Source organism: Burkholderia sp. AU45388, from assembly GCF_030481585.1.
In the GTDB taxonomy this organism is placed as follows: Bacteria; Pseudomonadota; Gammaproteobacteria; order Burkholderiales; family Burkholderiaceae; genus Burkholderia; species Burkholderia sola.
The window spans coordinates 115,344-171,728 of sequence record NZ_JAUJPV010000010.1; the positions used below are offsets into that span (position 1 = coordinate 115,344).

Sequence of the window (56,385 nt, forward strand, 5' to 3'; positions counted from 1 at the left end):
GCTCGCGATCGAGATCAACGATCAGCTCGTGAAGTCGTACCGGCTCGGGCCGGCCCAGGCGGAGGACGCGCACGGCCGCATGCAGCTGCCGCTGCTGTCGGTGCCGGAAGGGCGCGTGACGAGCGACGTCGACATTCCCGCGTTCCGCGTCGGCAGCGGCAACCAGCTGCAGTTCCGCTTCACGCTCGATTCGCAGAAGACGGGCCTGTGTTCGAGCACGGCCACCGAGCCGCAGCGCGCGGCGATCGATCCCGATTCGACGATCGACTTCTCGCACTTCGTCCATTACGCGCAATTGCCGAACCTCGCGTTCTTCGCGAACAGCGGCTTCCCGTTCACGCGCTTCGCCGACCTGTCGCAGACGGCCGTCGTGATGCCCGACCGGCCGTCGCCGCAGGAGCTCGAGGCCTATCTGACGATGCTTGGCCACATGGGCGAATGGACCGGCTTCCCGGCGCTGCGCGTGCAGGTCGCGCGGCCCGGGGACGTCGCCGCGCTGTCGGGGCACAAGGATCTGCTCGTGATCGACGGCTCGCCGGCGTCGCCGCTGCTCGCGCAGTGGCGCACGGCGCTGCCGCTCGCGATCGGCGAGCCGGGCGGGGCCGGCGGCGCGGGCGGCGCGGGCGCGACGCGCGTCGCGTTCACGGTGAAGGAACGCTGGCGCAACGGCGTGGGCCTCCCCGACGGCGGCGCGCACATCGAACAGGCGGGCCCGCTCGCGGCGCTCGCCGGGTTCGAGCTGCCGGACAGTCACGGCCGCAGCGTCGTCGCGCTGACGGCGACCGACCAGCCGCGCCTCGGCGATCTGCTCGACGTGTTCGAGAACTCGGGGCTCGTGTCGCAACTGCAGGGTGACCTTGCGCTGGTGCGGCCGGGGCGGGTCGACAGCCTGCGGGTCGGCGAGCCTTACGTGGTCGGCTTCGTGCCGTGGTATGCGCGCGTGTGGACGGAGGCGGCACGGCATCCGGTCGTACTCGGCGCGGTCGGCGTCGCCGCGGGGCTGCTGCTCGCGCTCGGCGTGTTCAGCGTGCTGCAGCGAATCGCCGCGCGTCGACGGGGGATGTAACGGATGGCGCGGGCAATGACGAAGCGACGGGCAACGCAGCCGGCGCGGCGTGTCGGCGCGATGCTCGCGCTGGCGGTTGCGGTGACGTGCGCGGCGGCCGGCGTGGCCACGCGCGCGCACGCCGCGCCGGCCAGTGCGGCCGATGCGGCGGGCGCGGGATGCGGCGCGGCGTGGCCGCGCTGGGACGCGTTCAAGCGCGATTTCGTCTCGGCCGACGGCCGCGTGATCGACGTCGGCTCGGCCGATTCGCGCACGGTGTCGGAGGGGCAGGCGTATGGACTTTTCTTCGCGCTGGTCGCGAACGACCGGCGCATGTTCGACACGATCCTCGCATGGACCGAGAACAACCTCGCGCAGGGCGACCTGAGCGCGCACCTGCCGGCGTGGCTGTGGGGCCGCGCGCCCGACGGCGCGTGGCGCGTGCTCGACGCGAACGCGGCGTCGGACGCCGACCTGTGGATCGCGTATGCGCTCGTCGAGGCCGGGCGGCTGTGGCACGAGCGCAGCTATACGGCGCGCGGCGCGCTGCTCGCGAAGCGCGTGCTCGACGACGAGACGGCGACCGTGCCGGGCCTCGGCCTCACGCTGCTGCCGGGGCCGACCGGCTTCAAGCTCGCCAACGGCCAATGGCGCGTGAATCCGAGCTATTCGCCGCCGCAGGTGATTCGCGCGCTCGGCGTGCGGCTGCCCGACGACCGGCGCTGGAGCGCGCTGGCATCGAGCACCGCTCGCGTGCTGCTCGACACCGCGCCGAAGGGCTTCTCGCCCGACTGGGCGCTGTATCGCGCGGGCAAGGGCTTCGGGCCCGATCCGGACACGCATGCGGAGAGCGCGTACAACGCGATCCGCGTGTATCTGTGGGCCGGCACGCTCGACCGCGCCGATCCGCTTGCCGCGCCGCTGCTCGCACGCTTCGCGCCGTTCGCCGACCATATCGCCGCGCATGGCGCGCCGCCGGAGAAGGTCGATACGACGACGGGCGTCGCGGGGCCGAACGACGGCAACGGCGGCTTCTCCGCGGCGGCCGTGCCGTTCCTCGACGCGCGCGGCCAGCACGCGCTCGCGGATGCACAGGCGGCCCGCGTCGATGCGCTCGCGCGCCAGTCGGCGCCCGGCTATTACACGAGCGTGCTGACGCTGTTCGGCCTCGGCTGGCGCGACGGCCGCTATCGATTCGGGGCGGACGGCACGCTCGACACCCGCTGGGGAGGCCGTTCGTGCGCCGCCCGCTGAAGCGCGCCGCGCCGCACGTCGCGGGATTCGCGTGGCTCGCGTCGTCGGTGTGCGCGGCGGCGCCGGGTGCTGCCACGGGCACGGCGATCGCGAACCCCGCGACACCGTCGACCTCGGCCGCCGCCGATGCGCGGCGCGAGCTCGACACCGCGCGGATGTGGGGCATCAAGCATCGCGACGATCTCGCGCGCGATGCGCTGCGCAAGGGCTTGCTGATCGCGCCGGGCGACCCCGACCTGCTGGCCGAACAGGTGCGCGTGCTGCTGCGGCTCGGCGACGCGAAAGGCGCGCAGGCGTCGCTGGCGCGGCTGCAGGCGCAGTCGCCGAATGCGCCTGGCACGCGGCGGGTGGCCGACGAATACCGCGTCGCGACGAGCGGGCGCGGCGAGATGGCGCAGATTCGGCTGCTCGCGCGCAGCGGCCGCGCCGACGAGGCGGCCCGGCGGATCGTCGCGCTGTTTCCGAACGGCGCGCCGTCGGGCGCGCTGGGCGCCGAGTATTACCAGATCGTGTCGAATGCGCCGGGCGGCCGCGAGCCGGCGATCGCCGCGCTGCGCCGCGCGATCGCCGCCGATCCGCGGGACACGAGCGCGTCGGTCGCGCTCGCGCGGCTGTTGAACCAGCGCGACGACACGCGGCCGGAAGCGAACCGGATCGCCGCGTCGCTCGCGAAGCGCACCGACGCGGACCATACGGAAGCGATGGCGCTGTGGCGGCGCGTGCTGCAATCGGCCGGCAGCGATCCCGCGTATCTCGATGCGCTGCATGCGTATCTCGCGCTCGCGCCGGACGACACCGAATTCCGCGATCGCGCCGCCGCCCTCGACCAGCAGCGCGACGCGCAGCGCCGGCTCGAACGCGATCCCGACTACATCGCGCAGCAGCGCGGGTTGCAGGCGCTCGCGCGCGGCGACCTGGCCGCCGCCGATCCGCTGCTCGCGCGCGCCGCGCGGGCGCGGGCGGACGACGCCGACGCGCTGGGCGGGCTCGGCCTGCTGCGTTTGCGCGAAGGGCGCCACGACGAAGCGCGCGCGCTGTTCGCGCGAGCCGCGTTGCGTGCGACCGACCAGCGCGGCAAATGGCAAGGCCTCGCGCGTACCGCGCAGTTCTGGGGGCTGCTCGCGCAAGGCCGCGAAGCGGCCAGCGCCGGGCGCCCGCAGGATGCCGAGCGCGCCGCGCGTGCAGCGCTCGCGATGCAGCCGGACAACCCCGACGCGAAGCTGCAGCTCGCCGATGCGTTGCTCGCGCAGCACGACTGGGCGCGGGCGGAGCCGTTGCTGCGCGGCTTGCTGGCCGCGCGTTCGCCGAGCCTGTCGGCCGTGCGCGACACGGCCACGCTGTATGAAAACACCGGCCGCGCGGACCGGATCGGCCCGCTGCTCGACGCGCTGCAAGGGCGTGTGACGGGCGCCGACGATCGCCGCACGCTCGACGGCCTGCGCGGCGACGTGCTCGCGAACGAAGCGCGGGCGCTGGCCGACAAGGGGGCGCGCGGGCCGGCCGCGCAACGCTACGAGGCGGCCGTGCGCGCGGCGCCCGACGCGCCGTGGACGCGCTTCGCGCTGGCGCGCCTCTATCGCGACATGGGGCTGCCGCAGCTCGGCCGCACGGTGATGGACGACGGGCTCGCGCGAAGCGATACGCCCGAGATGCGCTACGCGAGCGCGCTGTACCGCAACTCGATCGACGACGTCGCGGGTGCGCAGGCCGCGCTGGCGCCGGTCGACGACGCGCACCGCTCGGACGGGATGCGCGCGCTCGCGCGCAAGCTCGATGCCGAAAGCGCGCTGGCCGACGCGCGCGGCGCGCACGCACGCGGCGACCGCGCGGCCTTCGCGGCCACGCTCGCGCACGCGCAGGCGAGCGCGCCGGACGATCCCGACATGCTCGCGGCGATCGGCGCGCAGTGGATCGACGCGGGCGAACCCGAGCGCGGCCTCGCGCCGCTGCGCGACTGGATCGCCGCGCATCCGCGCGAAGCCGAAGCCGATGCGGACGTGCGGCTGCGCTACGGCGACCTGCTCGGCAGCGCGGGGCGCGACGAGGCGCTCGCCGCCTGGCTCGACACGCTGCGCCGCGCCCCGTCGCTGACGCCCGCGCAGACGGCGCGACTGGAGGATCAGTCGCTGCGGCTCGTGCTGCGGCAGACCGACGACGCGATCGCACGACAGGACTATGCACGGGCGCGCACGCTGCTCGATCGCGCGAGCCCGGCCGGCCGGGCGGACAAGCGTTATGCGCTCGAACTCGCCGATCTCGAACGCGCGCAGGGCCATTACGATGCGGCGCGCGAGGCGCTCGCGCCGGTCGTCGCGCGTACGCCGGACGATGCCGATACGCAGCTCGCGCTCGCCCGGATCGACGAGGACAGCGGTAACCGCGCGGCCGCACGCGAGCGCGTGCAGGCCGTGCTGGCGCGCACGCCGGACGACGACGTCGACACGCAATTGTCGGCCGTGCGCCGCCTGAACGCGCTGCGCCGCCCGGACGAAGCCGCGCAGGTGACCGACCGGCTGCAGGCCGCGTATCCGGCACGCGCCGACGTGACGGTCGCGGCCGGGCGCGTGGCCGAGGCGCAGGGCCGCTATGACGACGCGGCGTCGCTGTACCGGCTGTCGCAGTCGCAGGAACGCACGACGGGCGTGAGCCCCGGCCGCGACGGGCTCACGCCCGCGCAGGCTGCGTTCGCGGACCTCGCGCAGCGGCGCAACCCCGAGATCGAGACCGGCTGGATCCCCGCATACAAATCGGGCGACGAAGGCATCTCGTCGTATCGCGCGCAGCAGGTGCCGATCTACATGCAGATGCCGGTCCGCTACGACGGGCATGTGTTCGCGCAGATCGACACCGTGCACCTCGACCCCGGCACGCTCGATACGAGCAACCCGGACGCGTTTTCGCTGAAGACGTTCGGCACGTACGCGGGGCTCAGGGCGCAGAACGCCCTGACACCCGCATCGATCGCGAATCCGCCGGGCTCGCTGCACCAGACGGCCACGGGCGTCGCGCTCGGCGCCGGTTATCTGTCCGATGCATGGCGTTTCGATCTCGGCACGTCGCCGCTCGGCTTCCCGGTGCATTACCTGGTCGGCGGCGTGCGCTACCGCTTCGACGCGGGCCCCGCGAGCTTCTCGGTGAATGCGTCGCGGCGGCCGGAAACGAGCAGCGTGCTGTCGTACGCCGGGATGCGCGACCCGTGGACGGGCGCGGTGTGGGGCGGCGTGCGCCGCGACGGCGTGAACCTGCGCGCGTCGGTCGACATCGGCCGCACGAACCTGTTCGCCGAACTCGGCGCGGGCGTGCTGTCCGGCCGCAACGTCGAACGCAATGCGGAAGTCACGCTGCGCACTGGCTTCACGGTGCCCGTGTACGAGCGCGCGACGATGAAGGTCAGCACCGGGCTCGTCGGCAATGCGTGGCACTACGCGCAGAACCTGCGCTACTACACGTACGGGCAGGGCGGTTACTACAGCCCGCAGCGCTATCTGTCGCTCGGCGTGCCGATCGAATGGGCGGGGCGGCACGATGCGCTGTCGTGGGACCTGACCGTCACGGGCGGGATCTCGAACAGCTACGAGAAGGATTCGCTGTATTACCCGACGCTCACCGGCCAGCGCGCCGCGCAGGTGGCGGCCGGGTTCGTGTATGCGGGCAGTTCGACGCGCGGCGTGTCGTTCTCGTACGGCGTGAACGGCATCGTCGAGTATCGCGTGAACCCGCACCTGAGCGTCGGCGCGCAGTTGCAGATCGACCGGTCGCACGACTATGCGCCGAGCGCGGCGCTCGTGTACCTGCGCTATGCGTTCGATGCGCGCGCGCCGCGCAACTGGCTCGTGACGCCGACGCCCGTGCGGCTTTATTCGGATTACTAGGGGAACGCGTGAAGACGGAATTCGATGCCACCCGCCCCGCGCCCGGCGCCACCGGCCTGGTCGATCGCCTGCGCGCGCTGCTGCGTGTGGGGTCGGCGCGCGGCCGCGCCGGCGCATTGAGCCGGCTCGCGATCGACGGCCTGCCCGATACGTGGACGCAACTGGAGGCCGGCGGCCTTTACGCGATCTACGCGGCCGGCGGCACGCCGGGATGCGACGCGCTCGTGTGGGAAAGCGCGCGCCAGGCGCGCACGCGCGACGTCACGATCGTGCTCGCGCGCGATCCGGCGCGCGTCGCCGCACGGATGGAATCGCTCGGCTTCGCGGGCGGCGCGCAGCCGGCCGGCTGGCCGCGCAACCTGAACGTGCTGGCGATGCCGCCAGCGGCCGAGCCGGCCGACGCCGGCGTGACCGCCGACGCGCCGCGCGGCGTGGCGCCGGGCCCGTTCGCGCGGCTGACCGGCGGGTTGCGCGCGATGAAGCGCTACGGGCTGCATGCCCGGTCGCTGTATTTCGTCGAAGGCGCGCAGCGCTGGTTCAGCTGGGACGATCCGGTCGCGCTCGCGGATGAAGCGCACGCGCTGGCCGACTGGTGCCGCACGCGCCGGATCGCGCTCGTGCTGCTGCTCGACCCCGAAGCCACTCGTGCGGGCGGCGCCGCGCGCGCCGACGATGCACCGCTCGTGCGTGAGGCGGATCGCACGCCGCGCAGCGGCTTCCACGGGATCTGCTCGGGCGTCGCGCAGTTGCAGCGCACCCACGGCGAGCTGCTGTGGGTGGTCGATTTCTGGCGCGCGGGCGACACGCTCGCGGCCGGCGAGGTGCGGCCGTTGCGCTTTGCGCCGGGCGGCCGGCTGTCGGCGAGCGTCGATGGCGGCGCGACCGAACCGGCGCGCCGGATGAAGCTCGCGAGCGACGAGGATCGCGTGGTGGTCAGCCGCGCGGTGCTCGACGGCGCGAGCCGCGTGCCGGACGGCTGGGAGATCGTCGACGACAACGCGGCCGTCGTCGCCGCGTGCGCGAACGCGCAGGCCGCGACCGCGGTGCTCGTGTTCCGCTCGCACGCGCAGCTCGAAGCGCTGTGCGCGGACGTGCACGCGCTGCGCCGGCAATGCGGCGGCGCGTTGAAGATCGCGGTCGTCGAGCGCGGCGAGGTGCTGCGCCAGCAGTTCGAGGTGCTCGTGCTGAGCGTCGGCGCGAACCGGGTCGTCGCGCGCGACCTGCCCGTCTCGCGGATGCAGGCGGCCGTGCACGCGCTGCACGGCCAGCTCTACGCGCGGCCCGTCGCGGCCGACTATCGCGCGGCGCTCGCGGCCGCGCTCGGCGATTCGGTGCTCGGCTATCTGCCGGTCGGCGCGTTCTGCCTGCGGATTCGCGCGGTGCTCGACCGCGGCGCGGTGCTCGCGCTGCCGCACACGCTCGCGAAGCTCACGCTGTTGCCGGGCGTGTCGCACGTCGACGCGCTGCGGCACTGCCGGCCGCGCCGCGCGGGCGACGTCGTGACGGCCGATGCGGGGCACCTGTTCGTGTTCCTGTTCGCGTGCGAGCCGGTCGACGCCGAGGACGCGCTCGCGCGGATCTTCGAGGTGCCGGTCGATACGTTGTCCGACCGCGTCGTGTGTCTCGGGCAGGGCAGCATCGACACCGAGCTCGATGCGTTGAAGGCCGAGAACCGGCGCGCGCCGATCGCCGACTACAGCGACCTGTTCGCGGCGACGCAGCCGGCAGGCGCCGCACGCGCGGCGCCGCCCGCGCACGCCGGCGCTGGCACGGCATTGCCCGACGCGAGCGAGGTGAGCGACGCGATCGAGGCGATCGATACCGTCGTCACGCTCGACGCGATCGGCGCACCGCAGGCGTCCGAGCCTGCCGCCGCCGATGCCGCCGCCGACACGTCGGCGCCGGAGCCCGTCATTCCCGCCGTGCGTGCGCGCGGCGCTGTCCGCAGCGCGATGCCGCTGCGCAAGCAGGAGAACGCATGATCGCCGAACTCGTCATCGGCTTCATCGTCGGTATCGTGATCGCGGTGCCGGTGTGGATCGTCGCGCAGCACCTTGGCGTCGGCCGCGGCTTCCACGCGCCGCGCGGCATCGACCGGCGCGACGCGGTGCCGTGCGAACTCGTGCCGGTCGCGTTGCGCGGCCGCCTGCTGCCGGGCGCCGGCGGCGAAGAAGGCGATGACCGCGATAACCGCGCTGGCAAGGGGGCACGATGAAGACGATCGCCCTCACGTCGACGACGGGCGGCGCGGGCCGCACGACGCTGGCCGCCGCGCTCGCGGTGCTGCTCGCGCGCCGCGGCCGGCCGGTCGTCGCCGTCGAATTCGATGCACAGAACCTGATGGGCGCGACGCTCGGCCTCGACACGCTGGCCGAACAGGGTCTTGCGCACGGCCTGCTGGGCGGTGCGGAACCGTGGCACGCGCACACGTGGCGCAACGCCGACGGCGTGCTGTTCGTGCCGTACGGGCAGGTCGATGCGGCCGGCGCCGCCGCGTGCGATGCGCAGCTCGCCGCCGATCCGGCCTGGCTGTCGCGCGCGCTCGACGAGATCGCGCTGCCGGCCGACGGCGTCGTGCTGGTCGACACCGCGCGCTATCCGTCGCCGCAGGCCGAGCAGGCGATTCGCCGCGCGGACCTGACGCTCGTCGTCGTGCAGCCGGAGCCGGTCGCCTGCGCGACGACGGCCGCGCGGCTCGGCGCGCTACGGGCCGGCCGCGGCGAACTGCAGATCGTCGTGAACCGGCTGAACCCGGCGCGCGACATGCAGCGCGACGCGCTGGCGATGCTGCGCGCGGTCGCGGGGCCGGCGTCGATGCTCGAGCAGCGCATCCACGTCGATACGGCGGTGCCCGAAGCGCTCGCGCGCGGCAGCTGGATTTTCGACGACGCGCCGTATTCGCAGGCGTCGCACGACCTGAACGGCGTCGCGAACTGGGTCGACACGTGGCTGAAGGCCGCCGTCGCCAACCGCGCGGGAGCCGCGCGATGAAGGCCGCGCTCGCGTCGCGACTGCGCATGTTCGGCCGTCGCGCGGCCGACTGGTGCGCGCGCGGCATCGGACTGCCCGCGGAACGCACGCGGGTGGACTGGTTCGTGCGGCTGTTCTTCCATGCGCCGCCGCCCGGCCGGCCCGATCACGTGCGCCGCTGGGTGCGCGTCGCGTTCCTGCGGCTCGCGCACGACTGGGGCGTGCTGCAGCCGCTCAGCGTGCGCGAATGGCTGTGGCGCGCGATCGTGCGTGCGCCGCGTGCGGCCGACGGCCGGCCCGCGCGCGATCCGCTCGCGTGGTTCGACACGTTCGTCGTGCCCGTCTACGTGGCCGGGCGTGCGGTCGCCCGGCGCATCAACGCGATGCTCGAGCGCCTGCCGTGGGCGCGCTGGGGCGGCTGGCTCGATGCGCGCGCGAACGGCGTCGGCCGGCGCCGCTGGCTCGCGCCGCTGCTGCTCGTCGCCGGCGCGGTGCTGTGGGCCGCGGCCGGGATGTCGCCGCTGATGCCCGGCGCGCAGTTCGCGTTCTTCGCGATCGTCGCGGTGCTCGCGCTCGCGCTGCGCCGCCTGCCCGGCCATCTGCCGACCCTCGCGCTCGCGTCGCTCGCGCTGCTGGCCACGCTGCGCTACGTGTGGTGGCGCACGACGCAGACGCTCGACTTCCGCAGCCCGGTGGAAGCCGTCGCCGGCTACCTGCTGTACGGCGCCGAAGCCTATACGTGGATGATCCTGCTGCTCGGCTTCGTGCAGACCGCGTGGCCGCTCGACCGGCCGATCGTGCCGCTGCCCGACGATCCGGACACCTGGCCGACGGTCGACGTCTATATCCCGACCTACAACGAGCCGCTGTCGGTCGTGAAGCCGACGGTGTTCGCCGCGCAGAGCATCGACTGGCCGAGCGCGAAGCTGCGCGTGTACCTGCTCGACGACGGCCGGCGCCCCGAGTTCGCGGCATTCGCGGCCGAGGCCGGCATCGACTACCTGACGCGCGACGACAACCTCCACGCGAAGGCCGGCAACATCAACCGCGCGCTGCCGAAGACGCACGGCGACTACATCGCGATCTTCGACTGCGATCACGTGCCGACGCGCTCGTTCCTGCAGACGACGATGGGCGTGTTCCTGCGCGACCCGAAATGCGCGCTCGTGCAGACGCCGCACCATTTCTTCTCGCCCGATCCGTTCGAGCGCAATCTCGGCACGTTCCGCGAGGTCCCGAACGAGGGCAACCTGTTCTACGGCCTCGTGCAGTCGGGCAACGACCTGTGGAACGCGACATTCTTCTGCGGATCGTGCGCGGTGCTCAAGCGCAGCGCGCTGGAGGAGGTCGGCGGCGTCGCGGTCGAGACCGTGACCGAGGACGCGCACACGGCGCTCAAGCTGCATCGGCGCGGCTATACGTCGGCGTACCTGCCGACCGTGCAGGCGGCCGGCCTCGCGACCGAAAGCCTCGCCGGCCACGTGAAGCAGCGCACGCGCTGGGCGCGCGGGATGGCGCAGATCTTCCGGATCGACAACCCGTTCCTCGGGCGCGGGCTCGGCTTCATCCAGCGGATCTGCTACGGCAACGCGATGCTGCATTTCTTCTACGGGATTCCGCGGCTGATCTTCCTGACGATCCCGCTCGCGTACCTGTTCTTCCACCTGTACTTCATCAACGCGTCGTCGTTCGCGCTCGCGAGCTACGTGATCCCGTACCTCGTGCTCGCGAACGTCGCGAACTCGCGGATGCAGGGGCGCTACCGTCATTCGTTCTGGGCCGAGGTCTACGAATCGGTGCTCGCGTGGTACATCGCGCTGCCGACCACCGTCGCGTTCTTCAGCCCGAAGCACGGCAAGTTCAACGTGACCGACAAGGGCGGCAAGATCGACGAAGGCTACGTCGACTGGTCGACCTCGAAGCCGTATCTCGTGCTGTTCGCGCTGAACGTGCTCGCGATCGTCGCCGGCCTGTGGCGGCTCGTGGTCGACCAGGGCGACGAGGCGTCGACGATCCTGATCACGCTCGGCTGGACCGTCTACAACCTCGCGATGCTCGGCGCGGCGCTGGCCGTCGCGCGCGAGACCAAGCAGGTGCGCGTCACGCACCGGATCGCGATGCGCGTGCCGGCGATGCTGCTGCTCGCCGACGGCTCGACCGCCGCGTGCTTCACGAGCGATTACTCGACGGGCGGCCTCGGGCTCGAAGCGGTGCCGGGGCTGTCGCTCGCCGTCGGCGACACGCTGACGGTGTGCGTGACCCGCGGCGACCGCGCGTTTCCGTTCCCGGTGCGCGTGACCCGCGCGACGCCGACGCATGTCGGCGTGAGCTTCGAGGAACTGACGCTCGAGCAGGAGCGCCAGCTCGTGCAGTGCACGTTCGGCCGCGCGGACGCGTGGCTCGACTGGCACGAAAGCGCGCGGCCCGACACGCCGCTCGGCGGCCTCAAGGAAGTGCTGCGGATCGGGCTGGACGGTTATGTCCGAATGTGGAAGGGTGCGGTGCGTGGCGTGCAGGCCATGCTTGCGCCGAAACTCGATCGCGCGCGCGACTGACGCGGCGCGCATCATGGAGTGGGTTAGATGACGTTCTGGAATCTGTATTTCATCCTGAAGTTCGCGCTGTTCGCAACCGGGCACCTGCAGCCGTTCTGGCTCGCGAACCTCGCGTTCGCGGTGGCGTTGGTGGCGAGCGCGCCGATCCGCTCGCGTGCGTGGCGCATCGTCCGGCAGGTCGTGGCGATCACGATCGCGGTGCCGCTGCTCGCGCGCGAGCTGCATGCGCCGCCGCTCGCCCGTCTCGCCGAGGCCGCGCGCGAAGTCAGCACGTTCCGTCTCGACTACTGGATGGAGCTGTTGCCGCGGCTGCTGCCGCCGGTGCTGGCGCTGGCGATCGTCGGCGTGCTGATCGTCTATTTCATCGTCAATCGCTGGCTGCGCGTCGCGACGTTCGTGGTGGCCGTGCTGATCGTGATGCCGCTGTGGCAGGCCGGCAGCGGGCTGATGGCGCGCGTCGCCGCGCCGGCGCAGACGCAGGCGAATGCGGCGGGCGCCGCTCGCGTCGACCAGCCCGAGGACCACAACGCGGCGCTCGCGACATTCCGCGCGCAGGAGTCGCAGCGGCAGGTCGCGTTCGGCCATCTCGGCAGCGATCCGGCCGCGCAGTTCGACGTGATCGTGCTGCACATCTGCTCGCTGTCGTGGGACGACCTCGACGCGGCGAAGGTGCGCAACCATCCGATGCTGAGCCACTTCGACTACCTGTTCACGAACTTCAGCACGGCCGCGAGCTACAGCGGCCCGGCGGCGATCCGCGTGCTGCGCGCGAGCTGCGGGCAGGAAGCGCATGCGGACCTGTACAAGCCCGCGCCGCCGCAGTGTCATTTGTTCTCGCAACTGGCGAGCGCCGGCTACACGGTGCAGTCGCTGCTGAACCACGACGGCCATTTCGACAACTTCCTGCAGGTGGTCCACGACAACATCGGCGTGGCCGATGCGCCGATGATCTCGAACGCGGCCGCGCCGGTCGCGATGCATGCGTTCGACGGCTCGGCGATCAAGGACGACTACTCGACGCTCGCGAACTGGTACGCGCAGCGCGCGGCGGTGCCGGGGCCGGTCGCGCTGTACTACAACACGATCAGCCTGCACGACGGCAACCGCGTCGTCGGCAGCGCGCTGACGAGCATCGATTCGTACCCGCAGCGCGCGACGAAAATGATGACCGACTTCGACCGTCTCGCCGACCTGATCGCGCAATCGGGCCGCCGCGCGGTGATCGTGTTCGTGCCCGAGCACGGCGCCGCGTTGCGCGGCGACAAGAACCAGATCGCGGGGCTGCGCGAGATTCCGACGCCGCGCATCGTGCACGGGCCGGTCGGCGTGCGGCTCGTCGGCTTCACGGGCAACCACGGCGCGACGACCGTGATCGACCAGCCGACCAGCTTCCTCGCGCTCGCGCAGTTGCTGTCGAATCTCGTGTCGAACAGCCCGTTCAAGCCGGGCGCGACGCTCGCGCAATATGCGGCCGATTTGCCGCGCACGCGAATGGTCGGCGAGAACGAGGGCACGGTGACGATGCAGACCGCCGCGGGCTATGCGGTGAAAACTCCGGACGGCGTATGGATCGACGAACAGTGACGATTTCCGGCGAAGGCGACGACGATCGCCTGTCGCAACCGAACGACGTGATCGGCCTCGCGCGGCATCTGCCCGCGCTCGATCCCGAGCGCTATGTCGACGAGCAGGCGCGCCGCGCGTTCGACGCGTCGCTCGATCGCTGGCCGACGCTCGCGAAGCTGATGGGATTGAAGCGGTAAACGCACGACGGCCGGCGGGATGGCCGACCGCCGCCGCTGTGCCGGGCGAACCGGCTTACTGCGCCTTGCGTTCCGGCTGGCGCGTCCATTCGCCTTCTTCGCCCGGCACCTTGCCGAACGTCTGATCGGCCCACGCGGCGCGCGCCGCATCGATCTTCGCGCGTTCGCTCGACACGAAATTCCATTCGATGAACCGTTCGCCCGGCAGGTGTGCGCCGCCGAGCAGCATCACGCGGGCGCCGTTCGTACTTGCGAGCGCCACGGTCGCGCCCGGTTCGAGCACGGCCATCGTCGCGGGAGCGAGCGGCGTGCCGTCGATCGTGAGGTCGCCGTCGACGAGATATACGCCGCGCTCGTCGTGCTCCGCATCGAGCGCGAGCTGCCCGCCCGGCGCGAATTCCGCATACGCATAGAGCGTCGGCGAGAACACGGCGACCGGCGGCGCGAGCCCGAACGCGGTGCCCGCGATCACGCGCACGGTCACGCCGTCGCGCGTAAACGACGGCAGCGTGTCGGCCGCGTGGTGAACGAACGCGGGCGCGGTGTCTTCATGCTCGACCGGCAGCGCGACCCAGGTCTGGATGCCATGCACCGGCTGCTCGCGCGGCCGATCCTCGTCGGGCGAGCGCTCCGAATGCACGATCCCGCGGCCGGCCGTCATCCAGTTCACGTCGCCCGGCACGATCTTCTGCCGGAAGCCGAGGCTGTCGTGATGCATCAGCGAGCCGTCGAACAGGTAGGTGACGGTCGCGAGCCCGATGTGCGGGTGCGGTAGCACGTCGATGCCGCGGCCGGCCGGCAGCACGGCCGGGCCCATCTCGTCGAAGAAGATGAACGGGCCGACGAGGCGCGCGGCGCGCGCGGGCAGAACGCGGCGCACGACGAGGTGGCCGATGTCGCTTTCGCGCGGCGTGAGCAGGGTCTTGATCGGGGCGGACATGTCGGGAATCTCGTGACGGGAACAGTGGCGGTGACGGGAGGCGCTCAGGCGATCGCCGTGTCGATCGCGATCGGGTGCGTGAGGATCTTGTGCACCGGGCACGCGTTCGCGATCTGCAACAGGCGTTCGCGCTGCTCGTCGGTCAGGCCGCCGTCGAGCGTGATGCGGCGCACGATCGTGCTGCCCGCGCTCCCCGATTCGTGCGTGAGCGTCACGTGCACTTCGTCGAGCGGCCAGTCTTTTCGTTGCGCGTACATCTTCAGCGTGATCGCGGTGCATGCGCCGAGACTCGACAGCAGCAGCGCGACGGGCGTTGGCGCCGTATCGCCGCCGCCGAGCGACGCGGGTTCGTCGGCGCGCCACTGGTGGACGCCGTCGGTAAAGTGGACGAGATAATCGACCGGGCCGATGCTCGCTTCGACGGTGAGTTCGCTCATGGCAATTCCAGGTGGGAAAGGGGGCGGGCCCGGCCGGGCATGGCCGCGGGCCGGACGTCAGGGTTCGAGCAGGCGCTGCAGTCGCAGCTCCTCGAAATCCAGTTCGGATTCTATGCGGTGCAGCACCGCGTCGTCGACCCGGCCGTCGCGATGCAGGCCGAGCAGCGCGTCGCGCGACACGCCGACCAGCTCGAGCTCGACGCGCAGCATCCGCGCGCGCACGTCCGCGGGCTCCGCGCCGTCGCGGTGCGCGCGTTCGTTGAACGCGACGCGGCTGCGGTATTCGGTCAGCAGCCGGTCGAGCGATGCGCGTTCGAGGCCGGCGCCGCGCTGCTCGCGCGCGTCGAGCTCGGCAAGCGCCGCGCCGAACGTGTGCGCGCGCACCGCATGTTCGGACATCGTGCGGCGCGCGGCCGGGCGCAGTTTCAGCACGCGGATCAGCGGCGCGAGCGTGCCGCCCTGCACGACGAGCGTCGCGATGATCAGCAGGAACGTGCTGAACAGAATCAGGTCGCGGCCCGGGAAGCTGGCGGGCAGCGCGATCGCGGCCGCGAGGCTCACCACGCCGCGCATGCCCGACCAGCCGAGCACGACGGCTTCGCGCCACGACCACGCCGCGTGGCCCGCGCGCCGCGCGCACAGGCGGCCCGGCAGCCACATCGCGACGAACACCCACACGACGCGCGCGCCGATCGCGGCGGCCGTCGCCGGCAGCGCGACCCGCAGGCCGGCCATCAGCACCGCGCCTTCGTGGTTCACGCCCGCGAGGATCGCGTGCAGCGCGAGGCCGATCAGGATGAACACGAGCGCGTCGAGCACGAACACGATCGCTTCCCATGTCGCCTTCGCCTTGATCCGCATGTCGGCGCCGAACACGCGATGCTGGCGCACGCCGAGCACGAGGCCGCAGGTGACGACCGACAGCACGCCGGAGCCGCCGACGGCTTCCGCGATTCCGTAGCTGCCCCATGCCATCGCGAACGTCACGACGATGCCGAGCATCGGCTCGCGCAGGCGTTGCAGCACCCAGCACATCGCATGGCCGCACGCGAGGCCGACCGCGATGCCGATCAGCGTGAGCGAGAAGAACAGGCCGGTCGCGCTCGCCCCCGTGATCGACACGGCGAGCGCGGCCGACACGGCCATCTGGTACAGCAGCAGGCCCGACGCATCGTTGACGAGGCTTTCGCCTTCGAGCACCGCGACGAGCCGTGCGGGCAGCGGGTGGCGCTGCAGGATCGCCTTCGCGGCGACGGCGTCGGGCGGCGACACGATCGCGCCGAGCGTGAAGCACGCGGCCCACGGCAGCGCGGGATTCGCCGCATGCACGGCAAGCGCGACCGCGACGGTCGTGAACGCCACGGCCCCGAGCGCGAGCGACGCGATCGATGCAAGCTCCTGCCGGAATTCCTTCCACGCGGTGTAGAACCCGCTCGACATCAGCAGCGGCGGCAGCACGGCGGCGAGCAGCAGCGCCGGGTCCATGTCGGGCGCGCGCTTGCCGGCGACGGCGACTACGCAGCCGCCGAGCAGCAGCACGACGGCCGGCGGAATCGAGATTCGCTCGGCGAGCCAGGTGAGGGCGCCCGCGCCGCAGATCAACAGCAACAGGTAATGGAACAGCTCGACGTTGGTCATGCGTGGCGGGCGGCGATGGAGTGGATCAAGAAGGCTTGCGGTCGTTCGCGGCGCCGCCCGGCAGCGCGCCGAACATGTGCTGGCTGCACTTCGCGTCGCACCACGCGGCGTTCAGCCGATGGCCGGACAGCATGCGCCGCGCGACGGGCAGCATCTGTTCGCCGGCCAGCATGCCGAGCAGGCCGACGAGCGCGATGACCGGCGGCGCGGGCGAGTTCACGCCGATCGCGCCGTAGATGACCCCGGTGAGGATGCCGGCGAGCAGCGAGAGGACATACGGTTTCATGGGGGCGCCTCGTGACGGCCGAGCGGCACCGGAACGGCACCGTCAAAGTTTTGAAAGCGTATCGGGTTTGCGCGAAGAAAAAAAGAGCGGGCGAGTTCGAACCGGCGTCGTTTCCGGAATCGGATCGATTCCATTCGTTGGATGTTCGCGCCGCGCGTTTGCGGCTTAAATGTTTCGGCGCGGCCGATGACGATCCGGCGCCGACGCATTCCGGGCGCCTCCTGTTTTCACGGTCGAGGCAGGCCCGGCCTTTTTCCGTTCACAGGACCCGTCCGCCATGAGCAACCCGAAACTTGAAGTGCTGACGCCGCTGATCGGCGCGATCGAGGCCGTGCATTTCCAGGTCGGCGACGCGATCCGGCAGGCGGGCGGGCACAACGCGGATTACGTCGGTGTCGAGCTGAAGTACGGGTGGTGACGGCGGCGCGCGGCCACCCGCACGCGGCATGAAAAAGGGCAGCCCAGCGGGGCTGCCCTTCGTTCGTCCGGGCCGGCGGCGTGGCCGGCCCGTTCGCGGTGACGGCGATGCCGTTACAGGTTCGGCGACAGCGCGAGCGCGTTCGTCAGGTCGCCCATCGGCTGCGCGCCGTTCGCCTTCAGCGCGTCGTCGCGCTGCTGCAGGCCCGCGAGGCGCGGCAACGAGAAGCGGCGCGTGATGAAGCGCAGGATCGAGCCCGTGTCGTACTGCGTATGGTCGACGAAGCCCTTCTTCGCATACGGCGACACGATCAGCGTCGGAATGCGGGTGCCCGGGCCCCAGCGATCGGCATTCGGCGGCGTCGCATGATCCCAGAAGCCGCCGTTTTCGTCGTACGTGACGACCACGACCATGTTCTTCCATTGCGGGCCGGCCTGCAGGTGCGCGATCACGTCGGCGATGTGCTGGTCGCCGGAGGTGACGTCCGTGTAGCCCGGGTGCTCGTTCAGGTTGCCTTGCGGCTTGTAGAACGTGACCTGCGGCAGCGCGCCCGCATCGATCGCCTTGATGAACTCGGCGCCGTTCGCGCCGCCGTCGAGCAGGTGCTGCGCACGGCTCGCGGTGCCCGGCGCCTGGTTCGCGAAGTAGTTGAACGGCTGATGGTGCGGCTGGAAGTTCGGCGTCGACAGGTCGGCGCCGTAGATCACGTTCGACGTGCCGTTCTGGCTCGCCTGCAGCGCCTGGCCCCACGCGCCGGAATACCACGCCCACGACACGCCCGCGTTGGTCATCAGGTCGCCGATGTTGGTCGCCGTCTGCGGCGGCATCGTCGACGGATTGGCCGGGTCGGCGAGCAGCGGATCGCCGCCCGTGGCCGCCTTGTTGCCGCTCGGCTGATACGCCGGTTGCATCGTGTTGATGCCGTAGAAGTCGGGCGTCAGCGCGCCGTCGTTGACGAACTTCGGCGGGCCGCTCAGCGCGGAAGCCGGCGAGTTCGTCGCGACCTTCAGCGACTTGCCGTCGGCGTTCAGCACGGCGATCTTGCCGGCCGCCGGGCTCTTGTCGGCGTTCGGGTAGTACGGTGCGCACGCGCAGATCAGGTACTGGTGGTTCAGGAACGACCCGCCGAACGCGCCCATGAAGAAGTTGTCGGCCAGCACGTACTGCTGCGCGATCTTCCACAGCGGCAGCTTCGACGGATCGGCCGTGTAGTGGCCCATCGTCAGGCCGCCCGCGTCGGTCCATGCGGCGTACATGTCGTTCTTGCCGCCGTTGATCTGCATCTGGTCCTGATAGAAGCGGTGCACGATGTCGCGCGTCGCGATGCTCATCGACTGATTGAAACCGTTCGGATCGTCGATCGCGAACGGCGCGTTCGGCAGGTTCGCCGTCATCGCCTCGGTCACCGCCGGCGTGATGCCGGTCGCGGTCAGGCCGCCCCAGATCTTCGGCAGCGTCGCCATCGTCGAGCCGTCGCGGTCCTTCTGCACCGAGTTCGCGGCCGTCGCGTTCTGCAGCCCGTTCGCGCCCGGGAAGTTGCCGTACAGATTGTCGAAGCTGCGGTTTTCCGCATAGATCACGACGACGTTCTTGACGGCCGACAGGCCCTGCTGCGTGACGTCGTCGCCGCCGCAGGCGGTCAGGCCGAGCGCGGCCGCGAGGGCGATCGGCGTGCAGCGAATCCAGGCGTGCTTCTTCATGCGATGTTCTCTCTCTTCGTCGTTGGTCGCGTGTGGGAACCGGGTGCGGAAGGGCCGGCGCACGAACCTCGCGGTACTGCCCGGCTGCGCGCATTATCTGGAACCGATTTGACAGCCGAGTGTAGGGCCGCTTTCAATTGACTGTCGGTGGAACGTCATTCAACGGTCACGGAACTGACATAAGCTCCGGCCGATCGCCCACCGCTACCAGAACAACGATGCACACCCTTCTGAAATCCTTCGCGTCCGCGCGATCGCTGATCCCGGCCGCGGCGACGCTCGCGGTGGTCGGCGCGCTCGCGGCGCTCGCCGGTTGCGATGCGCGGCCCGGCACGACCGCACCGGCCGCGTCCGTCGTACCGATGGCCCAGGCCGCTCCCGTTCCGGCGGTCGCGCCGGCCGGCCAGCCGCAGACGCGCGCGCAGGTGTTCGAGGGCGTGAAGCAGATGACGGCGCTCGGCAAGCAGTTGTTCTTCGATCCGTCGCTGTCCGGGTCCGGCAAGCTCGCTTGCGCGTCGTGCCACAGTGCCGAGCATGCGTTCGGGCCGCCGAACGCGCTGTCGGTGCAACTGGGCGGCGACGACATGCACCGTACCGGCTTTCGCGCGGTGCCGTCGCTGAAGTACCTGCGCGGCATCCCGCCGTTCAGCGAGCACTTCCACGATTCGCCGGACGAGGGTGACGAAAGCATCGACGCGGGTCCGACCGGCGGGCTGACCTGGGATGGCCGCGTCGACACGCGCGACGCGCAGGCGCGCATTCCGCTCACGTCGCCGTTCGAGATGAGCAGTTCGCCCGCACGGGTCGCGAAGGCGGTGCGCGCCGCGCCGTATGCCGACGCGTTCCGCAAGGCGTTCGGCGACCGGGTGCTCGGCGACGACCTGGCGACGTTCGATGCGGTGCTGCGCGCGCTCGACGCATTTCAGCAGCAGCCTGCGCTGTTCGATCCGTACACGAGCAAATACGACGCATATCTCGCCGGCCACGCGCAGCTCACGCCCGCGGAGCTGCACGGGCTGCAGTTGTTCAACGACGAGAAGAAGGGCAACTGCGCGAGCTGCCACATCAGCCAGCGCACGCTCGAGGGCGGCCCGCCGCAGTTCAGCGATTTCGGGCTGATCGCGATCGCGGTGCCGCGCAACCGCGCGCTGCCGGTCAATCGCGACCCGCGCTTTTACGATCTCGGCGCATGCGGCCCCGAACGCACCGACCTGAAGGGGCGCGACGAATTCTGCGGGCTGTTCCGCACGCCGTCGCTGCGTAACGTCGCGCTGCGCAAGACGTTCTTCCACAACGGCGTGTATCACTCGCTCGAGGACGTGATGCGCTTCTACGTCGAACGCGACATCCATCCGGAGAAGTTCTACCCGGTCGTGCACGGCAAGGTGCAGATCTACGACGATTTGCCGAAGCGCTACTGGCCGAACATCAACCGCGAGCCGCCGTTCGACCGCAAGCGCGGCGATCGGCCGGCGCTGAATGCGGCCGAGATCAAGGACGTGATCGCGTTCCTCGGCACGCTGACCGACGGATATCAACCGACGGCCGCGTCTGCTGCGCGCTAGAAGACGGTCCTTGCGGCACGCATGCTATGCTCGCTCGCTGACGGGCGTGGCGCGCGCCGGAGGGCCGGCCCCCGGTTCGCCGGCATGCGCCGCGCCGTTCGATCGAACATCCAAGGAGAAAAAAACATGTCGATGCGTGCATCCCTTTCCGTCGTCACGCGCGTGCTGGCCGGCGCCGCGTGCGCAGCCGCGATGCTGCCCGCCCATGCGCAGAACAACCTGAACTTCCTGAACGACACGCCGATCAGCTATTTCAGCAACACCGATCGCGCATCGCTCACGAAGGCGGTCGTGCAGGCCCGCGACGAAGGCAAGGACGGCGAAACCACGACGTGGCAGAGCAGCGGCCGCGGCACGCAGATCGACGCGAAGCTCACGCCGAGCACGACCGAGACGGACGGCAAGACCTGCCGTGAAATCGCGACCGAAATCACCGCCAAGGGCCAGACGATGACGCTCAAGCCCGTCTACTGCAAGACGGCCGCGGGCAAGTGGCAGTTGCAGAAGCGCTGAGCACGCGCATGACGAAGCGGGGCGGCGCGCCGCGCACGGTATCGTGCGGCGTCGTGATCCTCGATGCGGGTGGCCGCGTGTTCCTCGCGCACGCGACGGACACCACGCACTGGGATATCCCGAAGGGGCAGGGCGAGCCGGGCGAGACGCCGGCCGACGCCGCGCTGCGCGAACTGCTCGAGGAAACCGGGATCGAATTCGCACCGGCGCGCTTGCTCGATCTCGGCCGCTTCGCGTACCGGCATGACAAGGACCTGCACCTGTTCGCGGTGCAGGTGGCCGAAGGCGAGATCGATCCGGCTCAGTGCACATGTACGTCGCTCTTTCCGAGCCGTCGCGACGGCTCGATGATTCCCGAGATGGATGCGTACCGCTGGACCGCGCCGGGCGACGTCGACACCTATGCGAGCCGCAGCCTCGCGCGGTTGTTTCGCACGAAGCTGTCGCTGGTGGAACTGCATCGGCGCTTGTCGGGCACGTGAACGGGCGCCGCAGTTTTCGTTGCCGCCGGCCGTCCTTCGGCGCACGCCCATGAAAAAACCGGCCCTCGAGCCGGTTTTTTCATGGGCAGGCAGCGGGGCGGCTTGCGAAGCCGCCCGCCGCCGCGCGGCGCAGGCCGTCAGGCCGGCTTGCCCCAGCTGTCGCGCAGCCCGACGATCCGGTTGAACACCGGCTTGCCCGGCTTCGAATCGACACGGTCTGCAACAAAGTAGCCATGGCGCTCGAACTGCAGGCGCGTTTCCGGCGCGACGTCGCCGTTGCCCGGCTCGACGTACGCCTGCACGATCTTCTTCGAATCGGGGTTCAGCGCCTCGAGGAAGTTCGCGCCGCCCGCATCCGGGTGCGGCTCCTTGAACAGGCGATCGTAGATCCGCACTTCGGCCGGCTGCGCGTGCTTCGCGCTGACCCAGTGGATGTTGCCCTTGACCTTGTACGTGTTCGCGCCTTCGGTGCCCGACTTGCTGTCCGGGAAGTAGTTGCAGTGCACGGCCGTCACGTTGCCGTCGGCGTCCTTGTCGAAACCCGTGCATTCGATCACGTAGCCGTAGCGCAGGCGCACCTTGTTGCCCGGGAACAGCCGGAAATAGCCCTTCGGCGGATGCTCGACGAAATCCTCGCGCTCGATCCACAGTTCGCGCGAGATCGGGAACGTGCGCACGCCGCGGTCCGGATGGTGCGGATGAACGGGCGCCGTGCAGGCCTCCTCGAGGTCTTCCGGATAGTTGTCGATCACGAGCTTCAGCGGATCGAGCACCGCGACCGTGCGCGCGGCCTTGTCGTCGAGGTCGTCGCGCAGCGCGCCTTCGAAGACGCTCATGTCGATCCACGAATCGATCTTCGTCACGCCGATCCGCTCGCAGAACAGGTGAATGCTCTCCGGCGTGAAGCCGCGGCGGCGCACGCCGACGATCGTCGGCATGCGCGGGTCGTCCCAGCCATCGACGTGGCCTTCGGTGACGAGCTGCAGCAGCTTGCGCTTGCTGGTGATCGCGTACGTGAGGTTCAGCCGCGAGAATTCGATCTGTTGGGGCAGCGGGCGCGTGAACACGCCGGCTTCCGCGAGTTCGTTCAGCACCCAGTCGTACAGCGGGCGATGATCCTCGAATTCGAGCGTGCACAGCGAGTGCGTGATGCCTTCGAGCGCATCCGAGATGCAGTGCGTGTAGTCGTACATCGGATACACGCACCATGCGTCGCCGGTGCGGTAGTGGTGCGCGTAGCGGATCCGGTAGATCACCGGGTCGCGCATGTTCATGTTCGGCGACGCCATGTCGATCTTCGCGCGCAGCACGTGCTCGCCTTCCTTGAACTCGCCGGCCTTCATGCGGCGGAACAGGTCGAGGTTTTCCGCCGGCGTGCGGTCGCGGAACGGCGACGGCTTGCCGCCTTCGGTCAGCGAGCCGCGGTTCGCGCGCATTTCGTCGGCGCTCTGGCTGTCGACGTACGCCTTGCCGCGCTGGATCAGCAGCTCGGCGAATTCGTACAGCTTGTCGTAGTAGTCGCTCGCGAAATACTGATGATCGACGGCATCCTTGCGCCAGTCGAAACCGAGCCAGCGCACCGCGTCGACGATCGAGTCGACGTATTCGACGCTTTCCTTTTCCGGGTTCGTGTCGTCGAAGCGCAGGTGGCACACGCCGCCGTAGTCGCGCGCGACGCTGAAGTTCAGGCAGATGCTCTTCGCGTGGCCGATGTGCAGATAGCCGTTCGGCTCGGGCGGGAAGCGCGTCTCGACGCGCCCGCCCCATTTGCCGGTGCGGTTGTCGTCGTCGATGATGTTGCGGATGAAATTGGAAGCCGCGGGGGCGTCGTTGCGTTCGGTGCTCATGCGGTTGGCGTCAGGGTTGTGTCGGCGCGTCGCGCCGGTTTAATCCTGTAATTCTACCTGACCGGGGTCCGTCCCGCGCGGCCTGCGGGTCGGGCGCCGTCCGTTCGCGACGTGTATCCCAATATATCGAGTGTGTGTCGGCTGTAACACGACGTAAATCGGATTGCGGGCGTCGTTCGGCGTTTCCTATGATGCCTTCACCGAGTCAATGCCGCCATTCGCAACTTTTGCGGGGCGGGAGGAAACCAACAACCATGATGAAGAAGACCACTTTTCTCGTTCGTACCGCGGTGATCGTCGCGGTCCTGTCGCAACTCGGCGCATGCGCGATGACGCATACGCAGCGCAATGCCGGTATCGGCGCGGCCGCGGGCGGCGCGCTCGGCTACCTGATCACGGGCGGCCCGGTCGGCACGGTGGCCGGCGCGGCAGCTGGCGGCCTGGTCGGCGCCGGCGTACGCTGATTCACGCCGGCGGGCGCCCGCGACGCGGGCTCACCCGACCGCCGGCCCGGTCGTGACGCCTGCCTTGAGCGCGTCACGACCCGCTTGAAGGTCATGCACATCCCCCGGATTTTGACAGGCACCATCAGGGAGAGGCGGGTGTGCGACACTGCGTCGACGCTACAACACGATTTCATTCGTCGACGAATCCCTCTATGACCGACCCCGTCGTTTTCGTCTTGCCGGGCCACGCCAATTCGGGCCCGCTTCACTGGCAGAGCCGCTGGGAGCGCGCCGATCCGCGTTTCGTGCGGATTGCGATGCCTGACTGGGATCACGCCTTCCGCAACGGCTGGTGTCTCGCGCTCGACCGGGCGGTTGAAGCCGCGCGCGGGCCCGTGCTGATCGCCGGCCACAGCCTCGGTACACTGACCACGGCGTGGTGGGCGACCCGCTACGCGCGGCCGGCCGCGCTCGCGAAAGTGCGCGGCGCGCTGCTCGTCGCGTTGCCCGATCCGGCCGGGCCGGCGTTTCCGGTCGACGCGCACGGGTTCGGCCCGGTCCCGCACGAGCGGCTGCCGTTTCCGACCTGCGTGGTCGCGAGCAGCGACGATCCGTACGGTTCGCTCGCGTTCGCACGCGGCTGCGCGAACGCGTGGGGCAGCACGTTCCATGACCTCGGCCCGCGCGGCCACATCAACGCGGACAGCGGGCTCGGCGACTGGCCGCAAGCGCGCGGCTGGCTCGATGCGCTGGCGCGCTGACCCGTCGACTCCGTCAATCTCGTTGGTTCGCGTGGCGCGTTCGATCGGCGTATCGGTCGCAGGCGATCGCCTGATACGCCGTCGCGCGCGCCCCGCAGCCACCGCGAGGCCATCGCGAGGCCGCCGCTCGAACCGCGCTCAGATCGCCTGCTTCGCCTTCAACGCGGCGATCCGCACATCGTCGTAGCCGAGCATGTCGCGCAGCACGTCTTCCGTCTGCGCGCCGAGCAGCGGCGGGGCCGTGCGCGCGTCGGGCGGCGTCGCGCTCATCCGGATCGGGTTGCGCACGAGCTTCACGTCCGCGCCGCACGGATGCGGCAGCGATACCTGCATCCCGCGCGCAACCACCTGCTCGTTGTCGAACACCTCGTCGAGTTCGTTGATCGGCCCGCACGGCACGCCGGCCGCTTCGAGCGCGCCGATCCAGTCGGCCTTGTCGCGCGCCTTCACCATCTCCGCGAGGATCGGCACCAGCGTGTCGCGGTGACGCACGCGCGACGGGTTCGTCGCGAAGCGCTCGTCGTCGGCCAGCTCGGCCCGGCCGCCCGCCTCGACGAACTTGCGGAACTGCCCGTCGTTGCCGACCGCGACGATGATCCAGCCGTCGCGCGTCTGGAACGTCTGGTACGGCACGATGTTCGGATGCGCGTTGCCCCAGCGCACCGGCGGCTTGCCGCTCGCGAGGAAGTTGGTGTTCATGTTCGCGAGCAGCGCGACCTGCACGTCGAGCAGCGCCATGTCGATGTACTGGCCTTCGCCCGTGCGGTCGCGGTGCGCGAGCGCGGCGAGCACGGCGATCGTCGAATAGAGGCCGGTCGCGAGATCGGCGATCGCGACGCCGGCTTTCTGCGGGCCGCCGCCCGGTTCGCCGTCGCGCTCGCCGGTGATGCTCATGAAGCCGCCGATCCCCTGCACGATGAAGTCGTAGCCCGCGCGATGCGCGTACGGCCCCGTCTGGCCGAAGCCGGTGACCGAGCAGTAGACGAGGTCGGGCTTCACCGCCCGCAGCGATTCATAGTCGAGCCCGTATTTCTTCAACTGGCCGACCTTGTAGTTCTCGAGCACGACGTCGCTTTGCGCGGCGAGCTCGCGCACGATCCGCTGCCCGTCGGGCGTCGCGATGTCGATCGTCACCGAGCGCTTGTTGCGGTTCGCCGCGAGGTAGTAAGCGGCTTCGGCGGTATCCGCGCCGTCCGCGTCCTTCAGGTACGGCGGCCCCCAGTGGCGCGTGTCGTCGCCGGCGCCCGGGCGTTCGACCTTGATCACGTCCGCGCCGAAATCGGCGAGGGTCTGCGCGCACCACGGGCCCGCGAGCACGCGGGTCAGGTCCAGCACGCGGATATGGCTCAGGGCACCCATCGTCGAATCGTCTCCTTTCATGGCGGGCCTGCGTTGTCGGGCAAGGCCGATTGGCATCCCGAGCATCTTAAGGCGAATCGGCCGCGCGGGTGGCCCAGGCGGGTCGTCCGGATAGCCGGGCCGCCTTGCCCGCGCTTTGCCCGGAAGCCGGCCTCGATCCCGTATAATCGATCGTTTCCGAATCCATGCCGCCGTGCGCCCCGCCTGGGGCGCCGGCGTTTGAAGCCGTCTTTGCCAGACTGTCCCCGCACGCCATGAAAGCTGCCGAAATCCGCGAGAAATTCCTCAAATTCTTCGAATCGAAGGGCCACACGATCGTCCGCTCGTCGAGCCTCGTGCCCGGTAACGACCCCACGCTGATGTTCACGAACTCGGGCATGGTCCAGTTCAAGGACGTCTTCCTCGGCACGGACCCGCGCCCGTACTCGCGCGCCACGACGGCGCAGCGCAGCGTGCGCGCGGGCGGCAAGCACAACGACCTCGAGAACGTCGGCTACACGGCGCGCCACCACACGTTCTTCGAGATGCTCGGCAACTTCTCGTTCGGCGACTACTTCAAGCACGACGCGATCAAGTTCGCGTGGGAGCTGCTGACCACGGTCTACCAGCTGCCGAAGGACAAGCTGTGGGTGACCGTCTACCAGGAAGACGACGAGGCGTACGACATCTGGGCGAAGGAAGTCGGCGTGCCGACCGAGCGGATCATCCGGATCGGCGACAACAAGGGCGCGCGCTACGCGTCGGACAACTTCTGGACGATGGGCGACACCGGCCCGTGCGGCCCGTGTACCGAAATCTTCTACGACCACGGCCCGGACGTGTGGGGCGGCCCGCCGGGGTCGCCCGAAGAAGACGGCGACCGCTACATCGAGATCTGGAACCTCGTGTTCATGCAGTTCAACCGCGATGCGCAGGGCAACATGACGCGCCTGCCGAAGCAGTCGGTCGACACCGGCATGGGCCTCGAGCGTCTCGCCGCGGTGCTGCAGCACGTGCACAGCAACTACGAGATCGACCTGTTCCAGAACCTGATCAAGGCCGCCGCGCGCGTGACCGAGATCAGCGACCTCACGAACAACTCGCTGAAGGTGATCGCCGATCACATCCGCGCATGCTCGTTCCTGATCGTCGACGGCGTGATCCCCGGCAACGAAGGCCGCGGCTACGTGCTGCGCCGGATCGTGCGCCGCGCGATCCGCCATGGCTACAAGCTGGGCCGCAAGGGCGCGTTCTTCCACAAGCTGGTGGCCGACCTCGTCGCCGAGATGGGCACCGCCTATCCGGAACTGAAGGAAGCGGAGCAGCGCGTGACCGACGTGCTGCGCCAGGAAGAAGAGCGCTTCTTCGAAACCATCGAGCACGGGATGTCGATCCTCGAAGCCGCGCTGGCCGACGTCGACGCGAAGGGCGGCAAGGTGCTCGACGGCGAGCTCGCGTTCAAGCTGCACGATACCTACGGCTTCCCGCTGGACCTGACGGCCGACGTGTGCCGCGAGCGCGGGATGACCGTCGACGAGCCGGCCTTCGACGACGCGATGGCGCGCCAGCGCGAGCAGGCGCGCGCGGCCGGCAAGTTCAAGGCCACGCAGGGCCTCGAATACTCGGGCGCGAAAACCACGTTCCACGGTTACGAGGAAATCGCGTTCGACGACGCGAAGATCGTCGCGCTGTACGTCGACGGCTCGGCCGTCAACGAAGTGAAGGCCGGCCAGGACGCGGTCGTCGTGCTCGACCACACGCCGTTCTATGCGGAATCGGGCGGCCAGGTCGGCGACCAGGGCGTGCTCGCGAACGCCGCGACGCGCTTCGCTGTGGCCGACACGCTGAAGGTGCAGGCCGACGTGATCGGTCATCACGGCACGCTCGAGCAGGGCACGCTCAAGGTCGGCGACGTCGTGCGCGCGGAAATCGACGCGCACCGCCGCGCCCGCACGCAGCGCAACCACTCGGCCACTCACCTGATGCACAAGGCGCTGCGTGAAGTGCTCGGCGCGCACGTGCAGCAGAAGGGTTCGCTCGTCGACGCGGACAAGACCCGTTTCGACTTCGCGCACAACGCACCGATGACCGATGACGAAATCCGTCGCGTCGAGCAGATCGTCAACGACGAAATCCTCGCGAACGCGCCGGGCATCGTGCGCGTGATGCCGTACGACGAAGCGGTGAAGGGCGGCGCGATGGCGCTGTTCGGCGAGAAGTACGGCGACGAAGTGCGCGTGCTCGACCTCGGCTTCTCGCGCGAACTGTGCGGCGGCACGCACGTGCATCGCACCGGCGACATCGGCCTGTTCAAGATCGTCGTCGAAGGCGGCGTCGCGGCCGGCATCCGCCGCGTCGAGGCGATCACCGGCGACAACGCGGTGCGCTACGTGCAGGAACTCGACGCACGCGTGAACGAAGCCGCGGCCGCGCTGAAGGCGCAGCCGTCGGAACTCACGCAGCGGATCGCGCAGGTGCAGGAGCAGGTGAAGTCGCTCGAGAAGGAACTGGGCGCGCTGAAGTCGAAGCTCGCGTCGAGCCAGGGCGACGAGCTCGCGCAGCAGGCCGTCGAAATCGGCGGCGTGTACGTGCTGGCCGCGACGCTCGACGGTGCGGACGCTAAGACGCTGCGCGAAACGGTCGACAAGCTGAAGGACAAGCTGAAGTGCGCGGCGATCGTGCTGGCGGCCGTCGAAGGCGGCAAGGTCAGCCTGATCGCGGGCGTCACGCCGGACGCGAGCAAGAAGGTCAAGGCCGGCGAACTCGTGAACTTCGTCGCGCAGCAAGTGGGCGGCAAGGGCGGCGGTCGTCCGGACATGGCGCAGGCGGGCGGCACCGAGCCGGCGAACCTGCCGGGCGCGCTGGCCGGCGTGAAGGGCTGGGTCGAGGAACGGCTCTGATCGTTGCACGACCGATGCGATGCCGTCGCGCCGACGGCATCGCGTGAATCGAAAAACGACCCGATCGGCAGGTGCCGGTCGGGTCGTTTTGTTTGTGCCGGCTGGGCAAGTTGTGCGTGTCGCGATCGCCACGGCGGCGCGCGAACCCGGGTCAGGCCGGCACGGTCGCGGCCGGCTTCGCCGCGTCGTCAGGCTGCCGCGTGGCTTCGGTGAGCGCATCGCGGAGTGCTGCGAGCGCCGCCGACGCATAACCGCGCCGCCACCCGAGCAGCGTGTCGATGCCGGCGAGTTCGGGAATCGCGTGCGCGGCGATGTTGTCGGTCCCGGGCTGCAGATCGAGCACCGAGCGTGGCGCGACCGCGATGCCCGCGCCGGCCGCGACGCACGCGACGATCGCGTGATACGAGCCGAGTTCGAGCACGCGCGCCGGCTTCACGCCGTGCGCCGCATACCACTGTTCGACGTACTTGCGATACGCGCAGCCGCGCTCGAACGCGATCAGCGTCGGCAGGATCACGTCGCGCGGCGTGCGCACCGGCGGATGGCCGCGCGGCGTGAGCAGCACGAGATCCTCGCGGAAAATCGGCACCGTCTCGAACGTGTCGGGCAGCGCGTCCGGCTCGGGCGGGCGCGCGAACAGCGCGGCGTCGATCTCGAAGTCGCGCACGCGGTCGATCAGGCAACCCGTCGTGCCCGTCAGCAGCTCGAGCGACACGTCCGGCCACGCATGGTGGTAGCGCGCGAGAAGGGCCGGCAGCCGGCTCGCGGCCGTGCTTTCCATCGTGCCGAGCCGTAGCCGGCCGCGCGGCGTGTCCTCGCGCACCGCGTCGCGCGCCTCGTCGGCGAGCGCGAGCAGGCGCTCCGCATACGGCAGCAGCGTATGCCCGGCCGGCGTCAGCACGAGCCGGCGGCCGTCGCGCACGAACAGCGCCGCGCCCAGTTCTTCCTCCAGCTGCTTGATGCGCGTCGTGACGTTCGACTGCACGCGATTGAGCTTGGCCGCCGCGCGCGTCACGCCGTTCTCGCGCACGACCGCCCGGAAGATCGCCAGCGCCGCCAGGTCCATGATTCTCTCCGAGGGATGGGTTGATTCTTAATTATTCATTTTTCGAGAATGGTTGGTCAAGCTAGGATGAACCCATTCCGATTTCCGATCCGGCCGGCGTGCGCGACGCGCCGGCCTTTGCCGCCATGTCCCGCTTCGATGCCCTGACCGCAGCCGCCCGCGTCCTTTCGTCCGACCAGGCCGACCGCCGCGCCCGCGCGGCCGCGCTCGCCTGCATGGTCGGCCTGGCCGTCGTGCTCGGTGTCGGCCGTTTCGCGTTCACGCCGCTGTTGCCGCTGATGCTCGCGGACGGCTCGATCGGCCTGAAAGCCGGCAGCTGGCTCGCGTCGGCGAACTATGCGGGGTACTTTGCCGGCGCGCTCAGTTGCGCGGCGCTGCGCGTCGCGCCGGCGCGGATGGTGCGCTTCGGGCTCGCGGCGACCGTGCTGCTGACCGCCGCGATGGGCGTCGGTCACCTGCTGCCGGTGTGGCTCGTCGTGCGTTTCGTCGCGGGCATCGTCAGTGCGTGGACGTTCGTGTTCGTGTCGCAGTGGGGCCTGCGGCGGCTGGCCGACCTGCATGCGCCCGAATGGAGCGGGGTGATCTATGCGGGGCCAGGCGTCGGCATCGTCGTGACGGGCCTGATCGGCAGCGCGCTGGCCGGCCAACATGCGGCGGTGGGCTGGCTCGGTTTCGCGGCGTTGTCCGCCGTGCTGTCGGTCGCGATCTGGCGCACGTTCGGCGCGGCCCCGGCGCCGGCCCCGGCGCACGCGCAGGCGACGCCGCCGGCCGCCGCACCGCATATGGCCACCGGAGCGTCGGCCACCCAGGCCGCACGGGCCGACACGCGAGGCCACCGCGCGGACGCCGCGTGGCTCGTTGCGCTATACGGCACACCGGGCTTCGGCTACATCATCACCGCGACGTTCCTGCCGGTGATCGCGCGCGCCGCGCTGCCGGCCGGCTCGCCGTGGCCCGACCTGTTCTGGCCGATGTTCGGTGCGGCGCTGATCGTCGGCGCGATCACCGCCGCGCGGCTGCCCGGGCACTGGGACAACCGGCTGCTGCTGGCGGCCGGCTGCGCGACGCAGACGCTCGGCATCGCAGCCGGGATCGTGTGGCCGGACGCGGTCGGCTTCTCGGTCGGCAGCGCGCTGCTCGGGTTGCCGTTCACCGCGATCACGCTGTTCGCGATGCGCGAGGCCCGGCGCCTGCACGGCGAGCGCGCGGCCGGGCTGATGGGCTATGCGACCGCGTCGTACGGCGTCGGGCAGATCCTCGGGCCGCTCGTCGCGGCGCCGCTGGCCGCGCGCTTCGGGTCGTTTACGCCCGCGCTGTGGGTCGCGGCGGCGGCGCTGCTGATCGGCGCCGGCGGCTTCGCGGCGCGCGCCGCACGCGGGCGCCGGTCCGCCTGACGCCGGTGGGGCCGGATCGTCTCGGGCGCGGGCAAACTCGCTAGAATGAAGCCTTTTCCGCGCCGAGCGGACGCGCGACGCGGCCTGCAGGCCGATGCCGGGCGCTCGCCAGATCCCCATCGATGACCACCGCCGACTACCGCTTTTGCCCGCGCTGCGCGAACCCGCTGACCGAGCGTGCCGATCCCGACCATGAGGGCGGCCGCATCCGCCAGGCCTGTCCCGACGACACCTGCGGCTACGTGCACTGGAACAATCCGCTGCCCGTCGTCGCCGCGATCGTCGAACTCGACGGCAAGATCCTGCTCGCGCGCAACGCCGCGTGGCCCGAAGGGATGTTCGCGCTGATCACCGGCTTCCTCGAAAACGGCGAAACGCCCGAGGACGGCATCGCGCGCGAGGTGTTCGAGGAAACCGCGCTGAAGGCCGAGCACGTGTCGCTCGTCGGCGTGTACGAATTCATCCGCAAGAACGAACTGATCATCGCGTACCACGTGCGCGCGTCGGGCACGGTGTCGCTATCGCCGGAACTGCTCGAATACAAGCTCGTCGATCCGCCGCTGCTGCGCCCGTGGCGCGCCGGCACGGGCGTCGCGCTCGCCGACTGGATGTGCGCGCGCGGCCTCGATTTCGAATTCGTCGACCGGCCGGGGCAGTGACGGGCCGGCCTGCCCGCAGGGTGTCGTCCGCCGTGCCGCGCGTGATCGCGGCGCGGGGCTGCGTTTCCTGCCGGCGCGCTGCGTCATGCGGCCGCCGCGCATCATCCCCATCGTCCCAACCGCTTTCATCGTCCTGAGCGCCATCGCCATGTCCGACAAGCCGCAACCGCGTCCGCGCGACGCCTATCGCCACTTCCTGCCGATCACGACCCGCTGGATGGACAACGACGTCTACGGGCACGTGAACAACGTCGTCTACTACAGCTACTTCGACACCGTCGTGAACGCGTACCTGATCCGCGCGGGCGTGCTCGACGTCGAGCACGGGCAGACGATCGGGCTGGTCGTCGAGACGCAGTGCAACTACTTCGCGCCGCTCGTGTTCCCGCAATCGGTCGACGCGGGGCTGCGCGTCGTGAAGCTTGGCACGTCGAGCGTGCGTTATGAGGTCGGGCTGTTCGCGCAAGGCGATGCGTCGCCCGCCGCGCAGGGGCATTTCGTGCACGTGTACGTCGATCGCGGCACGCGCCGCCCGGTGCCGCTGCCCGACGCGCTGCGCGCCGCGCTCGAACCGCTCGCCGCCTGACGGCACGCGGTGCACGCATTCGCGCTCCAGGCCTTCAACGGCCTCAGCTACGGCTTGCTGCTGTTCATGCTGTCGGCCGGCCTCACGCTGATCTTCAGCGTGCAGGGCGTGCTCAACTTCGCGCATGCGAGCTTCTACATGCTCGGCGCGTATGTCGGCTACAGCATCGCGGCTCAGGCGGGCTTCTGGCCGGCGCTCGTGCTCGCGCCGCTCGCGGTCGGGCTGCTCGGCGCCGGCTGCGAACGCGTGCTGCTGCGCCGCGTGCAGGCGCGCGGCCATACGAGCGAACTGCTGTTGACCTTCGGTCTCGCGTACCTGATCGGCGAGGGCGCAAAACTCGCGTGGGGCCTCGCGCCGCTGCCGGCGCCCGTGCCGCCGCTGTTCGACGGCGCGCCCGCGAACGTGTTCGGTCTTGCGCTGCCGCGTTACCGGCTGTTCATGATGGCGATGTCCGCGACGATGCTGGTCGCGCTCGGCGTGCTGCTGCGGGCGTCGCGCATCGGGCTCGTCGTGCGCGCGGCGCTCACGCATCGTGCGGCGGTCGAGGCGCTCGGCTACGACGTGCCGCGCGTGATGACGGCGCTGTTCGGCGCGGGCACCGCGCTCGCGGCGCTGGCCGGCGTGATCGGCGCGCCGCTCGCGGTGATCGAGCCCGCGCTGGCCGAGACCGTCGGCTCGGTCGTGTTCGCGGTCGTCGTGATCGGCGGCCTGGGTTCGCTCGGCGGCGCGTTCGTGGCGTCGCTCACGGTCGGCTTCGCGCAGACCTTCGCGGCCGCGAGCGACACGTCGCTGCGCGATCTCGCGCAATGGACGGGCATCGCGCTGCCCGACAGCGTGGCCGCGGTGTCGATCGCGCAACTGGCGCCGCTGGTGCCGTACCTGCTGCTCGTCGCGGTGCTGGTCGCGCGGCCGCGCGGGTTGTTCGGCGAGCGTGTCGATGCATAGCCGCGCACTCGCCGCAGGCGTGCGCTGGGCGCTGTTCGCCGCATGTTTCGCGCTGCCCGCGTGGCTGTGGCCGCATGGCGCGGTGCTCGGCTATCTGGCTCAGACGGCCGCGCTCGTCGTGCTCGCGCTGTCGTACAACCTTCAACTCGGCACGACCGGGCTGCTGTCGTTCGGGCACGCGGCGTTCGCGGGCCTCGGCGCGTTCGCGGCCGCGCACTGGTTCAATCGCATCGGCGGCCCGCTGCCGCTGTTGCCGCTCGTCGGCGGCGTGGCCGGCGCGGGCTTCGGATGCGTCGCCGGGCTGCTGGCGACGCGCCGTTCCGGCACCGCGTTCGCGATGATCACGCTCGGGCTCGGCGAATGCGTCGCGGCGGCCGCGTGGAGCGTCCCGGTGTGGTTCGGCGGGATCGGCGGCGTGCCGATCGACCGCGCGAGCGGCGCGCCGTGGGGCAACGCGCAGTTCGGCGCGCCGGCGCACGCGTATGCGCTGATCGCCGCGTGGTGCGTCGTGTCGGCTTGGGCGATGCATGCGCTGTCCCGCACGCCGCTCGCGCGGCTCGCGAACGCGGTGCGCGACAACCCGGCGCGCGTCGCCGCGCTCGGCACCGATCCGCGCCGCGTGCGGCTCGCGATGGTCACCTGCGCGTCGTTTTTCGCGGGCGTCGCCGGCACGCTGACGCTGATCGACGTCGAGATCGCGACGCCCGACAGCGTATCGATGGCGCGCTCGGCGACCGTGCTGATCGCCGCGGTGATCGGCGGCACCGGCGCATTCTTCGGGCCGGCGGCCGGCGCGGCCGTGCTGACCGCGCTGAGCGTCGTCGTCGCGGGCGTGTCGCGCGCGTGGGCGCTGTATCTCGGCGTGCTGTTCGTCGCGATCGTCGTCGCCGCGCCGGGCGGGATCGCGGGCATTGCACGGGCGCTCGCGCAGGCGCTGCGGCGCGGCGCGCCGGCGCTCGAGCGGTGGCGCATGGCATGCGGCGTCGGCGCGTGCGCGTTCTGGGGCGTCGCGATCGTCTGCGCGGCCGAGCTCGGCTATGCGTGGCGCTTCGCGCAGGACGACGGCACGGGCGTCGCGTTCGGCGCATGGGGCATCGACGCCGATACGCCGATCGGCTGGGCCGTCGCGTGTTCGGCGGCCGGCATCGGCATGCTGCTGTGGGGCTGGCGTGCGCGGCTCGGGCACGGCGCGGCGGCCGGCACGCGGGAGGACGCGCGATGAACGGCAACGCGATCGCGCTTCACGGCATCGTGCAGCGCTTCGGCGCGCAGACCGTGCTAGACGGTGTCGATCTGAGCATCGCGGCCGGCGAGCGCCACGCGCTGATCGGGCCGAACGGCGCCGGCAAGTCGACGCTGTTCGGCGTGATCGCGGGCGCGACGCGGCCCACGCGCGGGCGCGTCATGCTGCACGGCGTCGCGCTGCGCGGGCGCGGGCCGGTCGTCGCGAGCCGCCTCGGCATCGGCCGCAGTTTCCAGCAGACGAGCGCGTTCGCGCGCCTGAGCGTATTCGACAACCTGCGCTGCGCGGCGCTGCATGCGCCGGCCGAACGGCGGCGCTGGTGGAACCGGCTGCGCGAATCCGCGTCGGTCGATCTCGCGGCCGCGCGCGTGCTGCACGACATCGGCCTCGACGCGCGGCGCGACACGCCGGCCGGCGAACTCGGCTATGCGGAGCAGCGCGCGCTCGATCTCGGCATCGCGCTCGCGAGCGGCGCGCGCACGCTGCTGCTCGACGAGCCGACGGCCGGCATGAGCCGCGCGCAGGCCGCGCGGATGATCGCGCTGATCCGGGCGACGACGCAGGGCCGCACGGTGCTGATGATCGAGCACGACATGGACGCTGTGTTCGGTTTCGCCGAGCGCATCACGGTGCTCGTGCGCGGCACGGTGGTCGCGACCGGCGCGCCCGACGCGATCCGCGCCGATCCGCGCGTGCGCGCCGCGTACCTGGGCGAGGGGGCGGCATGAGCGCGGTGCTCGACATTCGCGGGCTGCGCGCGTGGTACGGGATGCAGCCCGTGCTCGACGGCGTCGATCTCGCGCTCGCGCCGGGCGAGACGCTCGCGCTGCTCGGCCGCAACGGCTCGGGGCGCTCGACGCTCGCGAAGGCCGTGATGGGGCTCGTGCGCACGGCCGGCTCGGTGCGCATCGCCGGCGCCGAGTGCGCGGGGGCGCGCACGTTCGAGATCGCGCGGCGTGGCGTTGCTTACGTGGCCGAAAGCCGCGACGTGTTTCCGCTGCTGAGCGTGCGCGACAACCTGCGACTCGGTTTGCGCGGCGCAAGCGGCGCGGCCGAACGGGCGGCGCTCGACCGCCTGTTCGAGCGTTTTCCGCTGCTGGCCGCGCGCGCGGACGTGAAGGCCGGGCGGCTGTCGGGCGGCGAGCAGCAGGTGCTCGCGCTGGTGCGCGCACTCGCCGGCCGCCCGCGCGTGCTGATCGTCGACGAACCGGCCGAGGGGCTGGCGCCGCTCGCGGTCGACGAAGTCGGCACGTGTCTCGCCGCGCTGCAGGCCGACGGCGTCGCGATCGTGCTGATCGAGCAGCGGCTGCAGTTCGCACCGCGGCTCGCGCGGCGCGTGGCGGTGATGGGGCGGGGACGGATCGTCCACGACGGCGCACTCGACGGGCTGCACGGCGAGGTGGCCGACGCGTGGCTGAGCGCCGGCTGACCGCGCCGGTCGATTGTTCGGCAAACTCCGCCAGTCAATTCGCGTCGAGCCGCTTTATCGCTGCGGCGCCGCAACGTAAATTTCCAGTCCGGCCGATTGCCGCCGCAACCCATCGCCGCGGCAACCGGCGCCAACCATCGAAGGTTTTCTGACTGAGGAATGAAATCATGAGCAAGCTGGCAGGCAAGGTCGCGATCGTCACGGGCGCATCGAAGGGCATCGGCGCGGGCATCGCGAAGGCACTGGCCGAAGCAGGCGCGGCGGTCGTCGTCAACTACGCGAGCAGCAAGGCGGGCGCGGATGCGGTCGTGAGCGCGATCACCGAAGCGGGCGGCCGCGCGGTCGCGGTCGGCGGCGACGTGTCGAAGGCCGCCGATGCGCAGCGCATCGTCGATACCGCGATCGACACGTACGGCCGTCTCGACGTGCTCGTCAACAACTCCGGCGTGTACGAATTCGCGCCGATCGAAGCGATCACCGAGGAACACTACCGCCGGCAGTTCGACACGAACGTGTTCGGCGTGCTGCTGACCACGCAGGCGGCGGTCAAGCATCTCGGCGAAGGCGCGAGCATCATCAACATCAGTTCGGTCGTGACCAGCATCACGCCGCCGGCCAGCGCCGTGTACAGCGGCACGAAGGGCGCGGTCGACGCGATCACCGGCGTGCTCGCGCTCGAACTCGGCCCGCGCAAGATCCGCGTGAACGCGATCAACCCGGGGATGGTCGTGACCGAAGGCACGCACAGCGCGGGCATCATCGGTTCCGATATGGACGCACAGGTGCGTAGCCAGACGCCGCTCGGCCGGCTCGGCGAGCCGAACGACATCGCGTCGGTCGCCGTGTTCCTCGCATCGGACGACGCACGCTGGCTGACCGGCGAGCGCCTCGTCGCGAGCGGCGGGCTGCGCTGAGCATCCGCGCAGGCCACGCGAACGGTGCGTGTGCGCCGGTCGCGCCGCTATGCGCTCATCGCCAGCGCATGCGCGCCGACGTGCCACCGCAGGCATTCGACGACGAGCGCGTGATTGGCTTCGGAGCCGAGCCCCGCGATCGTCATCGCGCCGACGATGCCGGCGCCGGCGAGCCGCAACGGCACGCCGCCGCCGTCGAGCGCGTAGTCGTCGTCCGACAGGCCGTGCGCGCGCAGCGACCAGCCGGCACGCCGAAAGCAGGCGCCGACCGCAAGCGAACTCTGGCCGAAATGCAGCACCGTGTTCTGTCGGCGGCGGATCGCATCGCTGTCGTGCGCGCCGCTGCCGTCGAGTGCGCAGTAGAACAGCGGCGCCTGCCCGCCGACGAGGCTGACCGCGATCGGCAGCCCGCGGCGCGACGCGAGGTTGACTGCGATTTCTCCGATGCGGCGCGCGACGGCCGCATTGAAGTGCGGCAGCGCCGGGTTCGACGCATCGTCGTCGAAGGCGGGGAATTCGAGGCGAAAGGGGGGCGTCACCATGGCGGCTCCGTAGCGTGGCCGGCGCGGTACGCGCGTGCCGGGCGTCGCATCGTCACGGGCCGCGCGCCGGCCCGTCTTCCGTTCAGTGCTTCGGCGTTTCAGCACGTCGGTGTTTCAGTCTGTCGGCGTTTCGGCGTTTCAGCGTTTCAGCGTTTCAGCGTTTCGGCGCCGCATCGAGCATCCACTCGTGCGCGGGATCGTTCTTGAACGCCCACGCGCGGCTTGGGCCCGCCATCACGTTCAGGTAGTACAGGTTGTAGCCGTGAGGCGCAACGACCGGGTGATAGCCGCGCGGCACCATCACGACGTCGTGGTTCTCGACCGCGCAGGCCTCGTCGAGGCTGCGGTCGTCGGTGTACACGCGCTGGAACGCGAAGCCCTGCGGCGGATCGATCCGGTGGTAATAGGTTTCCTCGAGCGACGTTTCGTCGGGCGCCGCGTCGCGGTCGTGTTTGTGCGGCGGATAGCTGCTCGAATGGCTGGCCGGCGTGACGACTTCGACGACGAGCAGCCGGTCGGCCGCCGGGTTGTCGCCCATCAGGATGTCGCACACGTAGCGCGTGTTGGTGCCTTGCCCGCGCACCGAGCGGCGCATCCGCTCGCCGTCGAGACGCCGCACGCGCTTGTCGCCGCTCGCGTACGGCGCGGTGCACAGCGCGACTTCCGCATCGCGCGTCGCCACCAGCGTGACGGTCTTGCCGCCTGGTACGTACAGTGCGTCCGGCGATACGTCGTCGAACACGCTGTCGCGCTTGCCGAGCGCATCGTAGGTTTCGCCGTCGACTTCGGCGCGCACCGTGCCCGTCAGCACGACCACGCACAATTCGCGGGTGCCGGTGTCGAGCGTTTCGGTATCACCGGCCTTCAGGCGCAGCGCACGAAAGCCGACGTGTTTCCAGCCGGCCGATTCGGGCGTGACGTTGCAGATTTCGCGGTCGGCGGATGCCTTGACCAGCAGGGGGGAAATCGTCATGAAATGGGTCTCCGCAATAGGGTAGGGCTCGGGCGCTCCGGCGCTGGCGTGCGAACTCACGCGCTCAACCGGTCGACGATCGCGCGCAGCGACTCGTAGCCTTTCTTCGCATACGCATAGCTCGGTGCGACGGCCGGGTCCTGCTCGGCCTCGACGACGAGCCAGCCTTCGTAGCCGGCGTCCTTCAGCGTGCGCAGCGTCGCGTCGTAGTCGAGCGCGCCGTCGCCGGGCACCGTGAAGGTGCCGTTGATCACGCCGTTCAGGAAGCTCCAGCCGTCGTTGCGCGCCCGGTTGACGACCTGCGGCCGCACGTCCTTGCAATGCACGTGCGCGACGCGCGACACGTGCTTCTTCAGCAGCGTCACCGGGTCGGCCGCGCCGCCGAAATACGCATGGCCGGTGTCGAACAGCAGGAACACCTTCGCGGGATCGGTCAGCGCCATCAGCCGGTCCACGTCGTCCGGCGACTCGACGTATGCGCCCATGTGGTGATGGTAGGCAAGCTTGATGCCATACGTGTCGAGCAGGTGCGCGCCGAACGCGTCGAGGCGCGCCGCATAGCGCCGCCACGCGGCGTCGTCGACGAAACGCGGCCGCTTCGCGACCGGCGTGTCGATGTTGCCCTGGATCGTGCCCGCGCATTCGCCGTACACGACGACCTTCACGTCGTTGTACTGCAGCTTCGTCATGTGCGCGCGGCAGCGCTCGATTTCGGCCGCGACGGCATCGGCGTCGGTCATGCCCGGCGCGAGCTCCGCGAGGAAGCCCGAATACCAGCCCGACACGCACACGAGCCCGAATTCGGCGAGCTTCGCCTTCAGTTCGGGGCCCGTCTTCGGAAACTTGTTGCCGAGCTCGAAGCCCGCATAGCCGATTTCGGCGCCTTCCTTCAGCGCCGTTTCGAGCGGCGTCTCGCCGCCGAGCGACGGCAGGTCGTCGTTCATCCATGACAGGGGATTGATACCGATGCGGACGTTCCAGCTCATGACGTGTTTCCTGGGTTCGAATGGGGTTGTCTCGGCGCGGCCGATGGAAAGGGTGGACGGATCAGCGCCGCTGGCGGGTCTTCGCGTCGAGATACGCGCGGTGCGCCGCTTCGACGCCGGCGCGTTCGGACACCTGCGGCACCGCGACTTCCCACCACGCGCCGCCGTCGTCGGTCGTGCGCCGGTGCGTGGTGTCGATCACGAGCACCTGGCTCGTCGTCGCCGCACGCGCGCGCTTCATTTCGTGGCGCAGCTCGCCGACGTCGCGCACATGCGCGGCGTCGGCGCCCATCGCGCGTGCGTGCATCGCGAAGTCGATCGTCGAGCGTTCGCCGCCTTCGGGCACGCAGTCGTCGAGCATGTTGTTGAAGCTCGCGCCGCCGCAATTGAGTTGCAGCCGCTCGATGCAGCCGTAGCCGCGGTTGTCGAGGATCACGACGATGAGCTTGCGGCCGAGCATCACGGACGTCGCGAGTTCCGCGTTGAGCATCATGTACGAGCCGTCGCCGACGATCACGATCACTTCGCGCTCGGGCCGCGCGAGCTTCGCGCCGAGGCCGCCCGCGACCTCGTAGCCCATGCACGAATACGCATAGTCCATGTGGTAGTTGCCCGGCACGCCGCTGCGCCACAGCTTGTGCAACTCGGCCGGCAGCGTGCCGGCCGCGCAGACGACCAGATCGTCGCGCGCGCTGTCGCGCCCCGCGTCGGCCGCGGAGTCGCGCACCGCGCCGATCACTTCCGCGTCGTACGGCAGCGTGTCCTTCGGAATCCGGGTGGTCACGTCCGTCACGCGCGTGTTCCAGGCGGCGGCCTGGTCGCGGTTCGCGGCGGTCCACGCCGGGTCGGCGCGCCAGCCGGCCAGCGCGACCGACAGCTGGCCGAGGCCCGTGCGCGCATCGGCCACCAGTTGCCGGCCGCGCTTCTTGCCCGCGTCGAACGGCTGCACGTTCAGGCTCAGCAGCGTCGCGTCGCCGTAGAGCGCATGCGAGCCGGTCGTGAAATCCTGCAGCCGCGTGCCGACCGCGAACACGACGTCGGCCTGCGCGGCCGCGCGGTTCGCGGCGGGCGAGCCCGTCACGCCGATCGAGCCGAGGTTCAGCGGGTGGTCCCACGCGAGGCTGCCCTTGCCGGCCTGCGATTCGGCGACCGGCACGCCGTGCGTGTCGGCGAACGTGCGCAGCGCGTCCCACGCCTGGCTGTACAGCACGCCGCCGCCCGCGACGATCAGCGGCTTCTTCGCGGCCTTCAGCACGTCGAGCGCATCGGCGAGTTCGAGCGCGTCGGCCGGCGAGCGGCGCATCCGGATCACCGGCGGCGCGAAGAAATCCTCGGGCCAGTCGTACGCGAAGGTCTGCACGTCCTGCGGCAGCGCGAGGCACACGGGCCCGCATTGCGCGGGATCGGTCATCACCTGGATCGCGCGCGGCAGCGCGACGAGCAGTTGTTCCGGCGACGTGATGCGGTCGAAGTAGCGCGTCACGGGCCGGAAGCAGTCGTTCGCGCTGACGTCGCCCTGTTCGAAATCCTCGACCTGCTGCAGCACCGGGTCGGGCAGCCGCGACACGAACACGTCGCCGGGCAGCAACAGCAGCGGCAAGCGGCCGACGTGCGCGAGCGCGGCGGAGGTGAGCATGTTGGTCGCGCCGGGGCCGATGCTCGACGTCGCGGCCATCATCCGCTGGCGGAAATGCGCTTTCGCGAACGCGACGGCCGCGTTGGCCATCCCTTGCTCGTTGTGCGCGCGAAACGTCGGCAGCCGGTCCTTCTCCGCGTGCAGCGCCTCGCCGAGCCCGGCCACGTTGCCGTGGCCGAAGATCGCGAACACGCCGCCGCAGTACGGCAGGATCTCGGTGCGGCCGTCCGGCTGGACGACTTCGGCGCGCAGGGCGGCCAGGTAGCGCACGAGCGCCTGGCTGACGGTCAGTCTTACGGTGGTGGTCATCGTCGGTCGATAGAGAGAAGTCGGGGGGGGGGCGTCACGAACACGGGCATCAGGCCGCGGCGGCGCGCGCGGCGGCCCGGCGGCCCAGCCACGCGTCGACCAGTTGCGCGAAGTTGCCGGCCACTTCGTCGATCAGCGCCTGATCGTCGATCCGGGCCGCGAACCAGTTCAGCGACGCATCGGCCCACAGCGTGCGCCCGACCATGAAGCCCTTGACGATCGGGTCGGTCGCCGAGCGGAAGCTGTCGACCAGGTATTGCAGCGGCTGGTTCAGGCCGAGGATCACCGCGCCGCGGCAGTACGGATCGCGCTCGGCGATCAGCGCGGCGAGCCGCGCCCAGCCGTCGGCGCTCAGCGGCGTGAGCTTCCACCATTCGGGCTTCACGCCGAGGTTGTAGAAGCGCGCGACCGTGCGCAGCACCGCGTCGTCCTCGGTGCCGGCCGGCGTCACCGCGCGCGGCGGAATCATTTCCAGCAGCAGCTCGTTGCCGCTCGCGCGCGTCGCTTCCCACAGCTCCAGCACGCGCTGCTCCTGCTCGACGCGCAGGTCGACGGGGTCGTCGGGGTGATAGTGAACGAGGCACTTCACGACCTGTTCGGTCGGCCAATGCGTGAGCGACGAGCCGACCGAGCGCGTGTCGTCGAAGCGCAGCGGCCGCGAGCCCGGCAGCTCGACCGGGCGGCCGACCCACCAGCCGCGCCCGGTGGCCGACGCGAGCGCGTCGCTGCCGTACGCGCCGCCGTCGATCAACACGCCGACGTGGCCGGCGATCCCGCGATCGCGCTCGACCTGTTCGACCGCGCGCACGAGCAGGCGCTTCAGCGTCTTGATCCGCGCTTCGTCCGCGCCGGCCTGCACCGCGAGCTCGTAGAACTGGCTGCGATGGTCGAACGCCATTACGCAGAGATCGTCCCATTCGCGGCGCGGCACCGTCACGCGATGCAGGTGCGCGAGCGTGCGATCGGCGTCGACCTGCGGATTGCGACTGCCGTCGAACCAGTGCGCGAGTTCGGCCGGCGTCGGCATCGCGGCCGAGCACGCGTGGCGCGACACGACGATCGCGCCGCACGCGTTCGCGATGCGCGTCGATTCGGCCCAGTCGCGCCCGCGCAGCAGCCCGGACAGCAGGCCCGACAGGAACGCGTCGCCCGCGCCGAGCACGTTGAGCACTTCGACGCGCTCGCCGAGAAAGGTCGGCGCCTCGTCGATGCGCGCGGGAACGTCGCCTTCGATCACGCAGCAGCCGAGCGCGCCGCGCTTGACGACCAGCGTCGCGTTCGTGACCGCGCGCACCGCCTGCAACGACCCGATCAAATCATGCGGCACGCCGCCCGCGATCAGGAATTCCTCCTCGGTGCCGACCAGCAAGTCGAATTCGCCGAGCACCTGCTGCAGTTGCCGCGTCACCTGCGCGTCGGGCACGTAGCGGTTTTCGCCGGCGCCGCGCGCGGTGAGCCCCCACAGCACCGGCCGGTAGTCGATGTCGAGAATCCGCACGGCGCCGTGGCGGCGCGCATAACCGAGCGCGGTCAGCGACGCCTCGCGCGTGCCCGGCGTCGACAGGTGCGTGCCGGTGATGGCCAGCGCGCGGCAACCGGCGATGAAGTCCTCGCTGATCTCGTCGGCGCGCACGGCCATGTCCGCGCAGTTCTCGCGTACGAACAGCAGCGGAAACGTATCGCGATCCTTCAGCCCGAGCAGCACCAGCGCGGTGAGGCGCTCGCGGTCGGTCTGCAGCTGGCTCGTGTCGCAGCCTTCGCGCTCGAGCGTCTCGCGCAGGAAGCGGCCCATCTGCTCGTCGCCGACGCGCGAAATCATCGCGGTCTTCAGTCCGAGCCGCGCGACGCCGAACGCGACGTTGCCCGACGAGCCGCCGAGATACATCTGGAAGCTGCGCGCGTCCTCGAGGCGGCTGCCGTACTGCTGCGCATAGAGATCCACGGCCACGCGGCCGAGGCAGGCGAGATCGATGGGGCGGTCACTCGGAAAGTTCAGCAGGCTCATATCACGTGTCACGCTCGCGGCCGGCGTTCGGCGCTGCCGGCAGATTAGGGGATCGATCCGGCGGCGGCTGTCCGCATGAGCTGCACGACATGGGGCTGCCTGTCGCCGGGATTCGGGCTACGGAACGGAGTCTAGACTTTTTGGAAATCCAGTTCCCTAGGTGAAATCACGTAGAAATAAATTTCCAAATTTTCGAGGAAGTGATCTACAGTTTCATCCGGATGCTTCAGTCCCGATCGGCCCCGATCGGACTCGGCCCGGCGGCGCGCAACGCGCCGTCTTCCGCCCCCGGAGATGAGGAGACAGATTGATCATGAAGACCAAGCTGATGGCCGTCGCGGCTGCCGCGATCCTGGCTGCGCCGCTTGCGCATGCCGAGAAGATCGGCGTGACGATGGCATCGTTCGACGACACGTTCCTGACCATCCTGCGCAACAGCATCGCCGATTCGGCGAAGAAGGACGGCGCGACGGTGCAGATCGAGGACGGCGGCAATGACGTCGGCAAGCAGTTGAGCCAGGTCCAGAACATGATCGCGCAGAAGGTCGACGCGATCATCGTGAACGCGGTCGATACCGACGCGACGCCGAAGATCACGAAGATGGTGACGGCGGCGAAGATCCCGCTCGTCTACGTGAACCGCAAGCCGGTCGATTTCGACAAGCTGCCGGCCGGCGTCGCGGTCGTCGCGTCCGACGAAAAGCAGTCGGGCACGCTGCAGGCGCGCCAGGTGTGCAAGCTGCTCGGTGGCAAGGGCGACCTGCTCGTGCTGATGGGCGAGCTGTCCAACGAATCGGCGCGCGCGCGCACCAAGGACATCGAGGACGTGATCGCGACGAAGGAATGCTCGGGCATGAAGATCGTCGACAAGCGCGAAGGCAAGTGGAGCCGCACGCAGGGCCAGGACATCACGATGAACTGGCTGAGCTCCGGGACCAAGTTCGACGCGATCGTGTCGAACAACGACGAGATGGCGATCGGCGCGATCAATGCGCTGAAGGCCGCGCGCAAGCTCACGCCGAAAACGGTCGTCGCGGGCATCGACGCGACGCCGGACGGGCTCGCGGCGATGAAGGCCGGCGAGCTGAAGGTATCGGTCTACCAGAACGCGACCGGGCAGGGCGCGCAGGCGGTGGCCGCGGCGCTCAAGCTCGCGAGGAAGCAGCCGGTCGATCGCTACGTGAACGTGCCGTTCGAACTCGTGACGCCGGAGAACATGAACCAGTACGCGAAGCACTGACCGGTTTTTCCGCTGAACTGCGCGGGCCCGGCGCGGCCGGGTTCGCGCGCGATTTTCGAGGAACGTCCATGTTTACAGCCAGGATCGCGCGCTCGATGGCCAGCGAAAGCGCGCCGGCCGCGTCGTCCGCCGCGCCGGGTTCGTCCGGTGCGCCCATGGCCGACTGCGTGCTCGAAGTGCGCGGCGTCGGCAAGTCCTTTCCCGGCGTCGTCGCGCTCGACGGCGTGCAGTTCCGCGTGCGCCGCGGCACCGTGCATGCGCTGATGGGCGAGAACGGCGCCGGCAAGTCCACGCTGATGAAGATCATCGCGGGCGTCTACACGCCCGACCAGGGCGAAATCCTGATCAACGGCGAACCGGTCGTGCTGAACGGCCCGCTCGATGCGCTCGACCGCGGGATCGCGATGATCCATCAGGAGCTCAACCTGATGCCGTACATGACGGTCGCGGAGAACATCTGGATCCGCCGCGAACCGAAGAACCGCTTCGGCCTGATCGATCACGCCGAGTTGCGCCGCCGTACGGCCGCGCTGTTCGAGCGGCTGTCGATCGACATCGATCCGGAAACCGACGTGCGCACGCTGACCGTCGCGAGCCGCCAGATGGTCGAGATCGCGAAGGCCGTGTCGTTCGACTCGGACGTGCTGATCATGGACGAGCCGACCTCCGCGCTGACCGACAAGGAAGTCACGCACCTGTTCCGGATCATTCGCCAGCTGCGCGAGCAGGGCAAGGGCATCGTCTACATCACGCACAAGATGAACGAGCTGTTCGAGATCGCCGACGAGTTCTCGGTGTTCCGCGACGGCAAGTACATCGGCACGCATGCGTCGAGCGACGTCACGCGCGACGACATCATCCGCATGATGGTCGGGCGCGAGATCACGCAGATGTTCCCGAAGGAAGCGGTGCCGATCGGCGACGTCGTGCTGTCGGTGAAGGATCTGTGCGTCGACGGCGTGTTCGGCGACGTGAGCTTCGAGCTGCGCGCGGGCGAGATCCTCGGCGTCGCGGGCCTCGTCGGCTCGGGGCGCTCGAACGTCGCGGAGGCGCTGTTCGGCGTCGTGCCGGCTACCTCGGGCGAGATCCGCATCGACGGCAAGCCGGTCCGGATCACGACGCCCGCGCAGGCGATGAAGCACGGGATGGCGTTCCTCACCGAGGACCGCAAGGATTCCGGCTGCTTCCTGAATCTCGACCTGCTCGCGAACATGGAAGCGGCGGTGTTGAGCCACCGCTACGTGAAGTTCAATTTCGTGCAGCAGGCGCAGTTGAAGCGCGACTGCGAGGAAATGAGCCGGATGCTGCGCGTGAAGTCGCCCGGACTGCACGAGGAAATCCAGAACCTGTCGGGCGGCAACCAGCAGAAGGTGTTGATCGGCCGGTGGCTGCTCACGCAGCCGCGCATCCTGATCCTCGACGAACCGACGCGCGGCATCGACGTCGGCGCGAAGGCCGAGATTCACCGGCTCGTCAGCGCGCTCGCCGGCAAGGGCGTCGCGGTGCTGATGATTTCTTCCGAAATGCCGGAAGTGCTGGGGATGAGCGATCGCGTGATGGTGATGCACGAAGGGCGCATGACCGGCATCGTCGATCGCAAGGACGCCGACCAGGTCCGCATCATGGATCTCGCGTCGCGCTGAGCCGAAACAAGATTGGAGACAACTGAAATGGGCAACCTGAACCCGGTCGCGGATGCGCAGACCATGACACTCAAGTCGCGGCATGCGAAGTGGCCGCCCGAACTGAGCATCTTCCTCGTGCTGGTCGGCATCAGCCTGTTCTTCGAGATCGTCGGCTGGATCGTCGTCGGCCAGAGCTTCCTGTTCAATGCCGAGCGGCTCGAGATCATCGTGCTGCAGATGGCCGTGATCGGCATCATCGCGGTCGGCGTGAACCTCGTGATCATCACCAGCGGGATCGACTTGTCGTCGGGGTCGGTCGTCGCGGCGGCCGCCGTCGTGTCGGCGAGCCTCGCGCAGGTGTCCGACTTCCCGCGCGCGGTGTTTCCGCACCTGACCGACCTGCCGGTCATCTGGCCGGTGCTGGCCGGCGTGTGCGTCGGGCTGCTGGTCGGCCTGCTGAACGGCACGCTGATCGCGCTGACGGGTATCCCGCCGTTCATCGCGACGCTCGGCACGATGGTCGCCGCGCGCGGCTTCGCGAAGTGGTTCACCAACGGGATGCCGGTGTCGATGCTGACCGATCCGTTCGCGGCGATCGGCGCGGGGGCGAATCCGGTGATCATCTTCCTGGTGGTGGCCGCGATCTTCCACGTCGTGCTGCGCTACACGCGCTTCGGCAAGTACACGTATGCGATCGGCGCGAACCGCCATGCGGCCGTCGTGTCGGGCATCAACGTCACGCGGCACCTGATTTTCGTCTACGCGATCGCGGGCCTGTTGAGCGGCATCGCCGGCACCGTGACGGCCGCGCGCGCGATTTCCGGCCAGTCGGGCATGGGCGTGATGTACGAGCTCGATGCGATCGCGGCCGTCGTGATCGGCGGCACGTCGCTGTCGGGCGGCCTCGGCCGCGTGACGGGCACCGTGATCGGCGTGCTGATCCTCGGCGTGATGACGTCGGGCTTCACGTTCATCCGCATCGACGCGTATTACCAGGAGATGGTGAAGGGCGCGATCATCGTCGCAGCCGTGATCGCCGATCAGTACCGCAACAAGAAATCGCGTCGCTGATCGAGCCCACCGCCGCCGAAACCACCGAACCCCGAAACCACGGAACGACCCGGGAAGAAGATGAAGATCGCGCCGGACCCCTGCATGATTCGCCACCTGCCGCTCGACCGGCTGCCGCACGCGGCGGCCGAGCTCGGCTACGACCCGATCGATCGCACCGCACGCTGACCGATTACCGACCGGCGCGGCACGGGCCGCGCCGCTGATGAACGAACGACTGGAGAGACTGCATGACCTTGCAAATCGGCGTGATCGGCTGCGGCGCGATCGGCCAGGACCACATTCGCAGACTGACCCGCACGCTGTCCGGCGCGCGCGTCGTGGCCGTCAACGACATCGAGCCGCGGCAGGCGCGCGACGCGGTGTCGAAGTACGGGCTCGACGCCGAGATCTACGGCGACGGCCACGAAGTGGTCGCCGCCGCCGACGTGCAGGCCGTGCTCGTCACGTCGTGGGGGCCGACGCACGAAGCGTTCGTGCTCGACGCGATCGCGCACGGCAAGCCGGTGTTCTGCGAGAAGCCGCTGGCCGTCACGGCCGACGGCTGCATGCGGATCGTCGAAGCCGAAGTCGCGCACGGCAAGCGGCTCGTGCAGGTCGGCTTCATGCGGCCGTACGACGAAGGCTATCGCGCGCTCAAGCGCGTGATCGACAGCGGCCGGATCGGCGCGCCGCTGATGCTGCATTGCGCGCACCGCAACCAGTCGGTCGGCGAGCGCTACACCACCGACATGGCGATCACCGACACGCTGATCCACGAACTCGACGTGCTGCGCTGGCTGCTCGGCGAGGATTACACGAGCGCGCAGGTCGTCTATCCGAAGAAGACGCGCCATGCGAGCACGCATCTCGCCGATCCGCAGATCGTGCTGCTCGAAACCGCGAGCGGCGTGCGCATCGACGTCGAGATCTTCGTGAACTGCCAGTACGGCTACGACATCCAGTGCGAGGTGGTCGGCGAGCAGGGCATCGCGAAGCTGCCCGATCCGCCGGCCGTCGGGCTCAAGCATGCGGCGCGGCAGTCGGTCGAGATCATGACCGACTGGAAGGAGCGCTTCATCGCGTCGTACGACGTCGAGCTGCAGGCGTTCATCGACGGCGTGCGGCAGGGCGCGCTGACCGGGCCGTCCGCGTGGGACGGCTACGCGGCGGCGGTCGCGGCCGACGCGTGCGTGCGGGCCCAGAAGAGCGGCGCGGTCGAGCCGATCGCGATGGCCGACCGTCCCGCGTTTTATCGCGGCTGACCCGCGCGTTCGCCGCTTACTTGCTGGATCGACCGAATGACGATGAAGATTGGCTGCGCGCCGTGCTGCTGGGGCGTCGACGACGTGAAGAACCCGCACCTGCCGCCGTGGCGGCACGTGCTCGCCGAGGCCGCGCAGGCCGGCTATTCGGGCATCGAGCTCGGGCCGTACGGCTACATCCCGCTCGACCTCGACGTGGTGAGCGCCGAGCTCGAGCGCCAGCGCCTGAGCATCACGGCCGGCACGATCTTCGACGACCTCGTGTCGCCGGAGAACCTGCCGAACCTGCTGCGCCAGACGCGCGACATCTGCGCGCTGATCACGCGGTTGCCGAAGCTGCCGACGCAGGACGGCCAGCGCTACGCGGCGCCGTACCTCGTCGTGATCGACTGGGGCCACGAGGCGCGCGACTACGCGGCCGGCCACGGCGATCACGCGCCGCGGCTGTCCGACGCACGCTGGGCGCGAATGGTCGACCACATCCGGCAGGTCGCGACGATCGCGCGCGACGAATTCGGCGTGCGCGCGGTGATCCATCCGCATGCGGGCGGCCATATCGAATTCGCGGACGAGATCGACCGGATCGTCGCCGATGTTCCGGCCGACACGGCGGGCCTGTGTCTCGACACCGGCCACCTGCATTACTCGGGCATGGACCCGGAAACGTGGCTGCGCCGCCATGCGGAGCGGCTCGACTACGTGCATTTCAAGGACATCGACGCGGCCGTCTACGACGCGGTGATGGGCGAGCACGTCGCGTTTTTCGCGGCGTGCGCGCGCGGCGTGATGTGCCCGATCGGCGCCGGCGTGCTCGATTACCCGGCGATCCGCCGCGCGCTCGTCGACGTCGGCTATGCCGGCTACATCACGATCGAACAGGAGCGCGACCCGCGCAACGCCGGCACGAGCCTGCGCGACGTCGCCGCGAGCCGCGCGTTTCTCGCGTCGGCCGGTTTTGCATGATCCCCTGAACACGCACCAGGAACACCATCATGATTGACGGACAGATTCTGCTTGGCCATTCGATTCGCTGGGGCATGGTCGGCGGCGGGCTCGGCAGCCAGATCGGCTACAGCCACCGGTCGGCCGCGCTGCGCGACGGCAGCTTCCAACTGGTTGCCGGCGCATTCGACATCGATCCCGAACGCGGCCGCCAGTTCGGCGTGAAACTGGGCGTCGCGGCCGAGCGCTGCTATCCCGACTACGCGACGATGTTCGACGCCGAGGCGCGGCGCCCGGACGGCATTCGCGCGGTATCGATCGCGACGCCGAACAACACGCACTTCGAGATCTGCCGCGCCGCGCTGAACGCGGGGTTGCACGTGGTCTGCGAGAAGCCGCTGTGCTTCACGACCGAGGAGGCCGAGGCGCTGCAGCGCCTGTCGGTCGAGAAGAACCGGATCGTCGGCGTCGCGTACGGCTATTCCGGACACCAGATGATCGAGCAGGCGCGCGAGATGATCGCGCGCGGCGGCCTCGGCGAGATCCGCATCGTGCAGATGCAGTTCGCGCACGGCTTCCACAGCGAGGGCGTCGAGGCCGCGAGCGCGGCCGCGCGCTGGCGCGTCGATCCGAAGTTCGCGGGCCCGAGCTACGTGCTGGGCGATATCGGCACGCATCCGTTGTACATCTCCGAGGTGATGGCGCCGGCGCTGAAGATCCGCCGGCTGATGTGTTCGCGGCAGAGCTTCGTGAAGAGCCGCGCGCCGCTCGAGGACAACGCGTTCACGATCATGGAATACGACACCGGCGCGATCGGCTACGTGTGGTCGAGCGCGGTGAACGCCGGCTCGATGCATGGGCAGAAGGTGCGCGTGATCGGTTCGAAGGCGAGCATCGAATGGTGGGATGAACACCCGAACCAGTTGCGCTACGAAATCCAGGGGCATCCCGCGCAGGTGCTCGATCGCGGGATGCCGTACCTGCATCCGCACGCCTTGCGCGAAGACCGCATCGGCGCCGGGCATCCGGAAGGGCTGTTCGAAGCATGGTCGAATCTCTACGCGCGCTTCGCGCTCGCGATGGACGCGGCTGATCGCGGCGACGCCGCGGCGGTGAAGGCCATCCGCATTCCGGACGTGCACGCGGGCGTCGAGGGCGTGCGCTGGGTCGAGAATTGCGTGCGTTCCGCCGACGCGGGCAGCGTGTGGGTCGACTATCGTTGAACGGAGGCGGGCCGGCCGCGCCGCGCGTCGGCGCGACGGCCGGCCTCGGTACACATCCTGATCTTTACGCCGCCGCGAGCGCGTTGGACAATCGCTTCCAGTCTTGCCGTGGAGCGTATGCAAGTGATGATCGAGCGCGTGGGAGCGAGCGGGGCGGCGCGGGCCGTGCCGCAAACGTGATTAAATTCGCCCTTCATGCATGTATCCAGTCGAGCCCCGGGCCGCGCCGGCCAGCCACGCGCGCGCATCGGGGCCGTCAACTTCGCGCTATCCGATGAGTTCATCCGAGAAACCTCCCGCCACCGTCGAGCAGTTCCTGCAACACCTGACGCAGGAGTACGACGGCCTCAGCAATCGCCTGAAGGTGATCGCGCGCCACGTGGAAACGCATCGGGACCAGCTTGGGCTGGAGGGCATCCAGTCGCTCGCCGAGGCCTGCGGCGTCCAGCCGTCGGCCGTCGTGCGCTTCGCGAAGCACTTCGGCTTCTCCGGTTTCTCGGAGATGCAGCGGCTGTTCCGCGAAGGGCTCGCGCAGCAGATCGCGCCGGGGCGCGCCTACAACCTGCGTGTGCGCGACGTGATCGAATCGGGTTCGTCGAGCCTGCAACCGGAACAGATCGCCGACGAATTCATCAAGGGCAGCATTGCCGGAATGCAGCAGTTGCGGCAGACGCTCGATTCGCAGGCGCTCGCGCAGGCCGTCGACCTGCTCGCCGAGACGCAGGCGATCTGGATCGCCGGGTCGCGGCGCGCGTTTCCGATCGCCGTGTATCTCGACTATGCGCTGCAGCACACCGACAAGCGCATCGGGCTGTTCAGCGCGCTCGGCAGCATGCATCTCGGCCAGATCCGGTCGGTGCGCGAGGGCGACGTGATGATCGTGATCTCGTTCATGCCGTACGCGGACGAGACCGTGCAGGTCGCGCAGCAGGCCGCGCGGCGCGGCGCGCGGCTGATCGCGATCACCGACAGCCGGATGAGCCCGCTCGCGCGCGAGGCGGAAGTGACGCTGATGGTGCAGGACAGCGCGACGTTCGGCTTCCGCGCGCTGACGGCCACGATGGGCCTCGCGCAGAGCCTGTTCGTCGCGCTCGCGTACCGGCTCGAGCTGTCGTATCTGCCGACCGCCGACGGTGCGCATGGCACGAAGGCCGGTTGATCCCGACTGCCGGTGCGCCGCCCGCCGAACGGATCGGCGGATGGCGCACCGGCCGGCTTACTTCGCGGTCGGCATCGCGAATTCGGCGCCCTTGCCGATGCTCGACGACCAGCGCTGCATCACCGACTTCTGACGCGTGTAGAAGCGCACGCCTTCTTCGCCGTACGCGTGCATGTCGCCGAACAGGCTCTTCTTCCAGCCGCCGAAGCCGTGCCACGCCATCGGCACCGGGATCGGCACGTTGATGCCGACCATCCCGACCTGGATGCGCCGCGCGAATTCGCGCGCGATGCCGCCGTCGCTCGTGAAGCACGACACGCCGTTGCCGAATTCGTGCGCGTTGATCAGGTCGACCGCTTCGCCGAAGTCCTTCACGCGCACGCAGCCGAGCACCGGCCCGAAGATTTCTTCCTTGTAGATCCGCATGTCGGGGCGCACGTGATCGAACAGCGTGCCGCCGGTGAAGAAGCCGGCCTCGCGGCCCGGCACGCGCAGCCCGCGCCCGTCCACCACCAGTTGCGCGCCCTCGTTCACGCCTTGCTCGATATAGCCTTCGATGCGCTTGAGCGCTTCGCCGGTGACGATCGGTCCCATCTCGACTTCCGGCGACATCCCGTCGCCGATCACCAGCTTGCGCGCGCGCTCGGCCACGGCCGGCACGATCTGGTCGGCCACGTCGCCGACCAGCACCGCGATGCTGATCGCCATGCAGCGCTCGCCGGCCGAGCCGTACGCGGCGCCGATCAGCGCGTCGACCGCTTGCTCGACGTTCGCGTCGGGCATCACGACGAGGTGGTTCTTCGCGCCGCCGAGCGCCTGCACGCGCTTGCCCGACTGCACCGCGCGCTGCTGCACGTAGGCCGCGATCGGCGTCGAGCCGACGAAGCTGACGGCCTGCACGTCCGGGTGGTCGAGCAGCGCATCGACCGCGCCCTTGTCGCCCTGCACGACGTTGAACACGCCGGCCGGCAGCCCTGCCTGCGCGAGCAGGTCGGCGATGAACAGCGCGGCCGACGGGTCGCGCTCGCTCGGCTTCAGCACGAACGTGTTGCCCGTCGCGAGCGCGACCGGGAACATCCAGCACGGCACCATGCACGGGAAGTTGAACGGCGTGATGCCCGCGACGACGCCGAGCGGCTGGCGCATCGTCCAGTTGTCGATGCCGGTGCTGACCTGGTCGGTGAAGTCGCCCTTCAGCAGTTGCGGCACGCCGCATGCGAATTCGACGATGTCGATGCCGCGCGCGACTTCGCCCTGCGCGTCGGAGAACACCTTGCCGTGCTCGGCCGTGATGATTGCCGCGAGCGTGTCGCGGTGCTCGTTCATCAGTTGCAGGAAGCGGTGCAGCACGCGCGCGCGGCGGATCGGCGGTGTCGCGGCCCAGTCCGGGAACGCGGCGTGGGCGGACGCGACGGCCCGCTCGACTTCGTCGTTGCCGGCGAGCGCGACGCGGCGCACCGCGCGGCCGAGCGACGGATTGAGGACATCCTGGAAGCGGCCGCTGCGGCCGGCGACGGGCGCGCCGTCGATGTAGTGGCCGACGTCGGCGTCGGACGTATACGCGGGAACCGTGGTCATGCGTGTCTCCTGGGATGGGGGGGTGAACCGGGCCTAGTCTAGGCAAAGCGGCCGGCCGGGAGAAGGCCGCGCAGCTTGATTCACTGTTCAGAATTCTGAATAATTACTGGATGAATCAGCAAAATGTCCAGGCGCTCTGGCCGCATATCCATTCGCTGACGGTGCTGGCCGCGGCCGGCAGTTTCACGGCTGCCGCGCAGCGGCTCGGCATCAGCAAGGCCGCGATGAGCCAGCGCATCGCCGATCTCGAAAAGGCGGCCGGCGTGCCGCTCGTGCGCCGCACCACGCGCAGCGTGCGGCTCACCGACGCGGGCCAGACGCTCGTCGACAGCACGCGCGACGCGTTCGAGTCGATCGGCCAGCATTTCGCGCGCGTGAAGGATCTCGCCGGCGAGCCGCGCGGGCTGCTGCGTGTCACGGTGCCGGTCGCGCTCGGGCGCCAGCAGGTCGTGCCGCACCTGCCCGAGTTCCTGCGCCAGCATCCGGGTGTCCAGATCGAGCTCGACCTGTCGGACCGCCTGCATTCGCTGACGCAGGAGGGCTTCGACCTCGCGATCCGCCATACGACCACCGCGCCGCAAACTCACGTCGCGTGGAAGCTGTGCGACACGCGTTCGCTATTGGTCGCGAGTCGCGACTATCTCGACGCGCGCGGCGCGCCGCGCCACCCCAGCGAGCTCGTCGATCACAGCTGCCTGTGCTACCTGCGCGACAACGAGCCGGCCGCGTGGAGCTTCGAGCCGGACGGCCGCCGGCGCGAGCGCGTGAGCGTGCCGGTGCGCGGCAGTTTCGCGGCGAACAACAGCGAGGCGATGCGGGAGGCCGCGCTCGGCGGGCTCGGCATCGCGCTGCTGCCCGATTTCAGCGCGCGGCGCGATCTCGACGCCGGCCGGCTCGTCGCGTTGCTCGACGGCTGGCGTCCGTCGGGCGCGTTCGGCGACCACATTTTCGCGATCCGCCCGTACAGCCCGGTCGTGCCGAGTGCGGTGCGCGCGCTCGTGCGGCACCTGCGCGAGCGGCTCGCGGGCGGCTTCTCCGGCGCGTGAGCCGGGTGCCCGCGGGCGTCCGGCCGTCGGCGGCCCGGGCAGGCGCGGCGGCGCTGCGGTAAAATCGCGGCTTCCTCCCGCGCCACGTGTGGCGCGTCATTCGAAGGTCGACAACCGATGCAGATTCACAAGGAAGTGGACGCGCGCGGGCTCAATTGCCCGTTGCCGATCCTGCGTGCCAAGAAAGCGCTTGCCGATATGGAAAGCGGGCAGATCCTCAAGGTGCTCGCGACCGATCCGGGCTCGCAGCGCGATTTCGCCGCGTTCGCGAAGCAGACGGGCAACGAGATCGTCGAATCGACGACCCAGGACAAGACCTTCGTGTTCCTGATGCGCCGCCGCTGAAGGCGCGCATCACGTGTCCCGCCGCGCCCGGCACCGCTGGCCGGCCACACTTTTCTGACAATTCTTAAACCTCGTTGCGTGACCGGCTGCGTATACTGACCCGGCCGGTCGTCCGCTCCCAGCGGAGGCGCCGGCCACGGTACGTCGCACGGCGGGCTCGGGGGCCATGCCTGACGCTACCGTCGTACAACGGGGAGAGGACATGTCCTTCAGACCAGGGACCCTTCGAAGTCCGTCCGGAGCGGCAAGCATTGCGCCCGTGCGCACCTCGGAATTGAGCCGGATCGAGCTCGATCCGCAGCGGGACCGCCACGCGCGTGCCGCGCTGGAGGCCTATGCGGATTCGGCCGCGGCCGAGATGCCGTGGCTGGCCGAATGGCTGGACGAACGGCTGCGCGACGCCGCGCGGGACGACGGCTCGGGCCCGACCTACTGCGGTGCGACGATCGAACGCGTGTTCGATCTGGCGCAGGCATGGGCGGCGGGCCAGCCCGACTACGCGGCCGGCGCGTGGGAGCGCGTGCGCGACCAACTGCAGCGGATGCTGGCGCAACCGCCGCTGCCGCAGCGGCCGTCGCCACGCATGCCGACGGATGATTTCGCCGAGCCGGTGGCCGGCATCGCGGGCGCCGAATAGGCGTCCGATTGCGCAAGAGAAAGGATTATTCGAAGAAAGGGCGATAGTCCGCGCAATTTCTTGGCGAATTTCATACTACTATGATGAAATCGCCGGTTCGTCCGTGCCCCGTTTTTGAGATATTTAGCCGGGTCGCCGGCTTGCGCAGGTTAGCGCGAGCGGCGAACGATGGCTCGCCGGCCGGTATCCGGCCGCCGCGCGCAGGTTGCGCGGCCGAGGCAGGCGGGGAGCCGAATGGACGAATCGACTTCGATTTGCGGGGTGCTATGAGAATTGCTGTACTGGATGACGATCCGGCCCAGACGGATTTCGTCAGTCAAACGCTGACGGCCGTGGGCCATACGTGCTACGCGTTCAAGGAAGGCAAGGCCCTGAAGAAGCGCCTGCAGCGCGAGACGTTCGACCTGCTGGTGCTCGACTGGAACGTGCCCGACATGTCCGGCGAGGAAGTGCTCAAGTGGGTGCGGGCGAACCAGACCGAGCACAGCCTGCCGATCATCTTCATGACGAGCCGCGACGACGAGGCCGGGATCACGCAGATCCTCAACGCCGGCGCCGACGATTACGTGGTCAAGCCCGTGTCGGGCCCGATCCTGCGCGCACGTATCGGTTCACTGCTGCGCCGCGCGTATCCGGTCAATGCCGAGGCCACCGTCCGCGAATTCGATCAGTTCCGTTTCGACGTGAACCTGAAGCAGGCGTACGTCGGCGACAAGGCCGTGAGCCTCACGCAAAAGGAATTCGAGCTCGCGCTGCTGCTGTTCCAGCATCTCGACCGCCCGCTGTCGCGCGCGCACATTCTCGACCTCGTGTGGAAGCAGGCGACCGACATTCCGTCGCGCACGATGGATACGCACA

Annotated in this window: 49 protein-coding genes and 1 pseudogene (2 of these 50 running past the window's edge); 36 read left to right on the top strand and 14 right to left on the bottom strand. The window is 69.9% G+C overall.

Going from position 1 to position 56,385, the window contains the following annotated elements:
• The 9 genes in view from bcsB to QZM72_RS18135 are tightly spaced (at most 27 nt apart) and all read left to right on the top strand, a layout consistent with a single transcriptional unit that may run on beyond the window.
• Positions 1 to 1,066, top strand: the 3' end of a protein-coding gene (gene bcsB / locus QZM72_RS18095; protein ID WP_301738843.1) for a cellulose biosynthesis cyclic di-GMP-binding regulatory protein BcsB. It extends 1,280 nt beyond the left edge of the window; only the last 1,066 of its 2,346 coding nucleotides appear in the window; its start codon lies beyond the left edge, outside the window; its stop codon occupies positions 1,064 to 1,066.
• 3 nt (positions 1,067 to 1,069) lie between these two features.
• Complete coding sequence (gene bcsZ, locus QZM72_RS18100) at positions 1,070 to 2,299, top strand: cellulose synthase complex periplasmic endoglucanase BcsZ (RefSeq protein ID WP_301738845.1); 1,230 nt, start codon at positions 1,070 to 1,072, stop codon at positions 2,297 to 2,299.
• Positions 2,284 to 6,171 (top strand): cellulose synthase subunit BcsC-related outer membrane protein, encoded by a 3,888-nt coding sequence (locus QZM72_RS18105; protein WP_301738847.1) that lies wholly within the window; start codon positions 2,284 to 2,286, stop codon positions 6,169 to 6,171. The genes bcsZ and QZM72_RS18105 overlap by 16 nt, the downstream gene beginning before the upstream one ends.
• Positions 6,172 to 6,179: 8 nt before the next feature.
• Positions 6,180 to 8,153, top strand: a complete 1,974-nt coding sequence (gene bcsE / locus QZM72_RS18110; protein ID WP_301738848.1) for a cellulose biosynthesis protein BcsE — start codon at positions 6,180 to 6,182, stop codon at positions 8,151 to 8,153.
• A complete protein-coding gene (locus tag QZM72_RS18115) occupies positions 8,150 to 8,386 on the top strand; it encodes a hypothetical protein (RefSeq protein WP_301738849.1) in 237 nt (78 codons plus the stop codon). Before bcsE ends, QZM72_RS18115 begins: the two co-directional genes overlap by 4 nt.
• Entirely contained in the window at positions 8,383 to 9,162 is a 780-nt protein-coding gene (gene bcsQ, locus QZM72_RS18120; protein WP_301738850.1) for a cellulose biosynthesis protein BcsQ, read from the top strand. Before QZM72_RS18115 ends, bcsQ begins: the two co-directional genes overlap by 4 nt.
• Positions 9,159 to 11,696 carry a UDP-forming cellulose synthase catalytic subunit gene (gene bcsA / locus QZM72_RS18125; protein WP_301738851.1) on the top strand — a complete coding sequence of 846 codons (2,538 nt, stop codon included), beginning with the start codon at positions 9,159 to 9,161 and terminating at the stop codon, positions 11,694 to 11,696. Before bcsQ ends, bcsA begins: the two co-directional genes overlap by 4 nt.
• A 27-nt stretch (positions 11,697 to 11,723) precedes the next feature.
• Entirely contained in the window at positions 11,724 to 13,280 is a 1,557-nt protein-coding gene (gene bcsG / locus QZM72_RS18130; protein WP_301738852.1) for a cellulose biosynthesis protein BcsG, read from the top strand.
• Entirely contained in the window at positions 13,262 to 13,459 is a 198-nt protein-coding gene (locus tag QZM72_RS18135) for a hypothetical protein (protein WP_069617189.1), read from the top strand. The genes bcsG and QZM72_RS18135 overlap by 19 nt, the downstream gene beginning before the upstream one ends.
• A 55-nt stretch (positions 13,460 to 13,514) precedes the next feature.
• Here the strand turns inward: QZM72_RS18135 and QZM72_RS18140 are convergent, their stop codons facing one another.
• Genes QZM72_RS18140 through QZM72_RS18155 form a run of 4 tightly spaced genes read right to left on the bottom strand, consistent with a single transcriptional unit; the run spans position 13,515 to position 16,760 of the window.
• Entirely contained in the window at positions 13,515 to 14,399 is an 885-nt protein-coding gene (locus QZM72_RS18140) for a pirin family protein (RefSeq protein ID WP_301738854.1), read from the bottom strand.
• A 44-nt stretch (positions 14,400 to 14,443) separates the two neighbouring features.
• Positions 14,444 to 14,836, bottom strand: a complete 393-nt coding sequence (locus QZM72_RS18145; RefSeq protein WP_301738856.1) for an OsmC family protein — start codon at positions 14,834 to 14,836, stop codon at positions 14,444 to 14,446.
• 57 nt (positions 14,837 to 14,893) lie between these two features.
• Positions 14,894 to 16,474 carry a sodium:proton antiporter gene (locus tag QZM72_RS18150; protein ID WP_301738858.1) on the bottom strand — a complete coding sequence of 527 codons (1,581 nt, stop codon included), beginning with the start codon at positions 16,472 to 16,474 and terminating at the stop codon, positions 14,894 to 14,896.
• Between the two features lie 25 nt (positions 16,475 to 16,499).
• Positions 16,500 to 16,760 carry a XapX domain-containing protein gene (locus QZM72_RS18155; protein ID WP_301738859.1) on the bottom strand — a complete coding sequence of 87 codons (261 nt, stop codon included), beginning with the start codon at positions 16,758 to 16,760 and terminating at the stop codon, positions 16,500 to 16,502.
• A gap of 277 nt (positions 16,761 to 17,037) precedes the next feature.
• Between QZM72_RS18155 and QZM72_RS18160 the strand changes: the two genes are divergently transcribed.
• Positions 17,038 to 17,178, top strand: coding sequence for a hypothetical protein (locus QZM72_RS18160; protein WP_179233364.1), 141 nt, complete (start codon positions 17,038 to 17,040; stop codon positions 17,176 to 17,178).
• Positions 17,179 to 17,291: 113 nt separating this feature from the next.
• Here QZM72_RS18160 and QZM72_RS18165 read toward each other — a convergent pair whose 3' ends face one another.
• Positions 17,292 to 18,878 carry an acid phosphatase gene (locus tag QZM72_RS18165; protein ID WP_301738860.1) on the bottom strand — a complete coding sequence of 529 codons (1,587 nt, stop codon included), beginning with the start codon at positions 18,876 to 18,878 and terminating at the stop codon, positions 17,292 to 17,294.
• A gap of 218 nt (positions 18,879 to 19,096) precedes the next feature.
• On the opposite strand from QZM72_RS18165, the gene QZM72_RS18170 reads away from it, so the two are divergent.
• The 3 genes from QZM72_RS18170 to QZM72_RS18180 all read left to right on the top strand — a co-directional run bounded on the left by QZM72_RS18170 (position 19,097) and on the right by QZM72_RS18180 (position 21,438).
• Entirely contained in the window at positions 19,097 to 20,443 is a 1,347-nt protein-coding gene (locus tag QZM72_RS18170) for a cytochrome-c peroxidase (RefSeq protein WP_301738862.1), read from the top strand.
• Positions 20,444 to 20,569: 126 nt separating this feature from the next.
• Positions 20,570 to 20,956, top strand: a complete 387-nt coding sequence (locus QZM72_RS18175; RefSeq protein ID WP_301738863.1) for a hypothetical protein — start codon at positions 20,570 to 20,572, stop codon at positions 20,954 to 20,956.
• An 8-nt stretch (positions 20,957 to 20,964) separates the two neighbouring features.
• Positions 20,965 to 21,438, top strand: a complete 474-nt coding sequence (locus tag QZM72_RS18180) for an NUDIX hydrolase (RefSeq protein WP_301738864.1) — start codon at positions 20,965 to 20,967, stop codon at positions 21,436 to 21,438.
• A gap of 137 nt (positions 21,439 to 21,575) precedes the next feature.
• Here the strand turns inward: QZM72_RS18180 and QZM72_RS18185 are convergent, their stop codons facing one another.
• The gene (locus tag QZM72_RS18185) at positions 21,576 to 23,285 is read right to left on the bottom strand and encodes a glutamine--tRNA ligase/YqeY domain fusion protein (RefSeq protein WP_301738865.1); all 1,710 of its coding nucleotides are present in this window, start codon (positions 23,283 to 23,285) and stop codon (positions 21,576 to 21,578) included.
• Positions 23,286 to 23,539: 254 nt separating this feature from the next.
• Here QZM72_RS18185 and QZM72_RS18190 point away from each other — a divergent pair, with 254 nt between their 5' ends.
• Both QZM72_RS18190 and QZM72_RS18195 read left to right on the top strand, forming a co-directional pair.
• The gene (locus QZM72_RS18190; protein WP_011656605.1) at positions 23,540 to 23,749 is read left to right on the top strand and encodes an ornithine acetyltransferase; all 210 of its coding nucleotides are present in this window, start codon (positions 23,540 to 23,542) and stop codon (positions 23,747 to 23,749) included.
• A 194-nt stretch (positions 23,750 to 23,943) separates the two neighbouring features.
• The gene (locus QZM72_RS18195) at positions 23,944 to 24,492 is read left to right on the top strand and encodes an alpha/beta hydrolase (RefSeq protein WP_301738866.1); all 549 of its coding nucleotides are present in this window, start codon (positions 23,944 to 23,946) and stop codon (positions 24,490 to 24,492) included.
• Positions 24,493 to 24,630: 138 nt separating this feature from the next.
• Here the strand turns inward: QZM72_RS18195 and QZM72_RS18200 are convergent, their stop codons facing one another.
• The gene (locus QZM72_RS18200) at positions 24,631 to 25,851 is read right to left on the bottom strand and encodes a CaiB/BaiF CoA-transferase family protein (protein ID WP_089467228.1); all 1,221 of its coding nucleotides are present in this window, start codon (positions 25,849 to 25,851) and stop codon (positions 24,631 to 24,633) included.
• A 254-nt stretch (positions 25,852 to 26,105) separates the two neighbouring features.
• Between QZM72_RS18200 and alaS the strand changes: the two genes are divergently transcribed.
• The gene (gene alaS, locus QZM72_RS18205; RefSeq protein ID WP_301738867.1) at positions 26,106 to 28,730 is read left to right on the top strand and encodes an alanine--tRNA ligase; all 2,625 of its coding nucleotides are present in this window, start codon (positions 26,106 to 26,108) and stop codon (positions 28,728 to 28,730) included.
• A 151-nt stretch (positions 28,731 to 28,881) separates the two neighbouring features.
• On the opposite strand, the gene QZM72_RS18210 is transcribed toward alaS, so the two are convergent.
• Entirely contained in the window at positions 28,882 to 29,796 is a 915-nt protein-coding gene (locus tag QZM72_RS18210) for a LysR family transcriptional regulator (protein ID WP_089467230.1), read from the bottom strand.
• 125 nt (positions 29,797 to 29,921) lie between these two features.
• Between QZM72_RS18210 and QZM72_RS18215 the strand changes: the two genes are divergently transcribed.
• The 8 genes from QZM72_RS18215 to QZM72_RS18250 all read left to right on the top strand — a co-directional run bounded on the left by QZM72_RS18215 (position 29,922) and on the right by QZM72_RS18250 (position 36,966).
• A complete protein-coding gene (locus QZM72_RS18215) occupies positions 29,922 to 31,190 on the top strand; it encodes a YbfB/YjiJ family MFS transporter (RefSeq protein WP_301738868.1) in 1,269 nt (422 codons plus the stop codon).
• Between the two features lie 122 nt (positions 31,191 to 31,312).
• On the top strand, positions 31,313 to 31,849 hold the full coding sequence (locus tag QZM72_RS18220) for an NUDIX domain-containing protein (protein WP_301738870.1): 537 nt from the start codon (positions 31,313 to 31,315) through the stop codon (positions 31,847 to 31,849).
• 148 nt (positions 31,850 to 31,997) lie between these two features.
• Positions 31,998 to 32,435 carry a thioesterase family protein gene (locus QZM72_RS18225; protein ID WP_069621300.1) on the top strand — a complete coding sequence of 146 codons (438 nt, stop codon included), beginning with the start codon at positions 31,998 to 32,000 and terminating at the stop codon, positions 32,433 to 32,435.
• Positions 32,436 to 32,444: 9 nt separating this feature from the next.
• Positions 32,445 to 33,380 (top strand): branched-chain amino acid ABC transporter permease, encoded by a 936-nt coding sequence (locus QZM72_RS18230; RefSeq protein WP_301738871.1) that lies wholly within the window; start codon positions 32,445 to 32,447, stop codon positions 33,378 to 33,380.
• Positions 33,373 to 34,602: a branched-chain amino acid ABC transporter permease gene (locus tag QZM72_RS18235; RefSeq protein WP_301738872.1), complete on the top strand. Its 1,230-nt coding sequence runs from the start codon at positions 33,373 to 33,375 to the stop codon at positions 34,600 to 34,602. The genes QZM72_RS18230 and QZM72_RS18235 overlap by 8 nt, the downstream gene beginning before the upstream one ends.
• A complete protein-coding gene (locus QZM72_RS18240) occupies positions 34,599 to 35,351 on the top strand; it encodes an ABC transporter ATP-binding protein (protein WP_089467934.1) in 753 nt (250 codons plus the stop codon). The genes QZM72_RS18235 and QZM72_RS18240 overlap by 4 nt, the downstream gene beginning before the upstream one ends.
• Complete coding sequence (locus QZM72_RS18245) at positions 35,348 to 36,052, top strand: ABC transporter ATP-binding protein (RefSeq protein WP_301738873.1); 705 nt, start codon at positions 35,348 to 35,350, stop codon at positions 36,050 to 36,052. Before QZM72_RS18240 ends, QZM72_RS18245 begins: the two co-directional genes overlap by 4 nt.
• Positions 36,053 to 36,219: 167 nt before the next feature.
• Positions 36,220 to 36,966: a glucose 1-dehydrogenase gene (locus tag QZM72_RS18250; RefSeq protein ID WP_089467236.1), complete on the top strand. Its 747-nt coding sequence runs from the start codon at positions 36,220 to 36,222 to the stop codon at positions 36,964 to 36,966.
• A 47-nt stretch (positions 36,967 to 37,013) separates the two neighbouring features.
• Here QZM72_RS18250 and QZM72_RS18255 read toward each other — a convergent pair whose 3' ends face one another.
• The 5 genes from QZM72_RS18255 to iolC form a co-directional block, all read right to left on the bottom strand.
• Positions 37,014 to 37,508, bottom strand: a complete 495-nt coding sequence (locus QZM72_RS18255) for a heme-degrading domain-containing protein (RefSeq protein WP_301738874.1) — start codon at positions 37,506 to 37,508, stop codon at positions 37,014 to 37,016.
• Positions 37,509 to 37,662: 154 nt separating this feature from the next.
• Positions 37,663 to 38,481 carry a 5-deoxy-glucuronate isomerase gene (iolB, locus tag QZM72_RS18260; RefSeq protein ID WP_301738875.1) on the bottom strand — a complete coding sequence of 273 codons (819 nt, stop codon included), beginning with the start codon at positions 38,479 to 38,481 and terminating at the stop codon, positions 37,663 to 37,665.
• Between the two features lie 56 nt (positions 38,482 to 38,537).
• Positions 38,538 to 39,467 (bottom strand): myo-inosose-2 dehydratase, encoded by a 930-nt coding sequence (iolE, locus tag QZM72_RS18265; protein WP_301738876.1) that lies wholly within the window; start codon positions 39,465 to 39,467, stop codon positions 38,538 to 38,540.
• A gap of 61 nt (positions 39,468 to 39,528) precedes the next feature.
• Positions 39,529 to 41,412 carry a 3D-(3,5/4)-trihydroxycyclohexane-1,2-dione acylhydrolase (decyclizing) gene (gene iolD, locus QZM72_RS18270; protein ID WP_301738878.1) on the bottom strand — a complete coding sequence of 628 codons (1,884 nt, stop codon included), beginning with the start codon at positions 41,410 to 41,412 and terminating at the stop codon, positions 39,529 to 39,531.
• A gap of 49 nt (positions 41,413 to 41,461) precedes the next feature.
• Positions 41,462 to 43,417 (bottom strand): 5-dehydro-2-deoxygluconokinase, encoded by a 1,956-nt coding sequence (iolC, locus tag QZM72_RS18275; RefSeq protein WP_089467240.1) that lies wholly within the window; start codon positions 43,415 to 43,417, stop codon positions 41,462 to 41,464.
• Between the two features lie 313 nt (positions 43,418 to 43,730).
• On the opposite strand from iolC, the gene QZM72_RS18280 reads away from it, so the two are divergent.
• From QZM72_RS18280 to QZM72_RS18315, 8 genes and pseudogenes are all read left to right on the top strand, one after another.
• Positions 43,731 to 44,657, top strand: a complete 927-nt coding sequence (locus QZM72_RS18280) for a sugar ABC transporter substrate-binding protein (RefSeq protein WP_301738879.1) — start codon at positions 43,731 to 43,733, stop codon at positions 44,655 to 44,657.
• Between the two features lie 68 nt (positions 44,658 to 44,725).
• Positions 44,726 to 46,300 carry a sugar ABC transporter ATP-binding protein gene (locus QZM72_RS18285; protein WP_301738881.1) on the top strand — a complete coding sequence of 525 codons (1,575 nt, stop codon included), beginning with the start codon at positions 44,726 to 44,728 and terminating at the stop codon, positions 46,298 to 46,300.
• 27 nt (positions 46,301 to 46,327) lie between these two features.
• Positions 46,328 to 47,353, top strand: a complete 1,026-nt coding sequence (locus tag QZM72_RS18290; protein ID WP_126360995.1) for an ABC transporter permease — start codon at positions 46,328 to 46,330, stop codon at positions 47,351 to 47,353.
• Positions 47,354 to 47,413: 60 nt separating this feature from the next.
• Positions 47,414 to 47,518, top strand: a pseudogene (locus QZM72_RS18295) (sugar phosphate isomerase/epimerase); the annotation flags it as partial.
• 65 nt (positions 47,519 to 47,583) lie between these two features.
• Positions 47,584 to 48,597, top strand: a complete 1,014-nt coding sequence (locus QZM72_RS18300) for a Gfo/Idh/MocA family protein (RefSeq protein WP_301738883.1) — start codon at positions 47,584 to 47,586, stop codon at positions 48,595 to 48,597.
• A 36-nt stretch (positions 48,598 to 48,633) separates the two neighbouring features.
• Positions 48,634 to 49,560, top strand: coding sequence for a TIM barrel protein (locus tag QZM72_RS18305; RefSeq protein WP_301738884.1), 927 nt, complete (start codon positions 48,634 to 48,636; stop codon positions 49,558 to 49,560).
• Between the two features lie 29 nt (positions 49,561 to 49,589).
• Entirely contained in the window at positions 49,590 to 50,762 is a 1,173-nt protein-coding gene (locus tag QZM72_RS18310; protein ID WP_301738885.1) for a Gfo/Idh/MocA family protein, read from the top strand.
• Positions 50,763 to 51,036: 274 nt separating this feature from the next.
• On the top strand, positions 51,037 to 51,921 hold the full coding sequence (locus QZM72_RS18315; RefSeq protein WP_089467247.1) for a MurR/RpiR family transcriptional regulator: 885 nt from the start codon (positions 51,037 to 51,039) through the stop codon (positions 51,919 to 51,921).
• A gap of 57 nt (positions 51,922 to 51,978) precedes the next feature.
• On the opposite strand, the gene QZM72_RS18320 is transcribed toward QZM72_RS18315, so the two are convergent.
• Complete coding sequence (locus QZM72_RS18320) at positions 51,979 to 53,499, bottom strand: CoA-acylating methylmalonate-semialdehyde dehydrogenase (RefSeq protein WP_301738886.1); 1,521 nt, start codon at positions 53,497 to 53,499, stop codon at positions 51,979 to 51,981.
• A gap of 110 nt (positions 53,500 to 53,609) precedes the next feature.
• Here QZM72_RS18320 and QZM72_RS18325 point away from each other — a divergent pair, with 110 nt between their 5' ends.
• The 4 genes from QZM72_RS18325 to QZM72_RS18340 all read left to right on the top strand — a co-directional run.
• A complete protein-coding gene (locus tag QZM72_RS18325; protein WP_089467249.1) occupies positions 53,610 to 54,545 on the top strand; it encodes a LysR family transcriptional regulator in 936 nt (311 codons plus the stop codon).
• Positions 54,546 to 54,662: 117 nt separating this feature from the next.
• A complete protein-coding gene (locus QZM72_RS18330) occupies positions 54,663 to 54,890 on the top strand; it encodes a sulfurtransferase TusA family protein (RefSeq protein ID WP_006402122.1) in 228 nt (75 codons plus the stop codon).
• A 202-nt stretch (positions 54,891 to 55,092) separates the two neighbouring features.
• The gene (locus QZM72_RS18335; RefSeq protein ID WP_301738888.1) at positions 55,093 to 55,527 is read left to right on the top strand and encodes a peptidase; all 435 of its coding nucleotides are present in this window, start codon (positions 55,093 to 55,095) and stop codon (positions 55,525 to 55,527) included.
• A 266-nt stretch (positions 55,528 to 55,793) separates the two neighbouring features.
• Positions 55,794 to 56,385: the 5' portion of a response regulator transcription factor gene (locus tag QZM72_RS18340; protein WP_006490421.1), read on the top strand. 113 nt of this gene lie beyond the right edge of the window; 592 of the gene's 705 nt are visible here — the first part of the coding sequence; its start codon is at positions 55,794 to 55,796; its stop codon lies beyond the right edge, outside the window.

Excerpts from the sequence above, each read along its gene's own strand:
- bcsZ (WP_301738845.1), top strand. The coding sequence starts at position 1,070 with ATGGCGCGGGCAATGACGAAGCGACGGGCAACGCAGCCGGCGCGGCGT.
- QZM72_RS18115 (WP_301738849.1), top strand. The coding sequence starts at position 8,150 with ATGATCGCCGAACTCGTCATCGGCTTCATCGTCGGTATCGTGATCGCG.
- bcsQ (WP_301738850.1), top strand. The coding sequence starts at position 8,383 with ATGAAGACGATCGCCCTCACGTCGACGACGGGCGGCGCGGGCCGCACG.
- bcsA (WP_301738851.1), top strand. The coding sequence starts at position 9,159 with ATGAAGGCCGCGCTCGCGTCGCGACTGCGCATGTTCGGCCGTCGCGCG.
- bcsG (WP_301738852.1), top strand. The coding sequence starts at position 11,724 with ATGACGTTCTGGAATCTGTATTTCATCCTGAAGTTCGCGCTGTTCGCA.
- QZM72_RS18135 (WP_069617189.1), top strand. The coding sequence starts at position 13,262 with ATGGATCGACGAACAGTGACGATTTCCGGCGAAGGCGACGACGATCGC.
- QZM72_RS18140 (WP_301738854.1), bottom strand. The coding sequence starts at position 14,399 with ATGTCCGCCCCGATCAAGACCCTGCTCACGCCGCGCGAAAGCGACATC.
- QZM72_RS18145 (WP_301738856.1), bottom strand. The coding sequence starts at position 14,836 with ATGAGCGAACTCACCGTCGAAGCGAGCATCGGCCCGGTCGATTATCTC.
- QZM72_RS18150 (WP_301738858.1), bottom strand. The coding sequence starts at position 16,474 with ATGACCAACGTCGAGCTGTTCCATTACCTGTTGCTGTTGATCTGCGGC.
- QZM72_RS18155 (WP_301738859.1), bottom strand. The coding sequence starts at position 16,760 with ATGAAACCGTATGTCCTCTCGCTGCTCGCCGGCATCCTCACCGGGGTC.
- QZM72_RS18160 (WP_179233364.1), top strand. The coding sequence starts at position 17,038 with ATGAGCAACCCGAAACTTGAAGTGCTGACGCCGCTGATCGGCGCGATC.
- QZM72_RS18165 (WP_301738860.1), bottom strand. The coding sequence starts at position 18,878 with ATGAAGAAGCACGCCTGGATTCGCTGCACGCCGATCGCCCTCGCGGCC.
- QZM72_RS18170 (WP_301738862.1), top strand. The coding sequence starts at position 19,097 with ATGCACACCCTTCTGAAATCCTTCGCGTCCGCGCGATCGCTGATCCCG.
- QZM72_RS18175 (WP_301738863.1), top strand. The coding sequence starts at position 20,570 with ATGTCGATGCGTGCATCCCTTTCCGTCGTCACGCGCGTGCTGGCCGGC.
- QZM72_RS18180 (WP_301738864.1), top strand. The coding sequence starts at position 20,965 with ATGACGAAGCGGGGCGGCGCGCCGCGCACGGTATCGTGCGGCGTCGTG.
- QZM72_RS18185 (WP_301738865.1), bottom strand. The coding sequence starts at position 23,285 with ATGAGCACCGAACGCAACGACGCCCCCGCGGCTTCCAATTTCATCCGC.
- QZM72_RS18190 (WP_011656605.1), top strand. The coding sequence starts at position 23,540 with ATGATGAAGAAGACCACTTTTCTCGTTCGTACCGCGGTGATCGTCGCG.
- QZM72_RS18195 (WP_301738866.1), top strand. The coding sequence starts at position 23,944 with ATGACCGACCCCGTCGTTTTCGTCTTGCCGGGCCACGCCAATTCGGGC.
- QZM72_RS18200 (WP_089467228.1), bottom strand. The coding sequence starts at position 25,851 with ATGGGTGCCCTGAGCCATATCCGCGTGCTGGACCTGACCCGCGTGCTC.
- alaS (WP_301738867.1), top strand. The coding sequence starts at position 26,106 with ATGAAAGCTGCCGAAATCCGCGAGAAATTCCTCAAATTCTTCGAATCG.
- QZM72_RS18210 (WP_089467230.1), bottom strand. The coding sequence starts at position 29,796 with ATGGACCTGGCGGCGCTGGCGATCTTCCGGGCGGTCGTGCGCGAGAAC.
- QZM72_RS18215 (WP_301738868.1), top strand. The coding sequence starts at position 29,922 with ATGTCCCGCTTCGATGCCCTGACCGCAGCCGCCCGCGTCCTTTCGTCC.
- QZM72_RS18220 (WP_301738870.1), top strand. The coding sequence starts at position 31,313 with ATGACCACCGCCGACTACCGCTTTTGCCCGCGCTGCGCGAACCCGCTG.
- QZM72_RS18225 (WP_069621300.1), top strand. The coding sequence starts at position 31,998 with ATGTCCGACAAGCCGCAACCGCGTCCGCGCGACGCCTATCGCCACTTC.
- QZM72_RS18235 (WP_301738872.1), top strand. The coding sequence starts at position 33,373 with ATGCATAGCCGCGCACTCGCCGCAGGCGTGCGCTGGGCGCTGTTCGCC.
- QZM72_RS18240 (WP_089467934.1), top strand. The coding sequence starts at position 34,599 with ATGAACGGCAACGCGATCGCGCTTCACGGCATCGTGCAGCGCTTCGGC.
- QZM72_RS18245 (WP_301738873.1), top strand. The coding sequence starts at position 35,348 with ATGAGCGCGGTGCTCGACATTCGCGGGCTGCGCGCGTGGTACGGGATG.
- QZM72_RS18250 (WP_089467236.1), top strand. The coding sequence starts at position 36,220 with ATGAGCAAGCTGGCAGGCAAGGTCGCGATCGTCACGGGCGCATCGAAG.
- QZM72_RS18255 (WP_301738874.1), bottom strand. The coding sequence starts at position 37,508 with ATGGTGACGCCCCCCTTTCGCCTCGAATTCCCCGCCTTCGACGACGAT.
- iolB (WP_301738875.1), bottom strand. The coding sequence starts at position 38,481 with ATGACGATTTCCCCCCTGCTGGTCAAGGCATCCGCCGACCGCGAAATC.
- iolE (WP_301738876.1), bottom strand. The coding sequence starts at position 39,467 with ATGAGCTGGAACGTCCGCATCGGTATCAATCCCCTGTCATGGATGAAC.
- iolD (WP_301738878.1), bottom strand. The coding sequence starts at position 41,412 with ATGACCACCACCGTAAGACTGACCGTCAGCCAGGCGCTCGTGCGCTAC.
- iolC (WP_089467240.1), bottom strand. The coding sequence starts at position 43,417 with ATGAGCCTGCTGAACTTTCCGAGTGACCGCCCCATCGATCTCGCCTGC.
- QZM72_RS18280 (WP_301738879.1), top strand. The coding sequence starts at position 43,731 with ATGAAGACCAAGCTGATGGCCGTCGCGGCTGCCGCGATCCTGGCTGCG.
- QZM72_RS18285 (WP_301738881.1), top strand. The coding sequence starts at position 44,726 with ATGTTTACAGCCAGGATCGCGCGCTCGATGGCCAGCGAAAGCGCGCCG.
- QZM72_RS18290 (WP_126360995.1), top strand. The coding sequence starts at position 46,328 with ATGGGCAACCTGAACCCGGTCGCGGATGCGCAGACCATGACACTCAAG.
- QZM72_RS18300 (WP_301738883.1), top strand. The coding sequence starts at position 47,584 with ATGACCTTGCAAATCGGCGTGATCGGCTGCGGCGCGATCGGCCAGGAC.
- QZM72_RS18305 (WP_301738884.1), top strand. The coding sequence starts at position 48,634 with ATGACGATGAAGATTGGCTGCGCGCCGTGCTGCTGGGGCGTCGACGAC.
- QZM72_RS18310 (WP_301738885.1), top strand. The coding sequence starts at position 49,590 with ATGATTGACGGACAGATTCTGCTTGGCCATTCGATTCGCTGGGGCATG.
- QZM72_RS18315 (WP_089467247.1), top strand. The coding sequence starts at position 51,037 with ATGAGTTCATCCGAGAAACCTCCCGCCACCGTCGAGCAGTTCCTGCAA.
- QZM72_RS18320 (WP_301738886.1), bottom strand. The coding sequence starts at position 53,499 with ATGACCACGGTTCCCGCGTATACGTCCGACGCCGACGTCGGCCACTAC.
- QZM72_RS18325 (WP_089467249.1), top strand. The coding sequence starts at position 53,610 with ATGAATCAGCAAAATGTCCAGGCGCTCTGGCCGCATATCCATTCGCTG.
- QZM72_RS18330 (WP_006402122.1), top strand. The coding sequence starts at position 54,663 with ATGCAGATTCACAAGGAAGTGGACGCGCGCGGGCTCAATTGCCCGTTG.
- QZM72_RS18335 (WP_301738888.1), top strand. The coding sequence starts at position 55,093 with ATGTCCTTCAGACCAGGGACCCTTCGAAGTCCGTCCGGAGCGGCAAGC.